Consider the following 57,671-nt stretch of genomic DNA (forward strand, 5'->3'; position numbering starts at 1 on the left):
GCATCTCACCGGACATGGCCGAATCGGTCGACCGGGTCGCGCTGTGGAACCTCGTCGCGACCGTCGACGCGTTCCTCGGCTCGGGCTTCGAGCCGTCGGAGCTGATGCGCTGGGTCCACCCCGGCCTCGTCGCCAACACCCAGGGCACCGGCATGGGTGGCATGGAGTCGATGCGTTCGCTGTACATCGACACCCTGCTCGGCGAGTCGAAGGCCAACGACATCCTGCAGGAGGCGCTGCCCAACGTCGTCGCCGCACACGTGGTGCAGTCCTACATCGGCAGCTACGGCGCGATGATCCACCCGGTCGCGGCCTGCGCGACCGCGGCGGTCTCGGTCGAGGAGGGCGTCGACAAGATCCGTCTCGGCAAGGCCCTGTTCGCGGTCGCCGGCGGATTCGACGACCTCGGCATCGAGGGCATCGTCGGATTCGGTGACATGTCGGCCACCGCCGACTCCGCGAAGATGGCCGCCCGCGGGATCGACCCGCGACGGTTCTCGCGCGCCAACGATCGCCGGCGTGGAGGATTCGTCGAATCGCAGGGCGGCGGAACGGTTCTGCTCGCCCGGGGCGACGTCGCCGCGGAGATGGGTCTCCCGGTCCTCGGTGTGGTCGCGTGGGCGCAGAGCTTCGGCGACGGCGTGCACACGTCGATCCCGGCCCCCGGCATCGGAGCCCTGGGCGCTGCACGTGGGCGCAGCGGTTCACCGATGGCGAAGGCGCTCACCGCACTCGGCGTCAGCGCCGACGACGTCGCCTTGGTGTCCAAGCACGACACCTCCACCAAGGCCAACGACCCTAACGAGGCCGATCTGCACGAGCGTCTCGCTGGAGCACTGGGCCGCAACGACGGCGCCCCACTGTTCGTGGTGTCGCAGAAGTCGCTGACCGGACACGCCAAGGGCGGCGCGGCGGCATTCCAGCTGATCGGGCTCTGCCAGATGCTGCGCGACGGGGTCATCCCGCCGAACCGGAGTCTGGACTGCGTGGACGAGACCATGCGCCGCCACGATCACCTCGTGTGGGTCACCGAACCCCTGCGACTGGGGGAGCGGTTCCCGCTCAAGGCGGGTCTGCTGACGAGCCTCGGCTTCGGTCACGTCTCCGGCCTCATCGCCGTTGTGCACCCGGAAGCGTTCGTGGCGAGCCTCGATCCCGCTGCGCGCGAGGACTATCGACGTCGCGCGGCCGAGCGTGGCCGCGCCGGTGCGCAGCGGATGCTGGAGGCGATGTGCGGTGGTGACGCTCTCTACCGTCGTCCGCCGAACCGCCGGCTCGGCGACGCGGGTGTCGACGCCGAGCGGGAGGCGTCCCTCCTGCTCGACGAGTCCACGCGGCTCGACGCCGACGGCAACTACCCCTCGGTGTCCGGCGCGTCGGTGGTCGGCGCCTCGTGACGGTGGTCGGGATCGGGATCGACGTGGTGTCGATCCCGGAGTTCGCCGAACAACTGGCGCAGCCGGGGACGACGTTCGCCGATCGGTTCACCGTCGGCGAGCGTCGCGACTCGGCGGCGGGGACCGCGGAGGACGCCCGGCACCTCGCGGGTCGGTGGGCGGCCAAGGAGGCGGTGATCAAGGCGTGGTCGGTGAGCCGGTTCGCCCGGTCGCCGGTCATGCCCGAGATCCGGCACAGCGACATCGAGGTCGTGACCGACACCTGGGGTCGCCCGGCGATCCGACTCGGCGGGGAGATCGGACGGCATCTCGAGGGGTCGACGGTCCACATCTCGCTGACCCATGACGGCTCGATCGCGGCCGCCGTGGCCGTCCTGGAGGACGAACCGGCCGGCTGAGAGGGCCGGGGGTCAGCCCGCGGGACCGTCTTCGAGGAGCAGGTATCCGCCGAGCATGCGTTTGAGTTCGGCGACGGTGCGCGCGTGGTCGTGGCCGTCCTGCACCGAGAAGCTCAACAGCGAATACGCCGTGTGCACCAGCACCTCCGACATCATCACCCGCCGTGTGCGTTGGCTGGGGGTCAGCGGGGCGATGATCCGCGCCACCTGGTCGGCGATCGCCCGCTCGTGGATCGTCGCCGTCGCCCGGGTGGCCGGTGTCGACTGCACGGCGAGCCACACGGCCCGTCGCGACGGGTCGTCGCGCCACAGCGCGGCGAGGTGGTCGATGAACTTGTCCAGCAGGCGGATCCAGTCCAACGAGGGGATCTCGGCGGCGAACGCGGCGAGTTCGTGCTGGACGCCGACGGCGTCCTGACGATCGAGTTCACAGACGATCACGTACTTGTTCGCGAAGTACTGGTAGAGCGTGCCGATCGGGACATCCGCGCGGGATGCGATCTCCTCGCAGGTGAGGGATTCGAACCCGACCTCGATCAGCAGCGAACGCGCCTCGACGAGCATGGACTCGAACCGACGGCGACTGCGCTCCTGCGTGGGGCGTTTGCGCGGCACCAGCGGCTCGGGCGGTGAGGTACTGCGCTGCGTGGTGCCTCTCGCCTCGGGCATCTGAAGGGTCGGCCGTGCGCTCAGACCGACAGGTCGCGGCGGAGCTTGGCGACGTGTCCGGTGGCGCGCACGTTGTACTGCGCGACCGCGATGGTGCCGTCGGGATCGACGAGGAACGTCGAGCGGATGACGCCGGTGACCGTCTTGCCGTACATCGTCTTCTCGCCGAAGGCACCCCACTCGGTCAGCACCGTCTTGTCGGGGTCCGACAGCAGCGGGAACGTGAGCGACTCCGTGTCGCGGAACTTCGCGAGCTTCTCCGGCTTGTCGGGGGAGATGCCCAGCACCGTGATGCCGGCGCCCTCGAGTTCGGCGAGGTTGTCGCGGAAATCGCAGGCCTGCTTGGTGCAGCCGGGTGTCGACGCGGCGGGGTAGAAGTAGACGATGACCTGCCGGCCGAGGTGGTCGGACAGGGAGACGGGGTTCCCGTCGGCATCGGGCAGGGTGAACGCGGGGGCCGGGTCGCCGGCCTGCAGGCGCTTGCTGGTGGTCACGTCGAGTCACGGTAGTCGACCGTTTGGGAGACGACCCCGGCTCGGTCGCCGTGCCGTGAACTACCGTGAGGGGGCAAACGACTCGAACCCTGAGTACATCGACCCAGATGGAGGACCTGTGGCACGGGATACCGACAGCATCGAACGTGACATCGCCCGTGCGCGCGAGGAGCTCGCGTCGACCCTCGACACCCTTGCGGTGCGAGCGAACCCGCAGCGACTCGCCGAGGACGCGAAGAACGGCGTGCTGGCCACGCTCAACGCGCCGGCCATCAAGTTCCCGCTCATCGGCGTGGGCGTGATCGTGGTGGCGCTGACCCTGAAGAAGCTCGTCAGCTGATCATCGGTATCACCACCGACACAACGACACACGGCACCGCATCCGTTTCGGATGCGGTGCCGTGTGTGTTGTGCGCCATCAGGGACTCGAACCCCGAACCCGCTGATTAAGAGTCAGCTGCTCTGCCAATTGAGCTAATGGCGCGTGCTTCGTGCGAGAAGGAACATTAACAGGTAGACCGCGTCGGACGAAAATCGTCCCCCGTCGGTCACGGACAGGCATCGATGACGTGGCCGGAGCTCGCCTGGCTCGCCCCCCGGCGGACGTCTCGTACACTGAGGTCACCGAGCCGACATCCCGTCCGTGAGGCCTGCGTTACCCCGTGAGGGACCGTGGTGTCGCACGTGTCGTCCACGAGGTGTGGATCCCACGGGGTCGATGGCATCGGCGAGTCGTGACATCGAGGTCAGGCCGCGTCGGTTCGGCGAGGGACCGTGACGACCACATGCGCGTCTGTGCGACACAGTGCAAGCGCGCGAGATGATTTCGGGAGTAGACATGCAGTTCGGTTGGGGCGACCGCGGGCGTTCACGATGGGTGGCCGCATCGCTGGGAGTGTGCGCGGTGGGCGTGTTGGGCGCCTGCTCGGCCGGAACCGCCGCCCCGACTTACAGCAACGCCGTCGGTGCGTCGGCCGGGATCGACGACATGCTGCGTCCGCAGATCTCCGTCACCGGGATCTCGGGTCAGCCGCTCCTCGACCGCGCGGTCGGCGTCCAGCCCGGTGCTCCGGTGCGCGTGACGTCCCGTTCGGGCCAGCTCACCGACGTCCGGATCCCCAAGGCCGACGGCGGCATGGTCGCCGGCGCCTACAACGCCGACCGCACGGTGTGGACCAGCACCGAGCCGTTCGGCTACGACAAGACCTACACACTGTCGGCCGATGTCGCCGGCATCGCCGGGACGAACTCCACCAAGCTCTCGTTCACGACCCGCGCTCCGAACAACCTGACCCAGGCCTACGTGCTGCCGGACAACAACTCGACGGTCGGGATCGGTCAGCCGGTCGCCGTCCGCTTCGACGAGCCGATCACCGACCGCAAGGCCGCGCAGAACGCGATCACCGTCACCACCAACCCGCCGGTGGAGGGCGCCTTCTACTGGCTCAGCGACTCCGAGGTGCGGTGGCGTCCGCAGAACTACTGGCAACCCGGCACCAAGGTCAACGTCAAGGTGAACACCTATGGGATCGACCTGGGCAACGGACTGTTCGGCCAGGAGAACCAGAATCTGAACTTCACGATCGGGCGGTCGCTCGTGGCGACGGCCGATGATCGCACCAAGCAGGTGTCGGTGGCCATCAACGGCAAGGTGGTCCGCACCATCCCCACCTCGATGGGCAAGGACAGCACACCCACCAACCGTGGCGTCTACATCGTCGGTGACCGGCTGCCGTCGATCATCATGGACTCGTCCACCTACGGCGTGCCGGTCAACTCTCCCGCGGGTTACCGCGAGACGGTCTACTTCGACACGCAGATGTCCTACAGCGGCATCTACCTGCACGCGGCGCCGTGGTCGATCTACGCGCAGGGCAACTCCAACGTCAGCAACGGGTGTCTCAACGTCTCGCCGGAGAACGCGGAGTGGTTCATGAACACCGCACTGCGCGGCGACATCGTCGAGGTCAAGAACACTGTCGGTGACGTCCTGCCCGGTACCGACGGGCTCGGCGACTGGAACATCCCGTGGGACGTGTGGAAGCGCGGCAACGCCGGAGAACAGTCCTAGCGACCCTTCCCATCACTGCCATTCCTCAGTGTTACGCTCTGCGTTGACACTGTTGCGGCCGACCGGCCGCGGGAAGGGCACCTGATGACCGAGCGTTCCCCCTGGGCCACCGACGATCTCGGCGACCTGCGTTCCATGACGAGGTCGTTCATGGAGCGCAACGTCGCGCCCAACGTCGACAAGTACATCGAGCAGCACCACGTCGATCGCGACCTGTGGAACCAGGCCGGCGAGCTGGGCCTGCTGTGCATGTCGATCCCGGAGGAGTTCGGCGGTGGCGGTGGAACGTTCGCCCACGAGTCGGTCCTGATCGAGGAACAGGCGCGGATCGGCGACTCGTCGTGGGGCGTCAGCCTCCACAACGGCATCATCGCGCACTACCTGCTGGCGTACGGCTCGCAGGAGCAGAAGGAGCACTGGCTCCCGAAGATGGCCTCGGGTGAGGTCGTGGGCGCGATCGCGATGACCGAGCCGGGCACCGGGTCGGATCTGCAGGCCATCACCACCAAGGCGATCCGCGACGGCGACGAGTACGTCATCGACGGGTCGAAGACGTTCATCACCAACGGCTCTCAGGCCGACCTGATCATCGTCGTCGTCAAGACCGACACCAGTGAGGGCGCGAAGGGGATCTCCCTGGTGCTCGTCGAGGGCGACCGCGAGGGTTTCCGCCGCGGCCGCGTGCTCGACAAGATCGGACAGCGCGGACAGGACACCTCCGAGCTGTTCTTCGACGGCGTGCGTGTCCCGACCTCGAACCTCCTCGGCACCGAGGAGGGGCAGGGATTCATCCAGCTCATGCAGCAGCTGCCCCAGGAGCGGCTCATCATCGCCGTCGCCTCGGTGGCCGGCATGGAATCGGCGGTCGCCCAGACCATCGCCTACACCAAGGACCGCAAGGCCTTCGGGCGCCCGGTGTTCGGATTCCAGAACACGAAGTTCACGCTCGCCGAGGCCGCCACCGAGACACACATCGCGCGGGTGTTCGTCGACGACTGCATCGTCAAACACCTCGCGGGCAAGCTCGACATCCCGACTGTCGCGATGGCGAAGTGGTGGACCACCGACAAGGCCATGGACGTTCTCGACGAGTGCCTGCAGCTGTTCGGCGGCTACGGCTACATGAGCGAGTACCCGATCGGTCGCATGTGGGCCGACGCGCGCGTGCAGAAGATCTACGCGGGCACCAACGAGATCATGAAGGAGATCATCTCGCGGTCGCTGTGACCGACGGCCGGTGATACACAGGGGCGGCTCGACCCACGCGGTCGGCCGCCCCGTGTCGTGTGACCCCTTCCGTTGGATGACAGGTGCCTGTTATCGTCGGAGGCGTGTCCCGGCCCGCGCCGAAGTGGAGCAACGAAGACATCGCTGCCCTGCCCGCGTGGACGCTGGTGCAGGCGTACCACCCGGTTGCGCGCCGGTTCTCGGAGATCTTTGCCGCAGAACAGCTCTCGCCGGTGCAGTTCGGTGTCCTGCTCCAGCTCGAGGCGACGCCCGGCATCAGTCAGGCCGAGCTCGCGAGACGAATACTGGTCCGCCAACAGAGCATGGCCGAACTCCTCTCCGGTCTCGTCGAGCGTGACCTGCTGCGACGAGACGCGGGCAATCGACGTGGCCGTGCGATCCCTCTGCATCTCACCGTCACGGGCCGACGCCTCGTCGAACGGGCCGGTGACGCGGTCGCGGAGTTCAACCGCCCCCAGCGGCTCGGACTCACCGCGGGGGAGGCGGAGCAACTGAACTCATTGCTGCACAAGTTGATCGACGCGTCCCGCGAATGGTGACGTCGCTGAAGGTCCTGTCGTTACCTCGGACGGAGTTCTGATGGACACTCTCGCGCGTATCGTCGTCGAGCGTCGACGCTGGGTCATCGCGGCCTGGGTCCTGCTCGCCGCGCTCGGCGGGTTCGGTGCCTCGCAAGCGGTCTCGGCCCTGAGCTACGAGTTCAGCCTGCCCGGTCAGTCGGGGTACGAGACCAATGTCGACATCGTGAAACAGTTCGGGTCCGGCGGCTCGGTCGCGCCGGTGCTGTTGGTGGTCGGGGACCGGGATCGGCCGGCGACCGACGACGAGGGACAGCGCGTGGCCGACGCCGCGAGCGCGGCGGTGCCGGGAGCGCGGATCGCCGGCTTCGCCGACGAACCCGCACTGCGGTCGGCTCGCGGATCGGCCGGGGTGGTGATGGTCTACCCCCGCCAGACCGGTGGGGCGGAGCCCTACGGTGCCGCGCTGCCGGCGCTGGAGAAGGTCGCGGCCGAGACCTCGGGGCGCCTCGGGGTTCCGGTCGCGGTGACCGGCGTCGACGCGTTGGTGGCCGGCGGTGCGGGCGGGGGAGTCGACATCCTCGCCGAGACCATCTTCGGTGGTGTCGGCGCGCTGGTGGTGTTGGCCCTGGTCTTCGGGTCGTTCCTTGCCCTGATGCCGATCGCCGTGGCGGCCGCGTCGATCCTCACGACATTCCTCATCCTGTGGGGTCTCACCGCGATCACCGATGTCTCGTTCATCGTGCAGTACCTCCTCGCGCTCATCGGTCTCGGCGTCGCGATCGATTACGCGCTGTTGATCGTCACCCGATGGCGGGAGGCCCGGGGTGACGGTCTCGACGACGTCGCCGCCGTTCGACACGCGATCATCACGGCCGGTCGATCCGTGCTGTTCTCCGGGCTCACCGTCGCGGTCAGCCTGGCCGCCCTGATCGCCCTCCCGGTACCGTTCCTGCGCTCCATCGGGTTCACCGGTCTGCTGATCCCGTTGATCAGTGTCGCGGCATCGCTCACCCTGCTCCCGGCGTTGCTGGTGGTCGCCGGACGACGGCTGGAATGGCCGCACCGGCGCACCACCGACCCGGACAGTCGGCTGTGGCATCGCGTGGGCACCACGGTGGTCAAGCGGCGGTGGCTCTCGGCGGTGCTGGCCGCAGCCGTCCTGGTGGTGTTGGCGCTCCCGCTGACGGGGTTGAACCTGTCGGATCCGACCAACGACTCCCTGGCGTCTCGGGGTGGACCGGCCGCAGCGGCGATCACCGCGGTGCGCGACAGCGGTCTCGGTGCGGGCATCACCAAGCCCGTCGAGGTGCTCACCACCTCTCCGGATCGGGTGGTGGACGAGGTCCGGTCGGTACCCGGGGTCGCCGCCGTGATCAGTCCACCGCAGTGGGCGCGCGGCGATCTCCGGATCGTCGACGTGTGGACCCGCGACGACGTCTCGACCACCGAGGGTGCCGGTGCGGCAGCGCGCATCCGGACCGTCGCGGAACGGGCGGGCGCATCGGTGGGTGGAGCGGCGGCGCAGAACGCCGACTTCATCTCCGCCGTGTACGGAAACGCCTGGTGGATCATCGGTCTCATCGTCCTGGTCACGTTTGCCCTCCTCGCGCGGGCTCTGCGGTCGGTGATCCTCCCGCTCAAGGCGTTGGTGCTCAACGTCGTGTCCCTGGCTGCCGCCTACGGGATCACGGTGTTCATCTGGCAGGACGGGTTCGGGACCGAGCTGTTGTTCGACCAGCAGTCCTCGGGTGCCATCACGGTGTGGATCCCGATCGCGGTGTTCGCGTTCCTGTTCGGGCTGTCGATGGACTACGAGGTGTTCCTGCTCAGCCGTATTCGCGAGGAGCACGACGCGGGGGCCGACACCGATTCGGCGACCATCACCGGTGTCACCCGGACCGGACGACTGGTCACCTCGGCGGCGCTGATCCTCTTCCTGGCCTTCATCTCTCTGTCCCGGGTGCCGGCCACCGACGTGAAGATCCTCGCCACCGCGTTGGCCCTCGGCATCATCATCGACGCCACGATCGTGCGCGGCGTGCTCGCCCCCGCGCTCGTCGCCGGACTGGGTCGGGCCAACTGGTGGGCGCCGTGGGTGCGGTCGCCGCAACGGTCACCCGCGGGTGATCCACCATCGCCCGACGTGTCGCCGTCGAAGGACTCAATACAGTCCCCAGCGGCGGCGCCGACACCGGCGCTCGCCACCGGACGCCACCGGCACGCGGACGCATCGGATTCGTTCGAGGACTGGCGACGCCGGATAGCCGATCGGGAGCACGGGGAGTCATGACGCAGAAATGGGAGGGCCGGTTCGGCCCTCCCATTTCGGTGCGGGGTGGATGACGGGACTCGAACCCGCGACAGCCAGGATCACAACCTGGTGCTCTACCAACTGAACTACATCCACCGTAGGTTCCGGTGTCACCCGGAACCAGGAGCCCACTCTATCCGGTCGTGTGTGGGCAAGACCAATCGGTTTGCGTGTGCGTGTCTCAGGCGTCGCCGAGATCGGTCACGATCTGGGTGATCACGCTGGTGTCGGGGCCGGGTGCGGGAACAAAGGCGGTCTGGCGGTAGTACTTCAGCTCGCGGATCGATTCGCGGATGTCGGCCAGGGCGCGGTGCGCGAGGCCCTTCTCGGGCTGGCCGAAGTAGATCCGGGGGTACCAGCGCCGGGCGAGTTCCTTGATGGAGCTCACGTCGATCATCCGGTAGTGCAGGTAGGTGTCCAGGGCGGTCATGTCGCGGGCGATGAAGCCGCGGTCGGTGGCGATCGAGTTGCCGGCCAGCGGCGCCGCGCCCGAGGAGGTGACGTGCTTGCGGACGTAGTCGAGCACCATCTTCTCGGCTTCGGGGACCGTCACCGTCGACGCCCGGACCTCGTCGGTGAGGCCGGAGGCGGCGTGCATCTTCTTCACGACGTCGGGCATGGCGTCGAGGTCGGCGTCGTCGGCGTGGATCACGACGTCGACACCGTCACCGAGGATGTTCAGGTCGCTGTCGGTCACCAGCGCCGCGATCTCGATCAGCTTGTCGCTCTCGAGCCGCAGACCGGTCATCTCACAGTCGATCCATACGAGTTTGTCCTGCACCCGACAACCTTAGCCAACCCCGGTGGCGACGCTATGGTGTTGGGCGGACGCATGCCGCCGCCCGGGGGTGCGCCGGGCGGGAGGAACCCACAGTGACCGAAGCGACCGACGCACCATCACCCGCCGCCGAGATCGCCGCGGGCTACCGATTCGAGGGCGCGGCGCTCGAACTCGGTGCGGTCAGCGTCGACGGTGTCATCGATCCGACCGCGCAGGTGCGCATCCCGCTCGCGATGATGAACCGGCACGGGCTCATCGCCGGCGCCACCGGCACCGGGAAGACGAAGAGTCTCCAGGTGATCGCCGAGCAGCTCTCGGCCGCAGGGGTTCCGGTCGTGATGGCGGACGTGAAGGGCGACCTGTCGGGTCTGTCGGCACCCGGGCAACCCGGCGACCGGATCACCAACCGGGCAGGCGAGATCGGCGACACGTGGGCCCCTGCGGCGCATCCCTGCGAATTCGTCTCGCTCGGCACCGAGGGCATCGGCGTCCCGATCCGCGCGACCATCACCTCGTTCGGGCCCATCCTGCTCAGCAAGGTGTTGGGCCTCAACGCAACCCAGGAATCGACCCTGGGACTGATCTTCCACTGGGCCGACGGCAAGGGCCTCGCGCTCCTCGATCTCAAGGACCTGCGGGAGGTCATCGCCCACCTCACCAGCGACGAGGGAAAAGCCGACCTCAAGGGCATCGGTGGGGTCTCGTCGGCGACGGCCGGGGTGATCCTGCGCGCGCTGACCAACCTCGAGGCCGACGGCGGCGACACCTTCTTCGGCGAACCCGAGATCGAGCCCGGCGACCTGCTGCGTCTCGATCCCGAGGGCAGGGGCATCATCACCCTGTTCGAGCTGGGAAAGCAGGCCGCACGCCCGGCGCTGTTCTCCACGTTCCTGATGTGGATCCTGGCCGACCTGTTCGAGTTCCTGCCCGAGGCGGGCGACATCGACAAGCCCAAGCTGGTCTTCATCTTCGACGAGGCGCACCTGCTGTTCAGCGACTCGTCGAAGGCCTTCGTGGAGCAGGTCGTGCAGACGGTGAAGCTCATCCGCTCGAAGGGCGTGGGTGTGTTCTTCTGCTCGCAGCTGCCGACCGACATCCCCAACGAGGTGCTCTCGCAGCTCGGCGCCCGCATCCAGCATGCGTTGCGCGCCTTCACCCCTGACGATCAGAAGGCCCTGTCGAAGACGGTGCGGACCTATCCGACGTCTACCGCCTACGACCTCGAGAAGGCGTTGACGTCGCTCGGGATCGGCGAGGCGATCGTCACGGTGCTCTCCGAGCGAGGTGCGCCCACACCGGTGGCCTGGACGGTCATCCGGCCCCCGCGCTCATTGATGGACACCATCGGTGAGCCCGCGATCACCGCCGCGGCCACCGCGAGCCCACTGCATCAGAAATACGGGCAGACCATCGACCGTGAGTCGGCGTACGAACTGCTGACCGCGAAAGTGGTTGCCCCCGAGCCCACGCCGCAAGACACGCCCGCCGCGCCGGCCCCGTCGGCCCCGGCGCCTGCCCCGAAGCCGGCGAAGGACGAACCGGGGGTGGTCGCCGAGGTGCTCAGCAATCCCGCGGTGAAGAGCTTCATGCGGTCGGCGGGCAGTGCTCTGGGGCGCGAGATCACGCGATCGTTGTTCGGCGCCGGCAAACGCCGCCGCTGAGGACGGTCCTGGGTCAGTCGCCGAGCTTCTTGTAGAAGCCGCCGACGATCGGGGCCACGATCTTGCGCGGGGTGTACCCGCCGGCCACCGACATCGCCTTCGACAGGACGCCGGGGACGACACGCATCTTGTTGCGTGCCAACGCGTCCAGGCTCAGGCGAGCGACGCCGGCGCTGTCGTCCCACAGGAAACCGGGCACCATCTTGTCGACGATGCTCGCCTCGTCGGGGGAGGGTTCCTCGGTGCGCACCGGACCGGGCGCCAGCAAGGTCACGTGCACACCCTTCGCGGCGACCTCGCCGCGCAACGACTCGCTGAAGGTGTTCACGAACGCCTTCGACGCGGCGTAGGTCGCGTTGTTCGGGATGGGCATGTTGCCCGCCGCCGAACCGACCATCAGGATGCCGCCGGCGCCGCGCGCGACCATCTGCGGCAGCACGGCCAGCGTCAGCTCGTGGACCGCGGTGGCGTTGAGCCGCAGCTGCGCACGCTCGTAATCGTGGTCGAGGTCGATGATCGCCCCGAACGTCGCGATCCCCGCGTTGTTGCAGAGGATCGAGATCTCCCGGTCGGCGAGCTCGGCGCACAGGATCTCCAGCGAACGGATGTCGGACAGGTCGACCGCCCGCACCTCGACGGTGATCCCGTGCTTGCTCCGCATCGCCTCGGCGGTCTCCTCGAGGATCTCGCCGCGCCGGGCCACCAGGATCAGCGAGTGGCCTCGACGGGCGAGTTCCCAGGCAAGGGCCTCGCCGATGCCGGACGAGGCTCCGGTGACGACGGCGCGGGCGGAGGCGGACGGTGTGGGAAGGGCCATGGGAGCAGATGGTATCGGTGCAGCCCTAGAGCGAGGCGGCCAGCTCGGTGCCCTGACGGATGGCCCGTTTGGCGTCGAGCTCGGCGGCCACGTCGGCACCGCCGATCACATGCGTGGCCACACCGGCCTCGGTGAGGGGGTCGAGAAGATCGCGGACCGACTCCTGACCCGCGCAGACCACCACGGTGTCGACCGCGAGGACCCGGGGGGCGGTGTCGGCGTCGGGGAAGCTGATGTGCAGCCCGTCGTCGTCGATGCGGTCGTAGCGTGCACCGGAGATCTGCTCGACGCCCTTCATCTTCACCGACGCGCGGTGCACCCAGCCGGTGGTGAGGCCGAGTCCCTTGCCCTGTCCGCCGCTCTTGCGCTGCACCATGTAGACCGTCCGCACCGGCGGGATCGGACGCGGCCTGGTGACGAACCCCGGGGTGGTGAGATCGTCGGTCACGCCCCATTCCTGCTCCCACTCCTTGAGGTCGAGGGTGGGGGAGTCGTCGACGGTGAGGAACTCGGTGACGTCGAAGCCGATGCCGCCGGCACCGATCACCGCCACGGTCGTGCCGATCTCGCGGTGGCCCAGCACGGCGTCGGCGTAGGTGACCACCGACGGGTGATCGATGCCGGGGATGTCCGGGATCCGCGGCACCACGCCGGTCGCGACGACCACCTCGTCGAAGCGCTCGGCGATCAGCTCGTCGGCGGTCGCCTTCGTGGACAGGTGCACCGTGACCCCGAGGACCTCGAGGCGGCGCGTGTAGTACCGGATGGTCTCGGCGAACTCCTCCTTGCCGGGGATGCGCGCGGCGATCGCGAACTGACCGCCGATCGCGCCACCGGCCTCGTAGAGGTCGACCCGGTGGCCGCGCTCGGCCGCCGACACCGCCGCGGCCAGACCGGCCGGTCCGGCGCCGATGACCGCGACCCGCTTCGTGTGACGGGTCGGCGACAACGTCAGCAACGTCTCGCGACCGGCGCGAGGGTTGAGCAGGCACGACACCTTCTTCCCGACGAAGGCGTGATCGAGGCAGGCCTGGTTGCAGCCGATGCAGGTGTTGATCTCGTCGGCGCGGCCGTCGCGGGCCTTGTTGGCGAACTCGGGGTCGGCGAGCATCGGACGCGCCATGGAGATGGCGTCGACCCTCCCGCGCCGCAGGATCTCCTCGGCGACCTCGGGGGTGTTGATGCGGTTCGAGGCGATCAGCGGGATCGACACCTCGTCACGCAGCCGCTCGGTGAACCGCACGAACGCCGCCCGCGGCACGGAGGTGGCGATGGTGGGGACCTTCGCCTCGTGCCAACCGATGTCGGTGTTGATCGCGCTCACGCCGTGAGCCTCGAGCGCCCGGGCCAGACCGGCGATCTCGTCCCAGGTCTGTCCACCCTCGACGAGGTCGGCGATGGACTGTCGCATGATGATCGGGAAGTCCGGACCGACCCGCGACCGGATCTCGTCGATGATCGCGAGCACGATGCGCTGGCGGTTCTCGGTGGAGCCGCCCCACTTGTCGGTGCGGGAGTTGGTGCGCGGGCACAGGAACGTGTTGAGCAGGTAGCCTTCACCGCCCATGATCTCCACCGCGTCGTACCCGCCCTCGCGCGCGAGCACCGCACACCGCCCGTAGGAGCGGATGACGTGCCGGATCATGAAGTCGGTCATCTTGATCGGCTTGAACGGGTGGACCGGTGACTTCTCCCATCCGACACTGAGTTTGAACGGGGTGTAGCCGTAGCGCCCGGCGTGCAGGATCTGCATGGCGATCCGCCCGCCCTCGGCGTGCACGGCGCCGGTGATGCGGCGGTGACGACGTGCCTCGAGACGGTTGGTCAGCTTCCCGCCGAAGGGGAGGAGCAGGCCGGTACGGGTGGGCGCGAACCCGCCGGTGATGATGAGCGAGACACCACCGCGCGCCCGTTCGGCGTAGTAGGCGGCGAGTCGCCTGGTGTCCCAGGCGCGTTCCTCGAGGCCGGTGTGCATGGAGCCCATGACGATGCGGTTGCGCAACGTCATCGGACCGATCGTCAACGGCTCGAACAGGTTCGGGAAGTACTCGTTCATCGTGCGACCTCTACTTCGTCGGGGCGGACTTCTCGGTGGGTGGCTGAGGCGATGTTCTGGTGATGCGCGCGTTCGGCGGTGAGTGCGTCGAGGACCTCGTCGAGCCATTCGACGAAACCGCGTTCGGTGCGGATCCCACCGCGCAGCACGAGGTGCTGGTGGAGTCGCCGGCCGTGCCGTTCGCCGCCGGACGCGGCGTCGCGTTCGGCGAACGACTCGTAGAGCCGGAGGTTCTCGGCGTGCGTGTCGCGGTGTCGGGCGATCTCGGCCATGAGGTCGTCGAGGTCGCCGTGCTCGGCCGCGCGCAACTTCACGCTGAGTTCGTCGCGCAGGCGGGGGATGGGTGCGGGGTGTGACACCCAGTCGCGCAGCGCATCTCGACCGGCCTGCGAGAGCGTGTACACCTTCTTGTCCGGGCGGGAATCCTGGGCGACCGCCTCGAACTCCACCAGCCCGTCGTCGTGCAACTTCTTGAGCGTCCGATAGATCTGCTGGTGAGTGGCCGACCAGAAGTAGCCGATGGACCGCTCGAACTGACGGCCGATCTCGTAGCCCGTACCGGGTCGCTCGGCGAGCGACACGAGGATCGCGTGCTCCAGTGCCATGACCGCACAGTAATACGCACTGACGCACTGTGCAACAAAGTGCATACGGGTCGTTCGCACACCGGCCCTAAGCTGCCCTCATGACCGACGCAGATGGGTCCGACCGGGTCGAACCGGAGTTCGCCGCCGACGAGGTGTCGACGCTGCGGGGGTTCCTCGCCTATCAGCGGGCCACGTTCGCGTGGAAATGCGAGGGCCTCGACGCCCGTGCGCTGGCGACGACGGTCGCGGCCTCGTCAATGACCCTCGGCGGGATGCTCAAACATCTCGCCTTCGTCGAGACCCAATGGGTGACACATCGACTCGCCGGCCGAGCGATGCCGCAGCCGTGGGCGTCGGTGGACTGGGCGGCCGATCCCGACTGGGACTGGACCTCGGCCGCGCGCGACACCCCTGATCGGTTGTGGTCGCTGTGGCGGGGTTCCGTCGGCGACTCCGATGCCGCGATCGACGCGGCCCTGGTCGCTGTTGGCATGGACGGCCTCACGTCGATCGCGCGCGGTGACGGTGCCCGCTTCTCGCTGCGCTGGGTGGTGGTCCACCTGATCGAGGAGTACGCACGCCACAACGGCCACGCCGACCTCATCCGCGAGGCGATCGACGGCCGCGTCGGGGAATGACGACCTTTCGGCGGACGCCGGAGATGTCGGTTTCCATTAGCCTGGCGCCCATGGTCGGACAGCCCGACGACGCGATACGCGTCGGCAACCCCGAGCGCGAGCGCGCCATCACGCACCTCAACGACGCCTTCGCCACCGGCTACATCGACATCGCCGAGTTCGAGGAGAGGTCGGGCCGCGTCTACGAGTCGAAGACGCGCGGCGACCTCCGGTCGGTCCTCGAGAACCTCCCGGTGGCGGCGTCGCTGTTCCCCGACACCCCCGCCGCCGCGGAGACCGGCGTGCCGGTGGCGCCGCCACGACCGGTGGTGTTCGACGCCAACTGGGAGACGGTGCGCCGCAAAGGGACCTGGGACGCGCCGTCGAACATCCTGGTCACCGGGACGATGGGGACGGTCGACCTCGATTTCACCAACGCGGTGATCCCGACGGCCACGGTGACGCTGCAGTTGCAGGTCTCGGCCATGACGGTGAAGCTGCGCGTGGGTTCCGATCAGGAGATCCGCTCTACAGGTCTCACGACGAGCGGGATGTCGGGCGTGAAGGACAAGGCCGGTGCACCGACGCGACCGGGTGGTGCGGTGATCGACGTGATCGGGTCCATCTCGGCGATGACGGGGCTCACGATCAAACGTTCCTGATGTGCCCCCGGCAGGACTCGAACCTGCGACCTAGAGATTAGAAGGCTCTTGCTCTATCCACCTGAGCTACGGAGGCGCGCGGCAAGTGTACCGGGGCCACGCGGCCGGAGCCGGGATCGACCGGGCAGACGGCGATCGGCGCGCGGATAGACTCGGCGCCATGAGCGTGACCACCCCTGACTCCCTCGATCTGCGCCGCAGCGGCGCCGGTGCCCTGGCGTGGGTGGTCGCATGGGTGGCCGTGATCGTCGCGGTCATCGTGACCGCCGTGTCGGCCGCCGAGGCGGTCGCCCTCGCCGGCATCCCCGATCCGGGATGGCTCACCACGTACGGCATGCCCGTGGTGCAGGGAACCGGTGAGATCGCCATCGCGATCGCCATCGGCTCGGCGCTGTTCGCGGCGTTCTTCGTGCCGCCGCAGTCCGACGGCGTCCTCGACGTCGGCGGCTATCGCGCGATCCGGTGGGCCGCGGCGGGTGCGATGACGTGGGCGGTGACGTCGCTGCTGATGATCCCGCTGTCGCTGTCCAACGTCTCGGGCCAACCCCTGGCCACGTCGCTGGAGCCCCAGAACCTGATGAACGCCCTCGACCAGGTCGCCGACGCGCGGTCGTGGTTGTGGACGGCGATCTTCGCCCTCGTCACCGCGGTCGCGGCCCGGGTCGCCCTGCGATGGTGGTGGACCCTCGTCGCGCTCGGGATGGGTGTGCTGAGCCTGATGCCGCTCGCCATCAGTGGTCACTCCTCGGCCGGCGGCGACCACGACTACGCCACGAACAGCCTGATCCTGCACATCGTCGGGGCCACGGTCTGGCTCGGCGGTCTCTTCGCGGTACTGGTGTACGCCCGCGGTCTCGGCGCGCACACCGCGCTCGCCGTCCGCCGGTTCTCGCGGGTGGCGTTGTGGTGCATCATCGTCGTCGGCGCGAGCGGCGTGATCAACGCCCTCATCCGGGTCCACCTCGACGAGCTGTTCACCACCACCTACGGCCGCGTCGTCCTGCTCAAGGCCGTGGCGCTGATCGTCCTCGGCGCGTTCGGCGCACTCCATCGCAGACGGTCGATCGCCGCACTCGACGCCGATCCCGGCGACCGCGGTGCCTTCATCCGGTTCGGCATCGCCGAGGTCGTCGTGTTCGCGGTGACCTTCGGACTCGCCGTCGGGCTGGCCCGTACCCCGCCGCCGGCGCGCAACACCTCGGAGCTGTCGATCCAACAGGTCGAACTGGGCTACAACCTGCCCGGCGCCCCGACGCTGTCGTCGCTGCTCACGACGTGGCGGGTCGATCTGCTCCTGGGTACGGCGGCCGTCGCGCTGTGCGTGGTCTACCTGCGAGGGGTGATCAGGCTCCGGCGTCGCGGCGACGACTGGCCGATCGGACGCACCATCAGCTGGGTCATCGGGACCGTGTTGCTGCTGTTCACGACGTCGTCGGGTCTGGGCGCCTACTCGATGGGCATGTTCAGCATCCACATGATCGCGCACATGCTGATGTCGATGCTGATCCCCGTGCTGCTGGTGCTCGGCGGACCGATCACCCTCGCGCTGCGGGCCCTGAGCCCGGCGGGCCGGGGAGCGCCGCCCGGGCCCCGGGAATGGCTGCTCGCCGGCCTCCACAGTCCGGTGTCGCGTTTCCTCACCCACCCGGTGGTCGCGTTCGTACTGTTCGTCGGCAGCTTCTACGTCCTCTACCTGGGCGGTCTGTTCGACATGGTCGCGACCTATCACGCGGCGCACATCGTCATGAACATCCACTTCCTGGTGAGCGGCTACCTCTTCTACTGGGTGGTGATCGGCATCGACCCGTCCCCGCGGCAGGTCCAGCCGTTGATCAAGGTCGCGATGGTGTTCGCGGCGTTACCGTTCCACGCGTTCTTCGGGGTGATCCTGATGTCGCAGGACTCGGTGATCGCGCGCAGCTACTACAGCGCACTGCGCCTGCCCTGGAACACCGATCTGCTCTCCGACCAGCGCGTCGGCGGCGGTATCGCCTGGGCGGCCGGAGAGGTTCCCCTGGTCATCGTGCTGCTGGCCCTGTTCATCCAGTGGACTCGACAGGACCAGCGCATGGCCAAGCGCTTCGACCGTCGCGAGGACCGCGACAACGACTCCGAACTCGCCCAGTACAACGCCATGTTGGCGGGGCTGTCGGGACAGAGGGCCTCCGATCGTCCGGCCGACGACGAGGCGACGGCGAGCCGGTCGACCACGTCGGCCGAGGGGAGCTAGACCGCACCGCCACGACCGCTAAGGTTGTGATCGACTCCGACGGGTACCCCGGCGCGGGCCGACGTGTGCGCAGTGCGGTGTGAGACCGACGCCCGGCCACGACGTGCCCCGAGCACAACGAAGCCGCACCTATTCGACGCGGCGTGGAAGGTGGCAGACATGGCCGAGTTCATCTACACGATGAAGAAGGTACGTAAAGCACACGGCGACAAGGTGATCCTCGACGACGTCACCATGTCGTTCTACCCCGGCGCGAAGATCGGCGTCGTGGGCCCCAACGGCGCGGGCAAGTCGTCGATCCTCAAGATCATGGCCGGCATCGATCAGCCCTCCAACGGTGAGGCGTTCCTCGACCCGAACGCCTCGGTCGGCATCCTCATGCAGGAACCCGTCCTCAACGAGTCCAAGACCGTCCGCCAGAACGTCGAGGAGGGCATGGGCAAGGTCAAGGAGGATCTCGACCGTTACAACGAGATCGCCGAGCTCATGGCCACCGACTACTCCGACGAGCTCATGGAGGAGATGGGCCAGCTGCAGGAGGCACTCGACCACGCCGACGCCTGGGACCTCGACTCCCAGCTCGAGCAGGCGATGGACGCGCTGCGCTGCCCGCCCGCCGACGAGCCCGTCACCCACCTGTCCGGCGGTGAGAAGCGGCGCGTCGCGCTGTGCAAGTTGCTGCTGTCCAAGCCCGACCTGCTGCTGCTCGACGAGCCCACCAACCACCTCGACGCCGAGAGCGTGCTCTGGCTCGAGCAGTTCCTCGCGAGCTACGCCGGTGCCGTCCTCGCCGTCACCCACGACCGGTACTTCCTCGACCACGTCGCGGGATGGATCTGCGAGGTCGACCGCGGCAAGCTGCACCCCTACGAGGGCAACTACTCGACCTACCTGGAGAAGAAGGCCGAGCGCCTCGAGGTGCAGGGCAAGAAGGATCAGAAGCTGCAGCGTCGCCTCAAGGAGGAACTCGCCTGGGTCCGTTCGGGTTCGAAGGCCCGCCAGACCAAGAACAAGGCGCGCCTGGGCCGGTACGAGGAGATGGCGGCCGAGGCCGACAAGATGCGCAAGCTCGATTTCGAGGAGATCCAGATCCCCACGCCGCCGCGCCTGGGCGACGTGGTGGTGGAGGTCAAGAACCTCGACAAGGGCTTCGACGGCCGCGTCCTGATCAAGGATCTCTCGTTCACGTTGCCGCGCAACGGCATCGTCGGTGTCATCGGTCCCAACGGCGTCGGCAAGACGACGCTGTTCAAGACCATCGTCGGCCTCGAGAGCCCCGACTCGGGCAACGTCAAGGTCGGCGAGACGGTCAAGCTGAGCTACGTCGACCAGAACCGCGCGAACATCGACCCGAAGAAGAACGTCTGGGAGGTCGTCTCCGAGGGGCTCGACTTCATCGAGGTCGGTCAGAACGAGATGCCCTCGCGTGCCTACGTCAGCGCGTTCGGGTTCAAGGGGCCGGACCAGCAGAAGAAGGCCGAGGTGCTCTCCGGTGGTGAGCGCAACCGCCTGAACCTCGCGCTGACGCTCAAAGAGGGCGGGAACCTGATCCTGCTCGACGAGCCCACCAACGACCTCGACGTCGAGACGCTCGGATCGCTGGAGAACGCCCTCGACTCGTTCCCCGGCTGCGCCGTGGTCATCTCGCACGACCGGTGGTTCCTCGACCGGACCTGCACGCACATCCTCGCGTGGGAGGGCAACGTGTCCGAGGGCCAGTGGTTCTGGTTCGAGGGCAACTTCGAGGCCTACGAGGCCAACAAGATCGAGCGCCTCGGCGCCGACGCCGCCCGCCCGCACTCGGTCACCCACCGCAAGCTCACCCGGGACTGAGCGTGCCCCGATGAGCACGGCATCGTCGACGATCACCCCGGCCGCGGTCGCACGCGGCTACCACTCACGACCCGGTGAGCCGCTCGCCGACGACGCCGTGACCGACGGGATGGACCTCGCCCATGTCGCCGATCACCTCGCGCTCGCGCGGGTCCGGCGACCGGGGCAGACCCTCGTCGACGTCGTCGAGTCCGAGGGATCGATCGCCTCGGTGTACGCCGTCGTCGACGACCAGCCGTTGCTCGTCGAGGCCGCGGTTGTCGCCGTCGAACGCGCGGGCCTCGCGGTGCGTCGGGTCGACCACCCGATCCTCGCGGTGGCGCGCGACGCCGACGGCACCCTGATCGCCGTCGATCCCGTCGGTGCGTCCGATGCCGGGAGCGCGGTCGTGCACGAGTCGTGGATCGGGCTGCAGGTGTCGGCGACCCACGCGGGTGTCGACCCGGCCGCGGTCCGCGAGCGGCTCACCGAGGTCCTCGACCGCATCGTCGCCGTCCACGCCGATGCGCGTGCGATCGGCGACACCCTCGCGGCACTGGGTGGCGCGGTCCGCGACGCCGGGACGGTTGCACAGGCCGATCTCCTCACGTGGCTGTCCGACGACCACTTCCTGATCCTGGGATCGCTGCAGGCGAAGGTCGGTGACACCGAGTGGTCCGACCCGCGTGGGGTGTTCACCCAGTCGTCGGTGCCGCGCCCCCCGGACCCCGGCCGTCTACCGACCACCGAGGTCTCGATCGGCCGGATCCACCTGCCGACAGGTGTCATCCGCACCGAGTACCCGACCGCCATCCGCGTCGTGGAACCCGGCGACGATCGACGGGTCCACCTCGTCATCGGCATCTTCACCTCCGCGGCCCTGCACACCGATGTGCTCGCGGTCCCGGTCCTGCGTGATGTGGCGGGAGTGGTCCTCGAGCAGGCGGGCGTCGGCGGCGACTCCTACGCCGGAGCGACGCTGCTCGAGCTGCTGCAGAACCAGTCGCGCGCGGAACTGTTCGGCTCCGACCCGGGCGAGCTGGGCCGCACCCTCATCGACGTCCTCGACGCCATCGCCAGCCGAGAGGTCCGCGTCTACCTGCGCGTCGACGCCGACGCCGAGATCGTCACCGCACGGATCTATCTGCCCCGCGACCGCTACACCACACGCCTGCGAGAGCAGATGCAGACACTGCTCGTGGAGCGTCTCGGGGGCCGATCGCTCGAGTACACCGCGCGGATCAGTGATTCGCCGTTGGCGTTCGTCCACGTCATCATGCGGGTGGATCCGTCGACGTGCGCGATGCTTGCCGGGGCCGACGCCGCAGACCCGCGCCGCGCAGAGATCCAGGCCGAGATCACCGCGGCCGCACGCAGCTGGGACGACGACCTGCGGGCCATCGCCGGCGGGGCCATCGACGCCGACCTCGTGGGTGCCTACGCCGCGGCGATTCCCCAGGCCTACAAGAACGAGCGCGATCCGCAGGCGGCGCTGTCGGACGTGACGGTGTTGGCCGGTCTCGCCGACGGCGACCACCACGTGCGTTTGCGCGCCCACACCGGCGGCTCCGATGACCGATGGACCTTCGGGCTGTACCTCTGTGGCCGCTCCGCCTCGTTGACCGCCATCCTCCCGATGCTGCAGAGCCTCGGCGTCGAGGTCCTCGACGAGCATCCGTTCGCCGTCACCCGGCCGGACGGGATCGGTTGCTGGATCTACGAGTTCACCATCGTGCCCGCGGTCGGCGTCGACGTGGCGCCGGATTCCATCGACGACCTCACCGAACGGTTCACGTCGGCGTTCAGTCAGTTGTGGACCGGTGTCGCCGATGTCGACCCGTTCAACGAGCTGGTCATCCGATGCGGGTTGGGGTGGCGCGAGGTCGTCATGCTGCGCGCATACTCGCGATACCTCCGGCAGTGTGGATTCTCCTCCGGCGCACGGCATGTGACGGCGGTGCTCGGTGATCACCCGGCCATCACCGCCGCCCTCGTCGAACTCTTCGAGTCGTCGTTCGATCCCGAGCGTGTCGATCCGGAGATCACCGACAGCGACGCGCGGGTGCACGCGATCACACGGCTCGACGAGCTGGCCGCCGACGTCCTCAGCCTCGACGCCGACCGGATCATCTCCGCGTTCTCGTCGGTGGTGAAGGCGACCTCGCGGACCAACTTCTACTCGCCGGACGCCGGTGCGGCGTTGGCGTTCAAGCTGCGTCCGCAGGAGATACCGCAGACCCCGCAGCCGCGTCCGCTGCACGAGATCTTCGTCTACTCACCGCGGGTCGAGGGCGTCCACCTGCGGTTCGGATCGGTCGCACGCGGCGGTCTGCGATGGTCGGACCGCCGAGAGGACTTCCGCACCGAGATCCTCGGTCTCGTGAAGGCCCAGGCCGTCAAGAACGCCGTCATCGTGCCCGTCGGGGCCAAAGGTGGTTTCGTGGTGCGGCAGCCGCCGACACCCACCGGCGACCCGGCCGCCGACCGCGACGCGACCCGTGCCGCCGGCGTCGCGTGCTACCGCGAGTTCATCGCCGCGCTGCTCGATCTCACCGACAACCTCGACGTCGGTGACGGATCCACCACCGCCACGGTGGTTCCCGCGCAGGGCGTCGTGCGGCGCGACGGCGACGACACCTACCTCGTGGTCGCCGCCGACAAGGGGACGGCGACGTTCTCCGACATCGCGAATTCGGTTGCCGCCGACTACGGCTTCTGGCTCGGCGACGCCTTCGCCTCCGGTGGCTCGGTGGGCTACGACCACAAGGCGATGGGTATCACCGCACGCGGTGCGTGGGAGTCGGTGAAGCGTCACTTCCGCGAGATCGGCACCGACGTCGCGGTCGACGACTTCACGGCCGTCGGTGTCGGCGACATGAGCGGCGACGTGTTCGGTAACGGCATGCTGCTGTCGGAACACATCCGCCTCGTCGCCGCATTCGATCACCGGCACATCTTCATCGACCCCGATCCCGACACGGCGACCTCGTTCGTCGAGCGTCGTCGACTCTTCGACCTCCCGCGGTCGTCCTGGGCCGACTACGACACCTCGCTCATCTCCGCCGGGGGTGGCGTCTGGTCGAGGGAGTCCAAGACCATCCCCATCGACCCCTCGACGCGTGCCGCACTCGGCCTCAAGGCCGGTGTCGAACACCTCTCGCCGCCGGAACTCATGCGCGCGATCCTGCTGGCGCCGGTCGACCTGTTGTGGAACGGCGGCATCGGCACCTACGTGAAGTCCTCGGCCGAGAGCAACGCCGACGTGGGCGACAAGGCCAACGACGCGATCCGCGTCGACGGGAAGTCGGTGCGGGCGAAGGTGATCGGCGAGGGCGGCAACCTCGGTGTCACCGAGCACGGCCGCATCGAGTTCGACATGGCCGGCGGTCGGATCAACACCGACGCGATGGACAACTCGGCCGGGGTCGACTGCTCCGATCACGAGGTCAACATCAAGATCCTGCTCGACTCACAGGTCGCCGCCGGCGCACTCGCGCCCGACGACCGCAACCGGCTGCTCGAATCGATGACGGACGAGGTCGGCCGGCTCGTGCTGTGGGACAACATCTCCCAGAACTCCGAACTGGGCACCGCGCGTGCGTGGGCGGATCAGACACGCGACGTGCACGCCCGTCTGCTGGGACATCTCGCCGCCGACCACGGTGTCGATCTCGCCCTCGAAGCGCTGCCGCATCCCGAGGACCTCGTCGCCCGTGAGGGACGCCGTACGGGGCTGACCTCACCCGAGCTGGCCACGCTCATGGCGCACGTGAAACTCGCTCTCAAAGACGATCTGCTCGCCGGGGACCTCCCCGACAACGACGTGTTCGACGACCGGCTCGTCGACTACTTCCCGGAGCCGCTGCGCGGCCCGTACGGCGCCGGCATCGCCGCGCACCCGCTGCGGCGGCAGATCGTGACCACGACCCTGGTCAACGATCTCGTCGACACCGCAGGCGTGGAGCACGTGTTCGCGCTGGGGGAGAGCGCCGGCGCCTCGCCGACCGATGTCGCCCGCGCGTTCGTCGTGGTGTCGGAGACTTTCGGGCTGTCACGGTTGCGGGGACGCATCGTCGCCTCCGAGGGCGAGATCGTCGCCGTCGACGAGATGCTCGTCTACCTGCGCCGCCTGCTGTTCCGGGCGTCGCGGTGGTTGGTCGCCACCCGGCCACAACCGCTGGCCATCGCCGCGGAGATCGCCCGGTACTCCGGACGCGTCGCCGACCTCGACGCACGGCTGCCCGACTGGCTCGGCGAGACCACACGCGCCGAGATCGCCGACCGGGCCCGGGGTTGGACGCAGGCTGGTGTCCCGGCCGACATCGCGCAGGACGTGGCGGCGAGCCTGCACCGCTTCTGCCTGCTCGACATCGTCGACGCCGCCGAGATCGCCGACCGCGACGTCGACGAGGTGGGCGAGCTCTACGGGACGCTGCTGGAGTACCTGCACGTGGAGCAACTGCTCAGTGCGGTCTCCGCGCTCGACAGCGGCGACCGGTGGCAGTCACTCGCGCGGCTGGCGCTGCGCGACGACCTGTTCGCGGTGGTGCGTGCGGTCACCCTCGAGGTGCTCTCCGTCGGGGAACCCGAGGAGACCCCGCAGGAGAAGATCGCGGAATGGGAGCTGCACAACGCCTCGCGGCTGGCACGTGCGCGGGCGACCCTCGAGGAGATCGAGGCGTCCGGACACTGGGATCTCGCCACCCTCTCGGTCGCGGCCCGGCAACTGCGTAGCGTGATCCGCTGACATGGACATCGAGATGCATCGCGACGAGTCGCTCGGGGGCGACGACGGCCGACGGGTCGACGCCGGCTTCCTGGTGACCGTGCCCGTCCGCTGGTCGGACATGGACGTCTTCGCCCACATCAACCATGCACGGATGGTGACGCTCCTGGAGGAGGCGCGGATCCCGTGGTTGTTCTACGACGAGCGACCCACCGCCGGCCTGCGCACCGGTTGCCTCGTGGCGGACCTGAACGTCCGCTACCAGGGCCAGTTGCGACACGAACAATCGCCGATCGAGGTCACCATGTTCACCACGAGGGTGCGGGCCGTCGACTTCACGGTCGGCTACGAGGTGCGTCCGGCACACGCCGACCCGCAGTCCAAGCCCGCGGTCGTCGCCTCGACCCAGCTGGTGTCGTTCGACGTCGACACGCAGATGCCGCGGCGGATGACCACCGAGGAGAAGGACTACCTGCGCAGTTTCCTGCGCGCCGACGGCCGCCGTGCGGCGCGTCCCGCGCGATGATGGCGACCCGATCGCGAGGTCCGGCGTGATCGTCGTGGACGAGCTGATGGACCGGTATGACCTGTACGCGTTCGTCTCTCGGGCGCACCGCCTCGATCCGGCCTCGGCGATCCGTCTGCGCCGTCGCGGCGACGGTGGTGTCGGGGTGTGGGTCCACACCCCCTTCGACGTGTTGGCGACCCGCGTGGTGCGGGTCGCGATCGACGCACCCGACGTCGTCCACGACAGCGCCGTGCTCCACGGCGCCCTGCGTGTCCCGTCGGACGACTCGACCGCTCGGGAGATCGATGCCGGGTTCTCCGTCGACAGCGCCTGGCAATCGGGAGCCCTGCCACCCGAACACGGGTTCGTACACGTCGACGACGTGCCCGCACGGACCATCGTCGGACTATCGCGGGAGGGTGCCGAGGTCGCCCGCACCCAGGGCGGTCCGCAGGGACCGCCTGCCTCGCTGCTCGACCAGAGCGTTCTGGAGGTGACCCCGGACGCGTCGTCGGAGTGGACCGGCACGGCGGTGGCGGTGACGATGCGGGCGGTGTTCGCCATCACCGCAATGGGTTTCGTCACCGACGCCGACGGACGAATGGTCACCGAGACGTCACCGATCTCCGCGATCGACGCCGACGAACCGGTGCGTGTACGCACGACCGGTGCCTGGGCACGCATCGACGCGCGGTTCGGTTCGGTCTACTTCCGGCGTACGGTCCCGATTGCGCTGACCGCGACCTGAGCGGTCAGACCAGCCAGGCCGCGGCGTTCGGGGCCAGGCGACCCTCGTCGAGCGGGGCACTCGTGAGCAGTACCTCACCCGCGGGGAGTCCGACCGGGGTGTCGCCGGCGTTGAGCACGCACACGAGGCGGCCGACGGCGCGACGGAACGCGAGGCACTGCGGTGGTGCGCCGTACCACTCGATCTCCTCGCCCGCGAACTCCGGACGCGTCTTGCGCAGCTCGATGGCCAGTCGGTACAGCGACAGCGTGGAGTCGACGTCCTCGAGTTGGTGCTCGGCGGTCAGGACGTCCCAGTCCTTCGGCATGGGCAGCCAGGTGTCCTCGGTGGTGCTGAACCCGTACGGCGGGGTGTCGCCGAGCCACGGCACCGGGATGCGGCAGCCGTCGCGGCCGCGGTTGGTGTGGCCCGAGCGCTCCCACACCGGGTCCTGCAACGCCTCCTCGGGAAGGTCGATGTTCGGCAGACCGAGTTCGGATCCGTTGTACAGGAACACCGTTCCCGGCAACGCGAGCTCGACCATGACCATCGCCCGCGCCCGGTCGAGACCGACGGCCTCGGTGGTGTCGGCGGCGTAGCGCGTGACCTCTCGCTCGACGTCGTGATTCGACAGCGTCCACGTGGGATTGCCGCGCACCGAGTCGACCGCGGCGAGCGAGTTCTCGATGGCCTCACGGATCGACTCGGCGTCGAAGTCGGCCTCGGCCAACCGGAAGTTGAAGCCGAGGTGCAGTTCGTCGGGCCGGATGTACTCGGCGAAGCGCGCGTTGTCGCGCACCCAGATCTCCCCGACGGTGACCGCGTCGGGGTACTCGTCCATCACCTCGCGGATCCGACGGTGGATGGCGTGCACCCCGGGGTTGTTGAACCGCGGATCGTCGTCGTCGTTGATGAGCAGGCCGGTCTGCAGTTCCTCGGGCATGTCGGGGAGTCCCGGCGGCTTGGCCATGCCATGGGCGACGTCGATGCGGAATCCGTCGACGCCCCGGTCGAGCCAGAACCGCAGGGTGGTGGCGAGATCCTCGAAGACCTCGTCGTTCTCCCAGTTCAGATCGGGTTGCTCGGGGGCGAAGATGTGGAGGTACCACTGTCCGGGCGTGCCGTCGGGCTCGGTGACGCGCGTCCAGGCCGGGCCGCCGAAGATGCTGGGCCAGTTGTTCGGCGGCTCGCCGCCGTCCTCGCCGAGACCGTCGCGGAAGATGTATCGCTCGCGGGCTGCGCTGCCGGGTTCGGCGGCGAGCGCCTCGACGAACCACCGGTGCTGATCGCTCGTGTGGTTCGGGACCAGGTCCATGGTGACCTTGATGTCGCGCGCGTGAGCCTCGGTGACCAACGCGTCGAGTGCGCCGATGCCGCCGAAGAGCGGGTCGATGTCACGGGGGTCGGACACGTCGTAGCCGTGATCGGCCATGGGGGAGCGCATCACCGGGCTGATCCACAGCGCGTCGACGCCGAGCAGCTCGAGGTAGCCGAGCTTGTCGATGACCCCCGGGAGGTCCCCGACGCCGTCGCCGTCGCTGTCGGAGAACGATCGCGGATAGATCTGATAGAACACCGCCGACGTCCACCACGCCGGGGTGTCGAATTCGTCGGTGGATACCGCGGCAGGTTGCGCCGAAGCGGAAAGGTCCTGACCCGCAGCGAGATCGGTGGCGCCGGAGTCCTCGGCGGCGTCGGTCGTCGCCGCGACGCCGTCGGCACACTCGGGTGCGGAGTCGTCGATGGCGGCTTGCGGCGATTCGTCATTCACGGATGTCATCTTGCCTCACCGGCGGTCGCGCCCCCGGTCCCGCCGCGCCCGGGCGTGGCCGCGCTCACACCGGCGTGGCGCAGATCGGCGCGCTCACGCGTACGGAGGTCTACAGCGGGGAGTTGACCATCGACTCCGCGGCCATCTCCATGTAGTCCACCAATGCGCGGCGATGGTCGTCGTCGAGGCGGTCGGCGCCGATGGAGTCGATCGCGGTGTGCATGCAGCGCAGCCAGGCGTCGCGTTCGATGGGGCCGATCCGGAACGGGTGGTGGCGCATCCGGAGACGCGGATGGCCGCGCTCGTCGGAATAGGTGCGTGGGCCGCCCCAGTACTGCTCGAGGAACATCCGCAGGCGCCGCTCGGCCGGGACGAGGTCCTCCTCGGGGTAGAGCGGCCGCAGGATCTCGTCGCGCGCCACCTCTTCGTAGAAACGTCGGGTGAGGTCGTCGAAGGTCTGCGCGCCCCCGACCGCGTCGTAGAACGTCGTTGCGCCATCGGTCACGACCCCAGTGTCCCTCATCGACCGATGTGCTCCGACGCCCCGGCGCTGCCCACCCCTGCCCGACACCTGATGTTCACCCGTCGATGGCCCCTCTGAGCTGCGGAAATGCACGCCCGCGAGGCTTCTCGGCCGGGCCGGGCGCGTAATGCAGTGCGTTCGGTGCGATTCCGTGGTGAACTGGATCGTCCCCACTGTCGGAGGTCGGATGACACGCATGAGGAAGCAGCAGTCAGAGCGGGTGACCGCGCTTGTCTCCACCGTGTCCGGCCACCATTCCGGATCCGCAGCCGGTCGGCTCCACGGCAGTGCTGGGTCCGCGGGCGAGACGACCGCGCCGATCGACGAGAACGGCGTCGCCACCACCGCGGTCTGGGGCAAACACCGGGTGCTGTTGCTCAACGCGACCTACGAACCCCTCACCGCGATCTCCATCCGGCGCGCCGTGGTCCTGGTCCTGCGTGAACGCGCCGACGTGGTGCACACCGACGAGATGGGTCCGGCCATCCACTCCGCCGACCTCTCCATGCCGATCCCGTCGGTCATCCGCCTGCGCACCTACGTGCGGGTGCCGTACCGGGCGAAGATCCCGATGACGCGCGCGGCGCTGATGCACCGCGATCGTTTCCGATGCGGCTACTGCGGGGCCAAGGCGAACACGATCGACCACGTGGTGCCGCGCAGTCGCGGGGGAGCGCACAACTGGGAGAACTGCGTGGCCTGCTGCGCGAACTGCAACCACAGGAAGGCCGACCGGCTCCTGTCGGAGCTCGGTTGGACGCTGCGCGCCTCGCTGACCCCGCCGAAGGGCCGGCACTGGCGGCTGCTCGCGACGGTCAAGGAGATCGATCCCGCCTGGTCGCGCTACATCGACGTCGGCGCCGCCTGACCTCGGTGGCACCGATGCCCACGCGGTCGACTACAGCTCGTCGTACCCGAATGGTCCCCGGCGGTGGAGTTCGGCTAGATTTTCCCGGAGTACGGCTTCTCTGGGCGCAGCTCCACTGCTGAAGGGTGTTGGGATGGATGACCTCATAGTCGCGATCGGCGTTCCCGTCACGATCATCTGCATCGTGTTCGTGATCGGTTGCGTCGTGTCGATGGCGTGGGCCTTCGGCGCGAAGTACGAGAAGACACAGCCGTACACGCTCGATCAGGAGTGGACGCGCGACCCGATGCTGCTCAGTGCGACCGACGCGGCGCCGCTGTCGGTCGTCCACCACGATCTCGGCGCCGACGAACTGATCGGAGGGTCCGCAAGTGGCAAGTGGTGAGATCAAGCCCGTCGTGACCGATCCCGACGCGCTCCCGCTCGGCGCCGTCGTCACCACCAGCGGTCGCATCTCGGCTGCCCGCATGCCGGGCTCGGCCGCGGCGACACCGCCGTTCGCTCGTGACGAGCTCGTGGCCCTCGACGAGGCCCTGTCGCACGCCACCGAGCTCGCGCGGGTCCGCTTCTCGATCTTCATCGGCGACCTGGGTTCCGACCCGTACGCCGGTGCCACCGCCGTGCTCCCGCAGATCCCGGAGCCCGCGCACGCCGCGCTGATCGCGGTGTCGCCCAACAGCCACGACATCGTGGTCGTCAGCGGCAGCGCCGTCGCCGACCGCGTCAACGACCGCGTCGCGCAGCTCGGCGTCACCGCTGCCATCGCCTCGTTCCGCAACAACGACATGGTCGACGGGCTCATCGCCGCGCTGCGCGTGATGGCCACCGCCGTCGCCCGTTCCTGAGCCGGCACCGCACGACGCCGACTCGGCACACGCCGCAACCACGAACGCCGCGTCCCTTCCGGGGACGCGGCGTTCGTCGTTCGGTGTGGCGATCTCAGCTCCGGGGGTCCTCCCCGCGATCGAAGCGGCGGATCCGCAGCGAGCGGGCGACGGTGTCGCGACCCTCGAGGATGAGCCGACGCAGCGCGGCCGGGTGTTCCCCTGCGAGCAGGGCATCGGCGAGCTCGAGCGAGTGCTCGTCGATCGACCACTGCGGGTAGAGCCCCACGACGACGCTCTGAGCGACCTCGCTCGACCGCCGCTTCCACACCTTCGGCACGGCGTCGAAGTACTTCTCGACGTACGGCGCCAGCAGCTCCTCCTGCCCGGGCCGAGCGAAGCCGCCGATCACCGCGCGGGCCAGCGTGTTCGACAGCGAGTCGTCCTCGACCGCCTGCTCCCACGCGTGCGCCTTGGCCTCGGCCAGCGGGCGCGCCGAGCGGGCCGCGGCGGCCTTGCGGGCACCGGCGGCGGTGTTGTCGGCCTGCGCCTCGGCGTCGATGACCGGCGTCGATGCGGGATCGGTGTCGATCGCACCGGCCGCGGCGAGCGCGGTGACGATCGACCACCGCAGATCGGTGTCGACGGTGAGGCCGGCGAGACCGTGATCGGCCGGGTCGTCGCCGTCGAGCAGCGAACGCAGCACCTCGACGACGTCGTCGTCGGCCGGTGACGCGAGCAGCGACCCGACGAACGCCAGCTGGTGATCCGATCCCGCCTCGGCGGCACGGGCCAGTTCCAGCAGTCGCGTGGTGAAGCGCGGCCAGCCCGTGCTCGCCGCCCACTCCGGATCGCTGTAGCGGTCGACGGCGGTCTGGGCCTGCATGAGCACACGCTGCACCACGCCGATCTCGGTCTCGGCGCCGATACCGCGCTCGACCAGTGCGACGAAGTCGCGGGCCCGCATGGTGGCGCCACGGGTCATCTCCCACGCGGCCGACCACACCATCGTGCGCGGCAACGACTCGGTGATGTCGGCGATGCGCTCGGTCGCGGTGGCCAACGAGTCCTCGTCGAGCTGCACGGTGCAGTAGGTCAGGTCGTCGTCGTTGACCAGGATCAGGGCACCGCGGTCCACCCCCACGAGGTCGGGAACCTCGGTGCGCTCTCCCTCGACGTCGAGTTCCGCGCGGTGGACACGCACGAGCTTGCCGTTGTCGTCGTCGGCGTAGATCCCGACCGCGATGCGGTGCGTGCGGAACTCACCGGCGCCGGGCGCGGCGCCCTCCTGCACGAGTTCGAAGCGGGTGAACGCGCCGGAGTCGTCGACGTCGAAATCGGCACGCAGCACGTTGATGCCGGTGGTCTTGAGCCACTGGTCGCCCCAGTCCGACAGGTCGCGGCCGGACGACTTCTCGAGTGCCCCCAGCAGATCGGAGAACGTGGCGTTGCCGAACTTGTGGGCGTCGAAGTAGTCGCGCAGACCCGCGAGGAAGTCCTCGAGGCCCACGTACGCCACCAACTGCTTCAGCACCGACGCGCCCTTGGCGTAGGTGATGCCGTCGAAGTTGACCTCCACCGCGGCGATGTCGGGGATGTCGGCGGCAACCGGGTGGGTCGAGGGCAGCTGGTCCTGGCGGTAGGCCCACGACTTGTCGACCGTCGCGAACGTGGTCCAGGCGCTCGTGTACTCGGTGGCCTCCGACTGGCACAGGACCGACGCGAACGTCGCGAAGGACTCGTTGAGCCACAGGTCATCCCACCACTTCATGGTGACCAGGTCGCCGAACCACATGTGCGCCATCTCGTGCAGCACGGTCTCGGCGCGACGCTCGTAGAGCGCCTTGGTGACCTTCGACCGGAAGACGTAGTCCTCGAGATAGGTGACGGCGCCGGCGTTCTCCATCGCGCCGGCGTTGAACTCGGGCACGAACAGCTGGTCGTACTTGCCGAACGCGTAGGGGACGCCGAAATTGCGGTGATAGAACTCGAAACCCTGCTTGGTCTCGGTGAACAGCCGCTCGGGGTCCATGAACTCGGCCAGCGATGCGCGGCAGTAGATCCCGAGGGGGATGGTGCCGTGGTCGTCGGAGTACTCGTCGGTCCAACTGGCGTAGGGGCCCGCGATGAGGGCGACGAGGTAGGTGCTCAGCACCTCGGTGGTCGCGAAGGTGTGGCGACCGTCGCGTCCCTCCGACACCGCGCCCTCGGAATCGGTCGGTGCGGCGTTCGAGATCACCACCCAGTCGGTGGGTGCGGTGACGGCGATGTCGTAGGTCGCCTTGAGGTCGGGCTGGTCGAAGCACGCGAACATCCGCTTGGCGTCGGCGGTCTCGAACTGCGAGTACAGGTAGACCGAGTCGTCGGTGGGGTCGACGAACCGGTGCAGCCCCTCACCGGTGTTCGAGTACAGGCAGTCGGCGACCACGGTGAGCTCGTTGTGTGCGGCGAGGCCGGACAGGGTGATCCCGTCCTCCTCGGTGTAGCCGGAGACGTCGATGTCGGTGCCGTTGAGCGTCGCCGACACCACGGACTTCGCGACGACGTCGATGAACGTCGAGGAATCGGCGTCGGCGGTGAAGGTCACGGTGGAGGTCGAGCGGAAGGTCTCGGTCCCGGGCTTGCCGGCGCCGTCGGTCAGGTCGAGGTCGATGACGTAGTTCTCGACGGCGATCGTCGACGATCGCCGGGCCGCGTCGTCGCGGGTCAGATTCGGTGCACTCACAGAGGATTGTCCTGTCGGTGGTGTGTGGGTCGGGCGGTGGTGGAGAAGACGTCGGGGGAGCCCAGTCGTGTCGTCAACACACTTACCCCATCATTCCTCCCACCCCGGTGTGCAGGGGCGACGGCAGGGTCGGGAATGCCGACCGGCGCTCGCCGTTGACTCTCACGAGACGTTTGGCAGAGTCCACTGGCATGCGCACGCCCCGACGTGAGGAGTTTTCATGAGCACCACCGCTGAGCAGACGACCGACACCACCGGCTCCACCGCACGCGACCGCGTCGATTTCTGGCTCGATCCGTTGTGCCCCTGGTGCTGGATCACCTCGCGCTGGATCCTCGAGGTCGAGAAGGTCCGCGACATCGATGTCGAGTTCCACATCATGAGCCTCGCCGTCCTCAACGAGGGCAAGGACATCCCGGCCGACTACGCCGAGAAGCTGAAGGAGGCGTGGAAGCCGGTCCGCGTGCTGCAGGCGGCCGTCGACGCGCACGGCCACGAGGTCCTCGACCCGCTCTACACCGCCATGGGCACACAGATCCACAACAACGGCGTCGACGACTTCGAGAAGGCGATCGCCGCATCGCTGGCCGACGCCGGTCTGCCCGCCGAACTCGCGAAGGCCGCCGACTCCGGCGAGTTCGACGACGCGATCCGGACGAGCCACCACGAGGGCATGGACGCCGTCGGCGACGACGTGGGCACACCCACCATCCACATCAACAACGTCGCGTTCTTCGGCCCGGTGCTCTCGCGCATCCCGCGCGGCGACGACGCCGGACGGGTGTGGGACGGCGCCGTGGCGCTGGCGAGCTACCCGCACTTCTTCGAACTCAAGCGCAGCCGCGACGAGGGACCGCAGTTCGACTGAGGAGTCCCCGGCCACCGTGTGATCGGCCCCCGATGACCTGGCATGCTGTAGCGCATGCGCGTCTACCTGGGGGCCGATCACGCCGGCTTCGAACTCAAGAACCAGATCCTCGATCACCTCACCGCCGCGGGCCACGAGGTGACCGACTGCGGTGCCCACACCTACGACGCCCAGGACGACTACCCGGCGTTCTGTGTGGCGGCAGCGCTCGCGACCGTCGCCGACGAGGGCAGCCTGGGCATCGTGCTCGGCGGTAGCGGGAACGGCGAGCAGATCGCGGCCAACAAGGTGCCCGGCGCCCGATGCGCGCTCGCCTGGAGCGTGGAGACCGCGCAGTTGGCCCGTCAGCACAACAACGCCCAGCTGATCGGTATCGGCGGGCGCATGCATTCCACCGACGAGGCGCTCGCCATCGTCGACGCGTTCCTCGCCACGCCGTGGTCGGAGGAACCGCGCCACCAGCGTCGCATCGACATCCTCGCCGACTACGAGCGAACGGGACAGGCTCCCGCCCTGCCCGCGAACTGAGCGTCGTATGCCCGAGGGCCACACTATCCACCGGCTCGCTCGCCTGCACCATCGTCGCTATCGCGGCCAACAGCTCGCGGTGTCGAGTCCACAGGGGCGTTTCGTCGCCGAGCGCCTCGACGGCCAGTACTTCACCCGGGCCGAGGCGTGGGGCAAACACCTTCTGCACCACTACGACTCGGGTGACATGGTGCACATCCACCTCGGGCTGTACGGCAAGTTCTCCGACGTGAAGGCGCCCATGCCGCCACCGGTCGGTCAGGTCCGTCTGCGTATCGAGGGCGACGACCACGGCGGCGACCTGCGCGGCCCCACCGCGTGCGAGATGTTCACCCCCGAGGACCTCGACGCCCTGGTCGCCCGGTTGGGTCCCGATCCGTTGCGCAAGGACGCCGACCCCGACAAGGCGTTCGCACGGATCCACAAATCGCGTCGTCCGCTCGGCGCGATGCTCATGGACCAGAAGGTCATCGCCGGGATCGGCAACGTGTACCGCGCCGAGGTGCTGTTCCGTGCGAACGTCCACCCGATGCGACCGGGTACCGCGGTCGATCACCGTGTCTGGCAGAAGATGTGGGACGACACCGTCGAACTGATGGATGTCGGGGTCCGGCGCGGCAAGATCATCACCATCCGGTCCGAGGACGACCACGGCACGCCGGGCATGCGCGGTCGTCCGCGCAGCTATGTGTACCGCCGTGGCGGCGAACCCTGTCGGATCTGCGGTAACACGATCCTCGGTGAGGTGATGGAGGGTCGCAACCTGTTCTGGTGCCCCTCCTGCCAGCCGGACTGATCGTCGGCGCGCGCACTGCCAGCCAATCCTCAGAGTCCTCGGACTCGATTTCTCAGGTCCGGGGTCGAGTATCGGTCCCATGACCACAGTGACCGTCCTCGCCGTCGGCGGGACCGGGGAGTCCTGGCCCGGTGACCGTCGGACCGACCTCACCGGTCTGCTCGCCGAGGTCGGTGCACACCTCGACCACCGTTTCCGGTGCCGATGGGTGGGCTACCCGTCGAGCTACGGACCCGTGCCCCATCGCGACGGGATGAGCTTCGCCGAATCGGTCGCCGTCGGATCGGCGAGGCTGCAGGCCGCGATGGCGGTGGTCGACGGACCGGTCATGCTCATCGGCTATTCGCAGGGATGTGTGGTCATCCGCGACGCGCTGTCGAGTGCCCGGCGTGACGGACGCGACCTCTCGTCGGTGCTCGGCGTGGGGCTCGTCGCCGACCCGCATCAGCCACCGGGCGCGGTCGCCGGGTGCGAGGGATTCGGGATCGCCGGCCCCGGTCCCGCACTGCCGCCGGACATCGCGACGATGTGGATCGCCGATCCGAACGACATGATCTGCAACGCCAGCGACGACTCACTGATCCGCGACATCGCCGATCTCACCAGCGCACTGTCGTTGCGGGATGTCGCGTCCTGGATGCGGCGCATCGGCCAGACGCTGCGCGCCAACGCCTTTCAGAACGCGGCGCGCACCGCGATCCGCCCACGGCAGTGGCGTCGTGACATCACCCGTATCCGGACGGCGCTGGTCGAGATCGCCGCGTATCTGCCCGCAGTGATCATGTGGCACGGCATCACCATCACCAATCGCCGTGGCGGCCGCCACGTCGCCTACGGGTCGGAGCCGTTGGGCGGTCGCGGTGACCTCTGTGGCTGTGAGGTGTTGGCGCAGTGGATGCAGGTGCAGGCCACCTTCTCCGCCGACCGGCAGCTGCCGCGCAGCGCCTGACGCGGGACGTCAGAATTCACGTCCACGACATGTGGCGGCGTCCGAACTGGGTGACACTGGGCCGGTCTGTGCGTGTCGCCTGTCACCGAAGCGGAGTGCAACTGTGGATCACTACGACCTCGTCGTCATCGGATCGGGCCCGGCGGGCCAGAAGGCGGCGATCGCCGCAGCCAAGCTCGGTAAACGCGCCGCGGTGGTCGAACGCCGCGACATGGTGGGCGGGGTCTGCATCAACACCGGCACCGTGCCCTCGAAGACCATGCGCGAGGCGGTCCTCTACCTGACGGGCCTGAGTCAGCGTGAGCTCTACGGCCAGTCCTACCGTCTGAAGTCCGACATCACCGTCACCGATCTCTCGGCGCGCACCCAGCACGTGGTGGCCAAGGAGATCGACGTCATCCAGAGTCAGCTCACGCGCAATCGCGTGGCGTTGCTCATCGGCAACGCGCGCTTCACGGGTCCGAACGAGATCGCCGTCGACGGTCCCGACGGAGAGCGCAAGGTGGTGACGGCCGATCACGTCGTCATCGCCGTCGGCACCCGGCCCGCGCGTCCGTCGACGGTGGAGTTCGACGGCGCGACCATCGTGGACTCCGATCAGATCCTGGGCATGGATCACGTTCCCCAGTCGATGGTCGTCGTCGGCGCCGGGGTGATCGGCATCGAATACGCCTCCATGTTCGCCGCGCTCGGCACCAAGGTCACCGTCGTCGAGAAGCGGCCCCACATGCTCGACTTCTGCGATCGCGAGATCATCGAGGCATTGCAGTACCAACTGCGCGAACGGGGGGTGACCTTCCGATTCTCGGAATCGGTGAAGACGGTGGAGAAGCATCCGCAGGGCACCCTCACGATCCTCGAGTCGGGCAAGAAGATCCCCGCGGGCTGCGTGCTGTACTCCGCCGGTCGCCAGGGGGTGACCGACGAACTCGGTGTCGAGGAGGCGGGGCTCACCGGCAACGACCGCGGCCGGCTCGAGGTCAACGAGTTCTTCCAGACCGAGGTCGACCACATCTACGCCGTCGGTGACGTCATCGGCTTCCCCGCGCTCGCGGCGACGTCGATGGAGCAGGGGCGGCGGGCCGCGTACCACGCATTCGGCGAGCCGATCGGCAACGGCACGGGGATCCAGCCCATCGGCATCTACTCGATCCCGGAGGTGAGCTATGTCGGGAAGACCGAGGAGGAGTTGACCGAGGACACCGTCCCGTTCGAGGTGGGTGTCGCGCGGTACCGCGAACTCGCCCGCGGTGCGATCATGGGCGACTCCTACGGGATGCTGAAGCTGCTCGTCCACGCCCACGACCGCACCCTGCTCGGCGTGCACGTGTTCGGCAGCAACGCAGCCGAACTCGTCCACATCGGCCAGACGGTGATGGGGTGCGGCGGAACGGTCGACTACCTCGTCGACGCGGTGTTCAACTACCCGACGTTGGCCGAGGGATACAAGGTCGCCGCACTCGACGCGGTCAACAAGATGCGCGCGATCTCCCGCGTGACCGGAGAAAGCAACGGCCACGAACTCGGGGCGCACTGACCTCGTCCCCGGCCGAACGCCCTCCTTGGACGCCCACCGACGCGACGAGGCCCGACCGTGGAGCACGGTCGGGCCTCGTTCGGTGGAGAAGGTGGGTCAGCTGCCCTGCACGTACTGACCACCCACGGTGCCGCGGACGACGATCGGCGTACCGGTGGGGAAGTTGTCGTAGATGTACTTGGCATTCTCGGTGTTGAGGTTGATGCAGCCGTGGCTGACGTTGGTCTTGCCCTGCTGCTCCACCGACCACGGGGCGGCGTGGGTGAAGATGCCGTCCCAGCTCATCCGGACCGCGTACTCGACGTAGGTGCGGTAGCCGCCCGGGGCGGTCACGGGCACGCCGTAGGTCGACGAGTCCATGTACATGTCGCGGTACTTCTCCTTGGTGAAGTACGTGCCGTTCGGGGTGGGGTGCTCGTTCGACCCCATCGAGATCGGCATGGTGCGGGTGACCTTGCCGTCATGCCAGATCGTCAGGGTGTGCGTGGCGTCATCGGCCAGTGCGATCCATCCGGTCTTGGTGGGCGCCGGCGGCGCGGGCTCGGCGGGCTCGGCCGGGACCGGGGCGGGCTGGGGGGTGCTCGGGGCCGGCGGGGCCGGGAGCAGCGGCTTGAGGAAGTCCGGCACGGGCACACCCGGCAGGCCCGGGATGGTCGGTGTCGGTGCGGCGGGCGCGGCCATCGCCGCGGTCGGGACCGCCACGAGGGCGATCACGACGCCCATGAGCACGGTGAGCACGCGGCGCACGGTGTGGGCACGGCGGGTGGACTTGGGAGTCAGCACGAGTTCGAGACCTGTCCTTCGATCGGATGCGGGTGTACGGCGCGAGACCCCACGCGCCCACTCATGGTGACACGGACCGAGGACAGCGCCCAACCCAGACCGTGTCTGATTCGTTACAGGAGTGTTGTCATGCGACTCGTGAGGCACACGTGACAGCTCGTGCGGGAGGAACTCCTGGGAGACGCGTGTCACACGAGATGGTCGGCAATCGCCTCGTCGGGGATTTCGGATCGGCCACGCCCACGCGGTACAGTCGCTTCCGCACGCGACGCCGGTGGCGATCCCACCCGGCGTGGTGTGCTCGCGGGTGTAGCTCAATGGTAGAGCCCTAGTCTTCCAAACTAGCTACGCGGGTTCGATTCCCGTCACCCGCTCACCGGACGTCACAGGCGCCGATCGCACTGCGGTCGGCGCCTGTGTCATGTCGGTCGCCCCACCGCCTCGCGAGGCGATTCCCGAGGTCGCACCGCGGCAACGTAGTATTTGCGCTCGGTGTCTGCGAGGACTGCGAGCCTTCTTCTCCGCTGTGGCACCGGCGAGTCCGGGATGTGGCGCAGCTTGGTAGCGCATCCGCTTTGGGAGCGGAGGGTCGCAGGTTCGAATCCTGTCATCCCGACGACAGATGGATCCCCGGGCGAGAACCCCCGACGCGTCTGCGTCCGGACCAGACCCCTGGCCCGGAGACCCCAGACCCGTACCACCGTCATCACACAAGGAGTCAAGTTCGTGAAGAGCACTGTCGAGCAGCTGAGCCCGACGCGCGTGAAACTCAATGTCGAGGTCCCGTTCGAGGAGCTCGAGAAGGATTTCGCCCGCGCCTACAAGTCGTTGGCCCAGCAGATCCGCATCCCCGGCTTCCGGCCGGGCAAGGCCCCCGCCAAGCTCATCGAGGCACGGGTCGGCCGCGATTCGGTGCTCGCGCAGGTCGTCAACGACGCGCTCCCGGGCAAGTACTCCGAGGCCATCGCCGAGACCGAGACCAACCCGATCGGTCAGCCCGACATCGACCTCTCCGAGCTCGAGTACGGCAAGTCGATCACCTTCACCGCCGAGGTCGACGTCCGTCCCGACATCGCCCTGCCCGACTTCGCGTCGCTGTCGGTCGAGGTCGAGCCCGTCGAGGTCGACGACGCCGCGGTCACCGAGCAGTTCGACGCGCTGCGCGCCCGCTTCGGCACCCTCACCGGTGTCGAGCGGCCCGCGAAGGACGGCGACTTCGTCTCGATCGATCTCGCCGCCACCGTCGACGGTGCCGAGGTCGAGGAGGCCTCCACCACCGGCCTGTCCCACGAGGTCGGTTCGGGTCAGCTCATCGACGGTCTCGACGAGGCGCTGGTCGGCATGAGCACCGGTGAGGACAAGGTCTTCACCACCACGCTCGTCGCCGGCGAGCACAGCGGCTCCGAGGCCGAGGTGACCGTCACCGTCAACTCGGTCAAGGAGCGCGAGCTGCCCGAGGCCGACGACGACTTCGCCCAGATGGCCAGCGAGTTCGACACCATCGACGAGCTGCGCGCGGACCTCACCGAGCGCGTCGGCCAGTCGAAGAAGATGGAGCAGGCGAGCGCGATCCGCGACGCGGTGCTCGAGAAGCTGCTCGACTCCGTCGAGGTGCCCCTGCCGCAGGGTGTCGTCGACGCCGAGGCCGAGAGCCAGATGCACCAGGTCGTCCACGCCTTCGATCACGACGACGACAAGGTCGCCGAGTTCCTCGCCCAGCAGGGGACCACCCGCGAGGAGTGGGAGACCGAGGCGCGCGAGGGTGCCGAGAAGTCGGTTCGGTCGCAGCTGCTGCTCGACGCGATCGCCGACGCCCGCGAGACCGTCGTCGGGCAGGACGAGCTGACCCAGCAGATCATGTTCCAGGCGCAGCGCTACGGCATGGCTCCCCAGGACTTCATCGCCCAGCTGCAGCAGGCCGGACAGGTGGGCGCGATCTACGCCGACGTCCGTCGCAGCAAGGCGCTCGCGGGCGTCATCGGTCTGGTGTCGGTCACCGACACCACTGGCGCCACCGTCGACACCGCCGAGTTCTTCGGTGGAGGCGAGGACGCCGACCCCGAGGGCGACACCCCCGGGATCGAGGGCGCCGGGACCGAGCAGGCCGAGGCCTCGGCGAAAGAGCCCGAGACCAGCTAGGACCACCGACGACAGCGGCCACCGATGTGTTCCGCTGTCAGCGAATAGGGGCGGCTCCGACGACTCGGGGCCGCCCCTGTTCGTTAGTGTCGACGAAGAGCACTCCCGCACAACGATCTCGTGCACGGCGCCTCGTGCGCCGACCGCCGAGATCTCTCCCGACCTCTTTCGAAAGTAGGAATCGTGACCGAGTCGAAGATCCACACGCCTGCGATGAGCTCGGGTGTCACCGCGAGCTCGGGCATGTCCGGCCTGAACCTGAGCGACTCGGTCTTCGAGCGCCTGCTGCGCGAGCGGATCATCTTCCTGGGCACCCAGGTCGACGACGACATCGCCAACCGGCTGTGCGCTCAGATCCTCCTGCTCGCCGCCGAGGACAGCACCAAGGACATCAACCTCTACATCAACTCGCCCGGCGGGTCGGTCACCGCGGGCATGGCGATCTTCGACACCATGCAGCTCGCTCAGTGCGATGTCGCGACCTACGCGATGGGCATGGCGGCGTCGATGGGCCAGTTCCTCCTCGCCGCCGGTGCGAAGGGCAAGCGTCACGCCCTGCCGCACGCGCGGATCATGATGCACCAGCCGTCGGCGGGTATCGGTGGTACCGCGGCCGACATCGCCATCCAGGCCGAGCAGTTCGCGCTGACCAAGAAAGAGATGAACCGCCTCAACGCCGAGTTCACCGGACAGCCGCTCGAGAAGATCGAGGCCGACGCCGACCGTGACAAGTGGTTCACCGCAGAGGCGGCCAAGGAGTACGGATTCGTCGACCACGTGATCTCGCGGGCCTGACCGACCCCGACCCGACTCCACCCACGCCCCGCGCGCATCGCCGCCCAGAGAACCTCGGAGAAACCATGAGCAACGTGTTCGGATCCACCCCCAGTCCCGCAGGCGTGGCCGCCGCCGGACTCCAGAGTCGCTACATCCTGCCCTCGTTCATCGAGCACACCCCCAACGGGATGCGGGAGTACAACCCGTACGCCAAGTTGTTCGAGGAGCGCATCGTCTTCCTCGGCACCCCGATCGACGAGACCGTGTCGAACGACATCATGGCGCAGCTGCTGGTGCTCGAGTCCCAGGATCCCGACCGGGACATCACCATGTACATCAACTCGCCCGGCGGCAGCGTGCCCGCGATGCTGGCGATCTACGACACCATGCAGTACGTCCACTGCGACATCGTGACGGTCTGCCTCGGCGAGGCCGCCTCGGCCGCGGCGGTCCTGCTCGCCGCGGGTACCCCCGGCAAGCGCGCCGCACTGCCCAACGCCACGGTGCTCATCCACCAACCGCGCACCGGCGGTTCCTACCAGGGCCAGGTGTCCGACCTCGAGATTCAGGCCGCCGAGATCGAGCGCATCCGCCGCCTCCTCGACGAGATCCTGTCCGGTCACACAAGCCAGGACCCCGACAAGATCCGCCGCGACACCGACCGCGACAACATCCTCACCGCGGCGCAGGCCAAGGAGTACGGGATCATCGACGAGGTCTTCGAGTACCGCAAGAAGTCCGCACGCCGTAGCTGACGTGCACAGCTCTCGGGCGACACGCCGGGTGCGCAGCGGTTGCGCCCGGCGTGGTCACCGAGGGGTGATCCTGTACGCCTGGGACCACTGAGAACTCGTGTTCCCCACCCGTGTCGGCCCCTGCCGACGCGGTCATGACAAAAGTGTTTATCGGTCGAAGTTCGGTCGGCCCGCGGGTACGGTCGTTCATACTGACGCCAGGTCGGTTCGCCCGACGCGATGCCCATCGCGCCGGTGCACAAGGAAGAGGTACAGCACACGATGGCGCGAATCGGAGACGGTGGCGATCTGCTGAAGTGCTCGTTCTGCGGAAAGAGCCAGAAGCAGGTCAAGAAGCTCATCGCGGGCCCCGGCGTGTACATCTGCGACGAGTGCATCGACCTGTGCAACGAGATCATCGAGGAGGAGCTCGCCGAGTCGAGCGACGTCAAGCTCGACGAGCTGCCCAAGCCCTCGGAGATCCGCGACTTCCTCGAGAACTACGTCATCGGCCAGGACACCGCGAAGCGGACCCTGGCGGTGGCCGTCTACAACCACTACAAGCGCATCCAGGCCGGCGATCGCAAGGACTCGCGCGGCGGCGAGGCCGTCGAGCTGGCGAAGTCGAACATCCTCATGCTCGGCCCCACCGGCTGCGGCAAGACCTATCTCGCGCAGACCCTGGCGAAGATGCTCAACGTGCCGTTCGCCATCGCCGACGCGACCGCGCTCACCGAGGCCGGCTACGTCGGTGAGGACGTCGAGAACATCCTGCTGAAGCTGATCCAGGCCGCCGACTACGACGTGAAGCGGGCCGAGACCGGCATCATCTACATCGACGAGGTCGACAAGATCGCCCGCAAGAGCGAGAACCCGTCCATCACCCGCGACGTCAGCGGCGAGGGCGTGCAGCAGGCCCTGCTGAAGATCCTCGAGGGCACCCAGGCCTCGGTTCCCCCGCAGGGCGGCCGCAAGCATCCGCACCAGGAATTCATCCAGATCGACACCACGAACGTGCTCTTCATCGTGGCCGGCGCGTTCGCGGGCCTCGAGCGCATCGTGTCCGATCGAATCGGCAAGCGCGGCATCGGTTTCGGCACCGAGGTCGCGAAGAAGAACGACGACGAGATGACCGACGCGTTCGCCGAGGTCATGCCCGAAGACCTCATCAAGTTCGGTCTCATCCCCGAGTTCATCGGCCGCCTGCCGGTGGTGGCATCGGTGACCAACCTCGACAAGGAGTCGTTGGTCTCCATCCTCTCGACCCCCAAGAACGCGCTGGTGAAGCAGTACGTCCGCCTGTTCGACATGGACGGCGTCGAGCTCGAGTTCACCCCTGACGCCCTCGAGGCCGTGGCCGACCAGGCCATCCATCGGGGCACCGGCGCTCGCGGTCTGCGCGCCATCATGGAAGAGGTCCTGCTCCCGGTGATGTACGACATCCCCAGCCGCGACGACGTCGCCAAGGTGGTCGTCACCGGAGAGACGGTGCGCGACAACGTGTTGCCGACCATCGTCCCGCGCAAGCCGCGTCGCGACGAACGGCGTGACAAGACCGCGTAGTCTCGCGGCGTGACGCACGCCGAGAAATCAGACTTCGCCGATCTCGATCACTACATCGCCCTGCCGCGCGTGAGCGGCCTGGCGATGTCGCCCGACGGCCATCGGCTCGTCACCACCGTCGCCACCCTCGACGACGCCTCCACGAAGTACGTCTCCGCCCTGTGGGAGATCGACCCCGCCGGTGACGGAGCTGCCCACCGCCTCACCCAGGGCGCCGACAGCGCCACCGCACCCACCTTTGATGGCTCCGGCTCCCTGTGGTTCATCCGGAAGTCCGCGCAGGATCCTGATGCAGACCCGCAGGCCGCCCTCTGGCGCCTGCCGGCGGTCGGCGAGGCCGAGCGGGTCGCACTGCGCCCGGGCGGCGTCGCCTCGATCGTGACCGCGACCGCGAGCGACCGGGTGCTCGTCCTGGCCGACGTGCTCTCGCGCACACCGGACACCGACGCCGACGTCCGCGAGCGCCGGCAGACGACGACCACCTCGGCGATACTGCACGATCGCTACCCGGTACGTCACTGGGACGCCGACCTCGGGCCCGGGCGACCGCACCTGTTCGACGTCGCGCACGACGGCCGGCTCGATCCCGTCGTCACGCGACCGGGCGCGGCGCTACGTGATGCACATGTGGCGATCGCACCCGACGGCGACGTCGCCGTCACCACCTGGCGGACCGGCGCACCCCAGGCGGCGACGCGAACCGCCCTGGTGCGCATCGATCTTCGTGCCGACACACCGACCGAGCCGGTGACGCTGCGTGCCGATCCCGACGCCGACTTCTTCGCTCCGACGATCTCGCCGGACGGTACGCGGGTCGCGTTCGTGTCGGAGTCGGTGACCACCCCCACCACCGCGCCGATGGTGACGGTCGGCATCATCGACCTCGCCACGGGCGCGGTCACCGAGCCGGCCGCGAACTGGGATCGATGGCCCACCTCGGTGTCGTGGTCGGCGGACGGAACGGCCCTGATCGTCACCGCCGACGACGACGGCCGGGGGCAGGTGTTCGTGATCGACGCGACCGGGCGCGAGGACCGCGAACCCGTGCGCGCGGTGACATCCACCGACCACTGCTACAGCGATGTGTGCGTACACCCCGACGGCACGACGCTGTTCGCGCTGCGCAGCTCGCCCGCCGAGCCGTCGCACGTGGTGCGCATCGACATCGCCGACGGTGCGGTCACCCCGCTGCCCGGGCCCGCCGAACTCCCGGCACTGCCCGGCACCTTGGAGGAGCTGCGCACCCAGACCATCGACGGCACACCCCTGCGGGCGTGGCTCGCGCTGCCGCACGGTGCGAGCGAGCAGGCGCGGGTTCCGCTGCTGCTGTGGGTGCACGGGGGACCGCTGGCGTCGTGGAACGCGTGGTCCTGGCGGTGGAACCCGTGGATCGCCGTCGCGGCGGGCTACGCGGTGGTGCTGCCCGACCCTGCCCTCTCGACGGGATACGGGCAGAACTTCATCCAGCGCGGGTGGGGGAGTTGGGGCTTCGAGCCCTACACCGACCTCATGGCGGTGACCGACGCCGCCGAGGCCGACCCCCGCATCGCGTCCGAGCGAACGGCGCTCATGGGCGGATCGTTCGGCGGGTACATGGCGAACTGGATCGCCGGGCACACCGACCGGTTCCGGGCCGTGGTCACCCACGCGAGCCTCTGGGCGCTCGACCAGTTCGGGCCGACCACCGACGGCGCCGACTACTGGTCGCGCGAGATGTCGCCGGAGATGGCGGTCGAGAACTCGCCCCACCTCTACGTCGCCGACATCGTGACCCCGATGCTCGTCATCCACGGCGACAAGGACTATCGCGTCCCGGTCGGCGAATCGCTGCGGCTCTGGTACGAGCTGCTCTCCGAATCGGGACTCCCCGCTGCCGACGACGGGACGACAGTCCACCGGTTCCTGTACTTCCCCGACGAGAATCACTGGATCCTCAAGCCGCAGAACGCGATCATCTGGTATCGGGTGGTGCTGGCCTTCCTCGCCCAGCACGTGCGGGGCGAGACCGTCGACCTGCCCGACGTCCTCGGTGACGTCGAGATCGCGCCCCACGACCCGATGTGATCGGGTCGTGGACGGTCGCTCAGGCCCCGATGATGCGCTGTGGGGCGGAGTAGACGTTCATCGACGCGCCCCGCAGGAAGCCGACGACGGTGAGATCGAGCTCGGCGCCGAGGTGGGCGGCGAGCGACGACGGCGCCGACACCGCCGCGATGATCGGGATCCCCGCCATCACCGACTTCTGCACGAGCTCGAACGACACCCGGCTCGACATCATCGCCACGGTGTGGCGCAACGGGATCCGTCCTTCCCGCAGAGCCCACCCGACGGCCTTGTCGAGAGCGTTGTGGCGCCCGACGTCCTCGCGGACCACCAGCAGCGTCCCGTCGGTGTCGAAGAGTGCGGCGGCGTGCGTACCGCCGGTCGCGGTGAAGGTGGCCTGCGCCGACCGCAGCCGGTCGGGTAACGCACCGAGCGCCTCGACGCCGATCGACGAGTCGTCGGTGGAGAGGTCGAACCGTGAGGTGGCGCGGATGTCGTCGATGGCCGACGATCCGCACACCCCGCACGCCGAGTTCGACACGAACGCCCGCGGTCGCGGCGCGATCGACACGCCGTCGGCCGGGGTCACGTCGATCACGTTGTAGGTGTTCGCACCGGCGTCGTCCACGCCGTCGCAGTAGCGAATGGTGGCGATGTCATCGACCGATCCGATCAGCCCCTCCGACAACAGGAATCCGTGCACGAGGTCGATGTCGGCGCCGGGTGTGCGCATCGTGACCGTCAACGCCCGACCGCCGACGCGGATCTCGAGGGGCTCCTCGACGGCCAGCGTGTCCGGTCGGGTGGCGTCGAGTTCCCCGCGGATCCGACGGACCGGTACCCGGGTGGTGACGCGACCCATCAGGCGGCGATCAGACGCACCGTGATCCCCTTCGACACCGGCGTGTTCGACTTCACGGCCACGTGATCGAGGGGGACGAGGGGGTTCGTCTCGGGGTAGTAGGCGGCGGCGTTGCCACGCGGGGTCGAGTACGCGACCACGGTGAACCCGTCGATGCGGCGTTCCTCGACACCGCTGTCGGTCGCGAACTCCGAGACGATCGACACCGACTGCCCGTCGCGCAGACCGAGTTCGGTCAGATCGTCGCCGTTGACGAGCACCACGCGACGGTTGCCCTTGATCCCCCGGTAGCGGTCGTCGTGACCGTAGATCGTGGTGTTGTACTGGTCGTGGCTGCGCATCGTCTGCAGGATCAGTCGTCCGGCAGGGGTGGGGAGCCACTGCAGCGGGTTCACCGTCAGCACGGCTTTGCCGCTGTCGGTGGGGAACTCGCGGTCGTCACGCGGCGGGTGGGGCAGCAGGAACCCGTCGGGTTGGCGGACCCGGGTGTTGAAGTCGGTGAACCCCGGCACCACGTTCGCGACGTGGTCACGGATCACGTCGTAGTCGTCGGCCATCGCCGACCAGTCGACGGGATGGCCGCTACCGAGCACCTTCTCGGCGAGCTGGCAGATGATGGCCACCTCGCTGCGGAGCTCCTCGCTCGCCGGTCGCAGCGATCCGCGCGACAGATGCACCGATCCCATCGAGTCCTCGACGGTGACCTTCTGCTTGTGGCCGGCCCGCATGTCGCGGTCGGTGCGGCCCAGCGTCGGCAGGATGAGCGCGGTCGATCCGGTGGCGAGATGCGACGCGTTGAGCTTGGTGCTCACCTGCACGGTCAGTCGACACCGCCCCAGGGCCGCGCGGGTGACCTCGGTGTCGGGTGTGGCCGAGACGAAGTTGCCACCCATCGACATGAACATCGACACCTTGCCGTCACGCATGGCGCGGATCGAATCGACGACGTCCCAGCCGTGTTCGCGCGGGCTGGTGATTCCGAACTCGGCATCGACCGCGGCGAGGAAGGCCTCGTCCATCTGCTCCCAGATCCCCATGGTCCGGTCGCCCTGCACGTTCGAGTGTCCGCGCACCGGGCAGACACCGGCGCCGGGCTTGCCGATCATGCCGCGCAGCAGGAGCGTGTTCGTGACCTCCTCGATGGTGGCGACGGCGTGCGCGTGTTGGGTCAACCCCATCGCCCAGCAGACGATGATCCGGTCCGACGACGCCCACCGGTCGGCGAACTCCTCGATCTGCCGCAGCGACAGCCCGGTCGCCGCGACGATCTCGTCCATGTCGGTGTCGGCGAGCGTGGCGACGTAGTCGTCGACGCCCTCGCAATAGGTGTCGAGGAACTCGGTGTCGAACACCGTTCCCGGAGCGGCCTTCTCGGCACGGTGGAGCAGTGTCGCGAGACCGCGGAACAGCGCCATGTCGCCGCCGAGCCGGATCTGGAGGAACTCGTCGGCCATGGTGGTGCCGGAACCGACGACACCGTTGACGCGCTGAGGGTCCTTGAACCGCATCAACCCGGCCTCGGGCAGTGGGTTGACCGCGACGATCGTCGCGCCCTTGCGCTTGGCCGCATCGAGGATCGAGAGCATCCGGGGATGGTTGGTGCCCGGGTTCTGTCCGGCGATGACGATGAGGTCGGCGTTCTCGACGTCGAGCACCGACACCGATCCCTTGCCGATGCCGATGGTGGTCGACAGGGCATGGCCCGACGACTCGTGGCACATGTTGGAGCAGTCGGGCAGGTTGTTGGTGCCGAGGCTGCGGGCGAGCAGCTGGTAGGTGAACGCGGCCTCGTTGCTGGTGCGACCCGACGTGTAGAACACCGACTCGTCGGGGGAGGACTGGGCGGCGAGTTCGTCGGCGATGAGGGCGTAGGCGTCGTCCCAGTCGATCGGGCGGTAGTGGGTGTCGCCTTCGCGCAACACCATCGGATGGGTCAACCGGCCCTGCTGCGAGAGCCAGTACTCGGTCCGGTCGCGCAGCGCCTCGACGCTGTGCGCAGCGAAGAACTCCGGGGTCACGGTACGACGGGTCGCCTCCTCGGCCACCGCCTTCGCGCCGTTCTCGCAGAACTCGGCGTGCTTGCGTCCGCCCGGCTTCTCCGGCCACGCGCATCCCGGGCAGTCGAACCCGTCGCGTTGGTTGAGCTCGAGCAGTGTGCGCGCGGTGCGCAGCGGACCCATCTGGGTGAGGCCCCGCTGCATCGACACCGCCACCGCGGGCACCCCCGCGGCGTAGGACTTGCGGTGTCCGACCCGTGTGGTCGTCGGCTCGTCGACGTCGGTCTCGGTCGCCTGTACTGCGCCGGTGGGATCGGATTCGATGGAAGTCATTCCTCCATAGTGGCCCCGAGTACGGGGTGCGTCACGCGATACTGGGCCGATGATCGATGTGGCGGGTGTGGTGTTGGCCGGTGGAGCGTCGCGACGGATGGGCTCGGACAAGGCCGGTCTCGACTGGGAGGGCCAGCCGATGCTCGCCCGGATCGTCGCCGAGGTGGGCACCCGGTGCTCGCCGGTGTCGGTCGTCGCCGCGGCGTCGTCGCCCGCGTACAAGACGCTCAAGGGCTCCGGCGGTCCCGAGGCGCACTGGGTCACCGACGAGCAGGCCGGCGCCGGACCTCTCGGTGCCCTGGCCGCCGGACTGGCCGACGCCGCCGCCGCGGGATGTGAGATCGCCTTCGTGTGCGCCACGGACATGCCTCTCATCGAGGTGGCGATCGTCGACGAGCTGCTCCTGGGCCTGCGCGAGGGCGACGACGCGGCGATCGCCGTCGACTCCCAGCGGGTCCATCCCTTCGCCGGATTGTATCGGACGGCATGCGCCGGACGTATCCGCGACCTGGCCGCGACCGGTGAACGACGCATGCTCGCCGCGCTCGACGCCATCGTCGCCAACCGCGTCGCGGTCAGCGATGTCGCCTGGCTCACCAACGTCAACGCGCCCGAGGACCTGCACCGGCTGCGCCACGCGGGGAGCGGGATCACCGCCGACACGGCAGGCGTGAGCATCCCGTAGGTGGGGCGTCACTAGAATCGAGGGGTGACCGAACTCCCAGACGCGCCCACCCCTGCCGAGAGGCTGCCCAAGTCCTGGGAACCCGCCGCCCACGAGTCGTCGATCTATCAGCGATGGATCGACGACGGCCTCTTCACGGCCGACCCGGCGAGCGGCAAGCCGACCTTCTCGATCGTCATCCCCCCGCCGAACGTCAACGGGTCCCTGCACATGGGCCACGCCTTCGAACACGTCCTGATGGACGCTCTCACCCGACGCCGTCGGATGCAGGGTTTCGAGGTGCTGTGGCTGCCCGGCATGGACCACGCCGCGATCGCCATGCAGGCCATGGTCGAGAAGCGGTTGGCCGCCGAGGGCACCACCCGTTCCGACCTCGGGCGTGAGGCGTTCATCGACCGCGTGTGGCAGGCCAAGGCCGAGATCAGCGGGGACATCGGCGCGCAGATGCGCCGTCTCGGAGATGGCGTCGACTGGTCGCGTGAGCGTTTCACGATGGACGAGGGCCTCTCGCGCGCCGTGCACACCGTGTTCAAGCGGATGTTCGACGACGGACTCATCTATCGCGCCGAGCGACTGGTCAACTGGTCGCCGGTGCTGCAGACCGCCATCAGCGACATCGAGGTGTCCTACGACGACGTCGAGGGCGAGCTGGTGAGCTTCCGCTACGGGTCGATGGACGACACGCAGCCCCACCTGGTGGTGGCCACGACGCGACTGGAGACCATGCTCGGCGACACCGCGATCGCGGTGCACCCCGACGACGAGCGCTACGCACACCTCGTCGGCACCGAGCTGCCGCACCCGTTCCTCGATCGCTCGATCCCGGTGGTCGCCGACGACTACGTCGACCCCGAGTTCGGCACCGGCGCGGTGAAGATCACCCCCGCCCACGACCCCAACGACTTCGCGCTCGGGCAACGCCACGGGTTGCCCATGCCGACGATCATGGACACCTCCGGTCACATCGCCGACACCGGAACACGATTCGACGGTCTCGACCGGTTCGACGCGCGCGTCGCCGTGCGTGAGGCGCTGGCCGCCGAGGGCAGGATCGTCAAGGAGGTCCGCCCCTACCTGCACAGCGTCGGGCACTCCGAGCGCAGCGGCGAACCGATCGAGCCGCGGCTGAGCATGCAGTGGTGGGTGCGGGTGGAGACCCTGGCGAAGGCCGCCGGCGACGCCGTGCGCAGCGGCGCCACACAGATCCATCCGGCGTCGATGGAGCCGCGCTGGTTCGGGTGGGTCGACGACATGCACGACTGGTGCATCTCGCGGCAACTGTGGTGGGGCCACCGCATCCCGATCTTCTACGGGCCCGACGGTGAGGTCGTGTGCACCGCGCCCGGCGAGGAGCCGCCGGCGGGATACGTCCAGGACCCCGACGTGCTCGACACGTGGTTCTCCTCGGGTCTGTGGCCGTTCTCGACGCTGGGTTGGCCGGACGACACTGCCGACCTGCGCGCGTTCTACCCGACCAGCGTGCTGGTCACCGGCTACGACATCCTGTTCTTCTGGGTCGCCCGGATGATGATGTTCGGCACCTACGTCGGCGCGACCCTCGATCAGGACGCGCCGGTCCCGTTCCGACATCTGTTCCTGCACGGGCTCGTTCGCGACGAACACGGCAAGAAGATGTCGAAGTCGAAGGGCAACGGCATCGACCCGCTCGACTGGGTCGACCGTTTCGGGGCCGACGCGATGCGATTCACCCTGGCCCGCGGAGCCACGCCCGGCGGTGACCTGTCGGTGGGCGAGCGGCACGCCGAGGCGTCGCGCAACTTCACCACGAAGCTGTTCAACGCGACCCGTTTCGCCCTGATGAACGGCGCCACCCTGGGCACCCTGCCCGACCGCGCGACGCTCACCGACGCCGACCGCTGGATCCTCGACCGCCTCGACGAGGTGCTCGCCGACGCGGACTCGGGCTTCGAGTCCTACGAGTTCGCCCGCGCGTGTGAATCGCTGTATCACTTTGCGCGCGACGAGTTCTGCGACTGGTACGTCGAGCTGTCGAAGGTGCAGGTGTACGCCGACGCCGACGGTCACGTCGACGACGATCGTGTGCGGACGACCGGCCTCGTTCTCGGCACCGTGCTCGACTCGATCCTGAAGATGCTGCACCCGGTGATGCCGTTCGTCACCGAGACCCTGTGGACGACCCTCACCGGTGAACCGACGGTGGTCACCGCGCCGTGGCCCACCGCCGGCGGGGCCACCCGGGACGCCGACGCGGCGACCCGCGTCGCCGACCTGCAGCACCTGATCACCGAGATCCGTCGCTTCCGCGGCGATCAGGGCATCCCCGACAACAAGCGGGTCCCGACCCGTCTCGACGGCATCGACGCGGCGGGTATCGGGCACCTGCGGCCCTACGCCGACTCCCTGGCCAGGCTCACCGTGCCGGGCCCGGAGTTCACCGCCACCGCGACCCTCGAGGTGCGGTTGTCGACCATGACCGTCACCGTCGATCTCGACACCTCCGAGGCGATCGACGTCGAGGCCGAGAAGCGCCGACTGGCAAAAGATCTCGCGGCCGCCGAGAAAGAGCTGACGCAGACCGCGGCGAAGCTGTCGAACGAGCAGTTCCTCGCCAAGGCGCCCGATCCGGTGGTGGAGAAGATCCGGCTGCGTCAGCGGATCGCCACCGAAGAGGTCGAGCGGATCGGCGCCAAGCTCGCGTCGCTCGGTGGCGCGTGAGCACGACCGACGCCGGCGGGTCGAGCCCGACGGGGTCCGCCGACGAGACCCCGACACCCGAGGACCTCGCCGAGTTCGCCGACGTCGAGACCGAACTCGACGGGCGGTGGCCGGAGACGAAGATCGAGCCGTCGCTCACCCGGATGACCGCACTGATGGACCTCTTGGGGTCACCGCAGCGCGGATACGCCTCGATCCACATCGCCGGGACCAACGGCAAGACGTCGGTGACCCGCATGATCGACGCCCTGCTGACCGCCCTGCACCGTCGCACCGGTCGTATCACCAGTCCGCACCTGCAGCTCGCGACCGAGCGCATCTCGGTGGACGGACAACCGATCTCGCCGCGCCGGTACATCGACGCGTATCGCGAACTCGAACCGTTCATCACCATGGTCGACGACTCGTCGGAGGCCCAGGGCGGCCCGCGGATGAGCAAGTTCGAGGTGCTCACGGCGATGGCGTACGCCGTGTTCGCCGAGGCGCCCGTCGACGTCGCGGTCGTCGAGACCGGCATGGGCGGGACCTGGGACGCCACCAACGTCATCGAGCCGTCGGTCGCGGTCATCACGCCCATCGCCATGGATCACGCCGACTACCTCGGTGACACGATCGCGGCGATCGCGGGGGAGAAGGCGGGGATCATCAAGGCCGCCGCCGACGACCTCGTGCCCGTCGACCCGGTCACCGTGATCGCCGTGCAGGATCCCGAGGCCGAGAAGGTGCTGCTGGCCCGGACGGTGGAGACCGAGACCCTCGTCGCGCGTGAGGGATCGGAGTTCCGTGTGCTCGAACGCCGCACCGCCGTCGGTGGGCAACTGCTCGAACTGCAGGGCCTCGGCGGGGTGTACTCGGAGATCTTCCTGCCCGTCCACGGTGGGCACCAGGCCTCGAACGCGGCGATCGCGCTGGCGGCCGTCGAGGCGTTCTTCGGCGCCGGGGCCGACCGTCAACTCGACATCGACGCCGTGCGAGCCGGTTTCGCCGCGGTGACGACGCCGGGGCGGCTCGAGCGGGTGCGCTCGGCGCCGTCGGTGTTCCTCGACGCCGCCCACAACCCGCATGGCGCTGCGGCCCTGGCCCGCAGCCTCGCCGAGGAGTTCGACTTCCGACGGCTCGTCGCCGTGGTCGGCGTGATGGCCGACAAGGACGCCGTCGGCCTCCTCACCGCCCTCGAACCGGTGGTCGACTCGATCATCACCACCCACAGCGGGTCGCCGCGATCGATGGAGGCCGAGGTGCTCGCCGATCTCGCGCTGCCGATCTTCGGCGAGGATCGCGTGGCGGTCCACCCGTTCCTGCCCGATGCGGTGGAGGCGGCGATCGCCGCGGCCGAGGACGTCGGCGAGGACCTCGACCACCTGTCCGGCGCGGGCGTGGTGATCACCGGTTCGGTGGTGACCGCGGGTGCGGCCCGCACCCTCTTCGGAAAGGATCCCGCGTGAGCGAGACCCGCTTCACCCCGCCGGTCAACGATCCGTGGCGCGGACTGCGCGGAGTGATGGCGGGGACCCTCGTGCTGGAGGGGATCGTGGTCGTCCTCGCGCTGCCGATCGTGGCGAAGGTCGGCGGGGGACTGACCGTCGCCTCGACCACCTACCTCGTGGTGCTGACCGTCGCCATGTTCCTCGGCGCCGGCCTGCAGGGACGGTCGTGGGCGCTCACCTTCGATCTCGCGCTGCAGGTGCTGCTGATCGCCGGCGTGGTGTTCCACTGGTCGATCTGCGCCGTCGGCATCGTCTTCGGGTTGGTGTGGGTCTACATCGCCTACATCAAGCGCGACGTCGAGAAACGCGTGGCGAGGGGACAATTGCCCGGTCAGGAGCCCATCGTCGACGACGGTCCCGGCGGCGTGTCCGATTCGTGACCTGTTGATCGGCGTCGTCGCCGAGACGTGGCTCGGGACGACTGACACCATGCCCGTGTGAGGTGGCGCCGAAGGAGGCCGACACCGACAGATCCCCCTTTCACCGATCTCACCGACAGTCCCCGACGAAAGGCCCGCCACGTCATGCCCCGTCCCCGCATCCTGTTCCCGGCCGTCATCGCCGGTGTGTTCGCCGGCCTGTGTCTGACGGTGGTCGCACCCGCCGGCGCCGACGTGCCCCCGGCCGGTACGTCCCAGGCGCCGGGCGCGTCGACGCAGGTGGTCGTGCCGCCCGGCCCGCCGGTCCCGGTCTCCCCGTCGGAGTTCGGATACGTCGCCACCCATGCCCTGACCGTCCGTGCCGCCTCGATCGACCTCGCCGGCTTCGTGGCCTCGATCCCCGTGCCCGAGCAGTACCGTGCGGCGAACCTCGCGCTCGCCGACCGCTTCGAGGCGACCGTCGCCGAGGCCCTCACCTCCCGGGGCGGCTGTGTGCAGGTCGTCGTGAACCCCCGGGCGACCGACGGCAATCTCTTCAACTACGGCTTCTTCCCGGTGGCGGGCGAGTTCTGCGACTGAGCACCTCGCTACGCTGTCGAGCGTGACTGAACGGACACTGGTCCTGATCAAGCCCGACGGCGTAGCCCGGGCAGTGGTCGGCGAGATCATCAGCAGAATCGAACGCAAGGGCCTGTCGCTGGTCGCCTTGCAGCTCACCACCGTCAGCGACGAGGTGGCGCGGGGCCACTACGCAGAACATGCGGAGAAGCCCTTCTTCCCGTCGCTGCTCGAGTTCATCACCTCGGGGCCCCTCGTGGCTGCGGTGGTGGAGGGTCCTCGTGCCATCGCGGCCTTCCGGCAGCTCGCCGGTGGCACCGATCCGGTGGAGAAGGCCGTTCCCGGCACGATCCGTGGCGACTTCGCCCTCGAGACCCAGAACAACCTGGTGCACGGATCGGATTCGCCCGAGTCCGCCGAACGCGAGATCGCCCTCTGGTTCCCCGGCCTGTCCTGATCTGACCGACCGTCCCCTCGGCCCGCCGCCCTGCGAGCACCGCCTCGCAGACCCGGCGGGCCGACTCATGTCCCCGGTCGGTGCGGCGCCTCTCGAACGGTGTGTCCGCTGGTCGCGATGGCTCGGTTGCGCGATCCGCTGAGGGGCCGCGGCGTGCCGGTGTGGGATACTCGTGGAGTTGTCCTCGACACAGTTCGGTGACGACACGATGACCAGCCGATTCCTCGGTCCCCGCTACAGGCGTTGATCACAACAACGCGACGGCGTCGATCACAACGACGCATCGCGGTGTGGACCGTACGGACACCGGGATGGCCATCACCGCCAAGGCGTGGCAGCGACACGGCACAACCGACGTCCTGCGACGCGAGACCATAGAGAATTCGGATCGTCCGCGGTCCGATACACAGAGCACACCCTCGCGAGGCCGCGTCACGACGATGCGCCCGGGGGTTAGGAGAGCACGTGGCCGACAATGGCGCGCCCGAGGATCAGAGCAGTGAATCGAACTCGGCGCAGGAGTTCCCGCACAAGATGAGAGTGCACGCACTGGCCAGGATCCTCGGGATCACCAGCCGTGAGGTGCTCGCCTTCCTCGCCGAACTCGGCGTCGCGGCCCGCAGCCCGCAGTCCAGCATCGACCGCAGCGCGGCGGTGCAGGTGCGCGACCGGGCGGCAGCGCCCGACGCCGAATCCGTCGCCGAGTCGACGGACGGCGACACGCCGACCGTCGACGCCCCCGCTACCGAGAAGGCCGCGCCCTCGGCCTTCGAGCAGACCCCCTCGCTGTTCTCCGCGGCCGCGACCGCGGAGCCGGCAGCGTCGTCCGCCGACGCCCCGGCGACCGAGCCCGCGTCCGAGGCGGCGCAGACCCCGCTGTTCCTGCAGCCGCAGGCCCCGGAGCGTCCCGCTCGGGCGCGTCGCGCCGAGCGTCCGGCCGCCCAGGCCACCGACGATCCGTCCGAGAAGGTCGGCGCCGACACCTCGCCGCGCGAGACCCCTGCAACCGAGGCCGTGACCTCCTCGACCGATGCCGAGGCCGATACCACCGCCGGCGACCCGACCGGATCCGACGACCGCTCCGACAACGACGGCGAGGGCGGTGCCAACCGTCGTCGGCGTCGTGGACGCCGCGGTCGCGGTCGCGGTCGCGGTCGCGGTGACCAGAGTGGCGACGAAAAGAACAGTGACGATCAGTCCGGGGACGACGAGTCCAAGGATGATCAGAACATGGACGATCAGAACAGGGCCGACCAGAACAGGGACGCCGAGAACGGCGACGCGACGAGCGGGTCCGACGACTCGACGTCCGGACGTACGGACGAGGGCGATGCGGTCGGCGACGACTCCGGCGATGCCGCCGACGCCGACGACGACGCCACAGAGACCACCGGACCCCGCGGATCGGGACGGTCGCGCAACGCCCGTCGATCGGGCGGCAAGAGTGCGGGTGGCGACACCACGAACGCTCCCGAGAACGAGAGCTCGGACAGCTCGCCGTCGAACTCCGACGACGACTCCGACAGCGACGGGGACGACTCCGACGACGACTCGGGGTCGGGCACCCGTCGTCGGCGCCGCCGTCGTCGTCGTAAGGGCGGAGCCGGCGACGGGGACAGCCCCGACGCGCCGACCAACGACGATCCGCCGAACACCGTCGTCCACGAGCGGGAGCCGCGCAACAAGTCACGCAGCCGCGACCGCGACGAGGTACAGGGCATCTCCGGGTCGACCCGACTCGAGGCGAAGCGTCAGCGTCGCCGCGACGGCCGCGACGCCGGTCGTCGACGACCGCCGATCCTCACCGAGAGCGAATTCCTCGCCCGGCGCGAGGCGGTCGACCGCGTGATGGTGGTGCGCGAGCGTTCGGCCAACACCCGGCTCAACGACGACACCGGTGAGACCACCGCCACCGAGGACTACACGCAGGTCGCGGTCCTCGAGGACGGCGTACTCGTCGAACACTTCGTGACCACATCGACCTCGTCGTCGATGGTCGGCAACATCTTCCTGGGCCGCGTCCAGAACGTGCTCCCCGGCATGGAGGCCGCGTTCGTCGACATCGGCCGCGGCCGCAACGGCGTGCTCTACGCGGGCGAGGTCAACTGGGACGCCGCCGGTCTCGACGGCGGCAGCCGCAAGATCGAGCAGGCGCTCAAGCCCGGCGACCCGGTCGTCGTGCAGGTCAGCAAGGACCCCGTGGGCCACAAGGGAGCGCGTCTGACCACGCAGATCTCCCTCGCCGGCCGCTACCTCGTGTACGTGCCCGGTGGTTCGTCGACCGGGATCAGCCGCAAGCTGCCCGACACCGAACGCAAGCGTCTGAAGTCGATCCTGTCGAAGCTCATCCCCTCGGATGCGGGTGTCATCATCCGCACCGCGTCGGAGGGTGTCAGCGCCGAGGAACTCGCCGCAGACATCGATCGCCTCAAGAACCAGTGGGCGCAGATCGAGAAGGTCACCGCCGAGGCCGGCGGTGGCAACGGGGGCAAGG

General features: G+C 68.7%; 47 protein-coding genes and 5 tRNA genes (2 of these 52 cut by a window edge). 37 read left to right on the forward strand and 15 right to left on the reverse strand.

What is annotated here, in order from left to right; genetic code table 11:
- Both OG579_RS00225 and acpS read left to right on the forward strand, forming a co-directional pair.
- Positions 1-1,397, forward strand: the end of a protein-coding gene (locus tag OG579_RS00225; protein WP_328857677.1) for a polyketide synthase. The gene continues 7,879 nt to the left of window position 1, outside the view; 1,397 of the gene's 9,276 nt are visible here — the last part of the coding sequence; its start codon lies off the left edge, out of view; its stop codon occupies positions 1,395-1,397.
- Positions 1,394-1,795, forward strand: coding sequence for a holo-ACP synthase AcpS (gene acpS / locus OG579_RS00230; RefSeq protein ID WP_045822335.1), 402 nt, complete (start codon positions 1,394-1,396; stop codon positions 1,793-1,795). The genes OG579_RS00225 and acpS overlap by 4 nt, the downstream gene beginning before the upstream one ends.
- A gap of 12 nt (positions 1,796-1,807) precedes the next feature.
- On the opposite strand, the gene OG579_RS00235 is transcribed toward acpS, so the two are convergent.
- Together OG579_RS00235 and bcp are read right to left on the reverse strand one after the other, a co-directional pair.
- Positions 1,808-2,464, reverse strand: a complete 657-nt coding sequence (locus tag OG579_RS00235; protein ID WP_328857678.1) for a TetR/AcrR family transcriptional regulator — start codon at positions 2,462-2,464, stop codon at positions 1,808-1,810.
- 20 nt (positions 2,465-2,484) lie between these two features.
- Positions 2,485-2,958 carry a thioredoxin-dependent thiol peroxidase gene (gene bcp, locus OG579_RS00240; RefSeq protein ID WP_045822337.1) on the reverse strand — a complete coding sequence of 158 codons (474 nt, stop codon included), beginning with the start codon at positions 2,956-2,958 and terminating at the stop codon, positions 2,485-2,487.
- Positions 2,959-3,076: 118 nt separating this feature from the next.
- On the opposite strand from bcp, the gene OG579_RS00245 reads away from it, so the two are divergent.
- Entirely contained in the window at positions 3,077-3,298 is a 222-nt protein-coding gene (locus tag OG579_RS00245) for a DUF3618 domain-containing protein (RefSeq protein WP_045822338.1), read from the forward strand.
- 71 nt (positions 3,299-3,369) lie between these two features.
- Here OG579_RS00245 and OG579_RS00250 read toward each other — a convergent pair.
- Positions 3,370-3,442 (reverse strand) — tRNA-Lys (locus OG579_RS00250).
- Positions 3,443-3,796: 354 nt separating this feature from the next.
- Here OG579_RS00250 and OG579_RS00255 point away from each other — a divergent pair.
- The 4 genes from OG579_RS00255 (at position 3,797) to OG579_RS00270 (ending at position 9,088) form a co-directional block, all read left to right on the forward strand.
- Positions 3,797-5,029, forward strand: a complete 1,233-nt coding sequence (locus OG579_RS00255; RefSeq protein WP_328857679.1) for a L,D-transpeptidase — start codon at positions 3,797-3,799, stop codon at positions 5,027-5,029.
- A gap of 84 nt (positions 5,030-5,113) precedes the next feature.
- Positions 5,114-6,256, forward strand: coding sequence for an acyl-CoA dehydrogenase family protein (locus OG579_RS00260; RefSeq protein ID WP_328857680.1), 1,143 nt, complete (start codon positions 5,114-5,116; stop codon positions 6,254-6,256).
- A gap of 104 nt (positions 6,257-6,360) precedes the next feature.
- Complete coding sequence (locus OG579_RS00265; RefSeq protein ID WP_328857681.1) at positions 6,361-6,816, forward strand: MarR family winged helix-turn-helix transcriptional regulator; 456 nt, start codon at positions 6,361-6,363, stop codon at positions 6,814-6,816.
- A 40-nt stretch (positions 6,817-6,856) separates the two neighbouring features.
- Entirely contained in the window at positions 6,857-9,088 is a 2,232-nt protein-coding gene (locus tag OG579_RS00270) for an MMPL family transporter (protein ID WP_328857682.1), read from the forward strand.
- A 44-nt stretch (positions 9,089-9,132) separates the two neighbouring features.
- On the opposite strand, the gene OG579_RS00275 is transcribed toward OG579_RS00270, so the two are convergent.
- Positions 9,133-9,205: transfer RNA gene (locus OG579_RS00275), tRNA-His, on the reverse strand.
- 85 nt (positions 9,206-9,290) lie between these two features.
- Entirely contained in the window at positions 9,291-9,890 is a 600-nt protein-coding gene (gene orn / locus OG579_RS00280; protein ID WP_045822341.1) for an oligoribonuclease, read from the reverse strand.
- Between the two features lie 92 nt (positions 9,891-9,982).
- Here orn and OG579_RS00285 point away from each other — a divergent pair, with 92 nt between their 5' ends.
- Positions 9,983-11,551 carry a helicase HerA-like domain-containing protein gene (locus OG579_RS00285; protein ID WP_328857683.1) on the forward strand — a complete coding sequence of 523 codons (1,569 nt, stop codon included), beginning with the start codon at positions 9,983-9,985 and terminating at the stop codon, positions 11,549-11,551.
- Positions 11,552-11,564: 13 nt separating this feature from the next.
- Here the strand turns inward: OG579_RS00285 and cmrA are convergent, their stop codons facing one another.
- The 3 genes from cmrA to OG579_RS00300 are packed head-to-tail and all read right to left on the reverse strand — an operon-like array spanning position 11,565 to position 15,029.
- Complete coding sequence (gene cmrA, locus OG579_RS00290) at positions 11,565-12,368, reverse strand: mycolate reductase (RefSeq protein ID WP_328857684.1); 804 nt, start codon at positions 12,366-12,368, stop codon at positions 11,565-11,567.
- A gap of 25 nt (positions 12,369-12,393) precedes the next feature.
- On the reverse strand, positions 12,394-14,424 hold the full coding sequence (locus tag OG579_RS00295; RefSeq protein ID WP_328857685.1) for an NADPH-dependent 2,4-dienoyl-CoA reductase: 2,031 nt from the start codon (positions 14,422-14,424) through the stop codon (positions 12,394-12,396).
- Complete coding sequence (locus tag OG579_RS00300; protein ID WP_328857686.1) at positions 14,421-15,029, reverse strand: PadR family transcriptional regulator; 609 nt, start codon at positions 15,027-15,029, stop codon at positions 14,421-14,423. The genes OG579_RS00295 and OG579_RS00300 overlap by 4 nt, the downstream gene beginning before the upstream one ends.
- Before the next feature lie 80 nt (positions 15,030-15,109).
- On the opposite strand from OG579_RS00300, the gene OG579_RS00305 reads away from it, so the two are divergent.
- Positions 15,110-15,649, forward strand: coding sequence for a DinB family protein (locus OG579_RS00305; protein WP_328857687.1), 540 nt, complete (start codon positions 15,110-15,112; stop codon positions 15,647-15,649).
- A gap of 50 nt (positions 15,650-15,699) precedes the next feature.
- Entirely contained in the window at positions 15,700-16,290 is a 591-nt protein-coding gene (locus OG579_RS00310; protein ID WP_328857688.1) for a DUF1707 SHOCT-like domain-containing protein, read from the forward strand.
- A 2-nt stretch (positions 16,291-16,292) separates the two neighbouring features.
- On the opposite strand, the gene OG579_RS00315 is transcribed toward OG579_RS00310, so the two are convergent.
- Positions 16,293-16,366, reverse strand: a tRNA-Arg gene (locus OG579_RS00315).
- A gap of 84 nt (positions 16,367-16,450) precedes the next feature.
- Here OG579_RS00315 and OG579_RS00320 point away from each other — a divergent pair.
- From OG579_RS00320 to OG579_RS00340, 5 genes are all read left to right on the forward strand, one after another.
- Positions 16,451-18,520 (forward strand): cytochrome c oxidase assembly protein, encoded by a 2,070-nt coding sequence (locus tag OG579_RS00320; RefSeq protein ID WP_328857689.1) that lies wholly within the window; start codon positions 16,451-16,453, stop codon positions 18,518-18,520.
- A gap of 159 nt (positions 18,521-18,679) precedes the next feature.
- Positions 18,680-20,353: an energy-dependent translational throttle protein EttA gene (gene ettA / locus OG579_RS00325; RefSeq protein ID WP_045822349.1), complete on the forward strand. Its 1,674-nt coding sequence runs from the start codon at positions 18,680-18,682 to the stop codon at positions 20,351-20,353.
- A 10-nt stretch (positions 20,354-20,363) separates the two neighbouring features.
- Positions 20,364-25,079, forward strand: a complete 4,716-nt coding sequence (locus OG579_RS00330; protein ID WP_328857690.1) for an NAD-glutamate dehydrogenase — start codon at positions 20,364-20,366, stop codon at positions 25,077-25,079.
- 13 nt (positions 25,080-25,092) lie between these two features.
- A complete protein-coding gene (locus tag OG579_RS00335; RefSeq protein ID WP_045822376.1) occupies positions 25,093-25,584 on the forward strand; it encodes an acyl-CoA thioesterase in 492 nt (163 codons plus the stop codon).
- A gap of 46 nt (positions 25,585-25,630) precedes the next feature.
- Positions 25,631-26,314, forward strand: a complete 684-nt coding sequence (locus OG579_RS00340; protein ID WP_328859100.1) for a hypothetical protein — start codon at positions 25,631-25,633, stop codon at positions 26,312-26,314.
- 4 nt (positions 26,315-26,318) lie between these two features.
- Here OG579_RS00340 and OG579_RS00345 read toward each other — a convergent pair whose 3' ends face one another.
- Together OG579_RS00345 and OG579_RS00350 are read right to left on the reverse strand one after the other, a co-directional pair.
- Positions 26,319-28,073, reverse strand: coding sequence for a glycoside hydrolase family 13 protein (locus OG579_RS00345; RefSeq protein ID WP_328857691.1), 1,755 nt, complete (start codon positions 28,071-28,073; stop codon positions 26,319-26,321).
- Positions 28,074-28,173: 100 nt separating this feature from the next.
- Positions 28,174-28,587 (reverse strand): globin, encoded by a 414-nt coding sequence (locus OG579_RS00350; protein ID WP_408068716.1) that lies wholly within the window; start codon positions 28,585-28,587, stop codon positions 28,174-28,176.
- A 187-nt stretch (positions 28,588-28,774) separates the two neighbouring features.
- Here OG579_RS00350 and OG579_RS00355 point away from each other — a divergent pair, with 187 nt between their 5' ends.
- The 3 genes from OG579_RS00355 to OG579_RS00365 all read left to right on the forward strand — a co-directional run bounded on the left by OG579_RS00355 (position 28,775) and on the right by OG579_RS00365 (position 30,300).
- Positions 28,775-29,455: an HNH endonuclease gene (locus OG579_RS00355; protein WP_082080018.1), complete on the forward strand. Its 681-nt coding sequence runs from the start codon at positions 28,775-28,777 to the stop codon at positions 29,453-29,455.
- Between the two features lie 133 nt (positions 29,456-29,588).
- Positions 29,589-29,840: an aa3-type cytochrome oxidase subunit CtaJ gene (gene ctaJ / locus OG579_RS00360; protein WP_045822352.1), complete on the forward strand. Its 252-nt coding sequence runs from the start codon at positions 29,589-29,591 to the stop codon at positions 29,838-29,840.
- Positions 29,827-30,300 carry a DUF5130 family protein gene (locus OG579_RS00365; protein ID WP_045822353.1) on the forward strand — a complete coding sequence of 158 codons (474 nt, stop codon included), beginning with the start codon at positions 29,827-29,829 and terminating at the stop codon, positions 30,298-30,300. Before ctaJ ends, OG579_RS00365 begins: the two co-directional genes overlap by 14 nt.
- A gap of 94 nt (positions 30,301-30,394) precedes the next feature.
- On the opposite strand, the gene pepN is transcribed toward OG579_RS00365, so the two are convergent.
- Positions 30,395-33,004, reverse strand: a complete 2,610-nt coding sequence (gene pepN / locus OG579_RS00370; RefSeq protein WP_328857693.1) for an aminopeptidase N — start codon at positions 33,002-33,004, stop codon at positions 30,395-30,397.
- Between the two features lie 220 nt (positions 33,005-33,224).
- On the opposite strand from pepN, the gene OG579_RS00375 reads away from it, so the two are divergent.
- From OG579_RS00375 to sthA, 5 genes are all read left to right on the forward strand, one after another.
- On the forward strand, positions 33,225-33,872 hold the full coding sequence (locus OG579_RS00375) for a mycothiol-dependent nitroreductase Rv2466c family protein (RefSeq protein WP_328857694.1): 648 nt from the start codon (positions 33,225-33,227) through the stop codon (positions 33,870-33,872).
- A 54-nt stretch (positions 33,873-33,926) separates the two neighbouring features.
- Positions 33,927-34,400 (forward strand): ribose-5-phosphate isomerase, encoded by a 474-nt coding sequence (locus tag OG579_RS00380; RefSeq protein ID WP_045822356.1) that lies wholly within the window; start codon positions 33,927-33,929, stop codon positions 34,398-34,400.
- Between the two features lie 7 nt (positions 34,401-34,407).
- Positions 34,408-35,196, forward strand: a complete 789-nt coding sequence (locus OG579_RS00385; RefSeq protein WP_328857695.1) for an Fpg/Nei family DNA glycosylase — start codon at positions 34,408-34,410, stop codon at positions 35,194-35,196.
- 79 nt (positions 35,197-35,275) lie between these two features.
- A complete protein-coding gene (locus OG579_RS00390; protein ID WP_328857696.1) occupies positions 35,276-36,145 on the forward strand; it encodes a PE-PPE domain-containing protein in 870 nt (289 codons plus the stop codon).
- Between the two features lie 103 nt (positions 36,146-36,248).
- Positions 36,249-37,682 carry a Si-specific NAD(P)(+) transhydrogenase gene (gene sthA / locus OG579_RS00395; protein ID WP_328857697.1) on the forward strand — a complete coding sequence of 478 codons (1,434 nt, stop codon included), beginning with the start codon at positions 36,249-36,251 and terminating at the stop codon, positions 37,680-37,682.
- 96 nt (positions 37,683-37,778) lie between these two features.
- Here sthA and OG579_RS00400 read toward each other — a convergent pair whose 3' ends face one another.
- The gene (locus OG579_RS00400) at positions 37,779-38,465 is read right to left on the reverse strand and encodes a L,D-transpeptidase (RefSeq protein WP_408068717.1); all 687 of its coding nucleotides are present in this window, start codon (positions 38,463-38,465) and stop codon (positions 37,779-37,781) included.
- Positions 38,466-38,768: 303 nt separating this feature from the next.
- Between OG579_RS00400 and OG579_RS00405 the strand changes: the two genes are divergently transcribed.
- The 7 genes from OG579_RS00405 to OG579_RS00435 all read left to right on the forward strand — a co-directional run bounded on the left by OG579_RS00405 (position 38,769) and on the right by OG579_RS00435 (position 45,742).
- Positions 38,769-38,839 (forward strand) — tRNA-Gly (locus OG579_RS00405).
- Between the two features lie 168 nt (positions 38,840-39,007).
- A tRNA-Pro gene (locus tag OG579_RS00410) sits at positions 39,008-39,081 on the forward strand.
- Positions 39,082-39,191: 110 nt separating this feature from the next.
- Positions 39,192-40,604 (forward strand): trigger factor, encoded by a 1,413-nt coding sequence (gene tig / locus OG579_RS00415; protein ID WP_328857698.1) that lies wholly within the window; start codon positions 39,192-39,194, stop codon positions 40,602-40,604.
- A 183-nt stretch (positions 40,605-40,787) separates the two neighbouring features.
- Positions 40,788-41,399 (forward strand): ATP-dependent Clp protease proteolytic subunit, encoded by a 612-nt coding sequence (locus tag OG579_RS00420; RefSeq protein ID WP_045822382.1) that lies wholly within the window; start codon positions 40,788-40,790, stop codon positions 41,397-41,399.
- 65 nt (positions 41,400-41,464) lie between these two features.
- On the forward strand, positions 41,465-42,136 hold the full coding sequence (locus OG579_RS00425) for an ATP-dependent Clp protease proteolytic subunit (RefSeq protein WP_045822383.1): 672 nt from the start codon (positions 41,465-41,467) through the stop codon (positions 42,134-42,136).
- Positions 42,137-42,397: 261 nt separating this feature from the next.
- On the forward strand, positions 42,398-43,678 hold the full coding sequence (gene clpX, locus OG579_RS00430) for an ATP-dependent Clp protease ATP-binding subunit ClpX (RefSeq protein ID WP_055789597.1): 1,281 nt from the start codon (positions 42,398-42,400) through the stop codon (positions 43,676-43,678).
- Between the two features lie 84 nt (positions 43,679-43,762).
- Positions 43,763-45,742, forward strand: a complete 1,980-nt coding sequence (locus OG579_RS00435) for a S9 family peptidase (protein WP_328859102.1) — start codon at positions 43,763-43,765, stop codon at positions 45,740-45,742.
- A 19-nt stretch (positions 45,743-45,761) separates the two neighbouring features.
- Here OG579_RS00435 and fdhD read toward each other — a convergent pair whose 3' ends face one another.
- Together fdhD and OG579_RS00445 are read right to left on the reverse strand one after the other, a co-directional pair.
- Positions 45,762-46,583, reverse strand: coding sequence for a formate dehydrogenase accessory sulfurtransferase FdhD (gene fdhD, locus OG579_RS00440; protein ID WP_328857699.1), 822 nt, complete (start codon positions 46,581-46,583; stop codon positions 45,762-45,764).
- Positions 46,583-48,913, reverse strand: a complete 2,331-nt coding sequence (locus OG579_RS00445) for an FdhF/YdeP family oxidoreductase (RefSeq protein ID WP_328857700.1) — start codon at positions 48,911-48,913, stop codon at positions 46,583-46,585. Before OG579_RS00445 ends, fdhD begins: the two co-directional genes overlap by 1 nt.
- A 49-nt stretch (positions 48,914-48,962) precedes the next feature.
- On the opposite strand from OG579_RS00445, the gene mobA reads away from it, so the two are divergent.
- The 7 genes from mobA to OG579_RS00480 form a co-directional block, all read left to right on the forward strand.
- Entirely contained in the window at positions 48,963-49,598 is a 636-nt protein-coding gene (gene mobA / locus OG579_RS00450; RefSeq protein WP_328857701.1) for a molybdenum cofactor guanylyltransferase, read from the forward strand.
- 24 nt (positions 49,599-49,622) lie between these two features.
- Positions 49,623-52,295, forward strand: coding sequence for a valine--tRNA ligase (locus OG579_RS00455; RefSeq protein ID WP_328857702.1), 2,673 nt, complete (start codon positions 49,623-49,625; stop codon positions 52,293-52,295).
- On the forward strand, positions 52,292-53,740 hold the full coding sequence (gene folC, locus OG579_RS00460) for a bifunctional tetrahydrofolate synthase/dihydrofolate synthase (RefSeq protein ID WP_328857703.1): 1,449 nt from the start codon (positions 52,292-52,294) through the stop codon (positions 53,738-53,740). Before OG579_RS00455 ends, folC begins: the two co-directional genes overlap by 4 nt.
- A gap of 56 nt (positions 53,741-53,796) precedes the next feature.
- Positions 53,797-54,162 (forward strand): DUF4233 domain-containing protein, encoded by a 366-nt coding sequence (locus OG579_RS00465; RefSeq protein ID WP_045822444.1) that lies wholly within the window; start codon positions 53,797-53,799, stop codon positions 54,160-54,162.
- Positions 54,163-54,306: 144 nt separating this feature from the next.
- Complete coding sequence (locus OG579_RS00470) at positions 54,307-54,741, forward strand: hypothetical protein (protein WP_328857704.1); 435 nt, start codon at positions 54,307-54,309, stop codon at positions 54,739-54,741.
- A gap of 22 nt (positions 54,742-54,763) precedes the next feature.
- Positions 54,764-55,177 carry a nucleoside-diphosphate kinase gene (gene ndk, locus OG579_RS00475; RefSeq protein WP_045822391.1) on the forward strand — a complete coding sequence of 138 codons (414 nt, stop codon included), beginning with the start codon at positions 54,764-54,766 and terminating at the stop codon, positions 55,175-55,177.
- A 465-nt stretch (positions 55,178-55,642) separates the two neighbouring features.
- On the forward strand, positions 55,643-57,671 hold the 5' portion of the coding sequence (locus OG579_RS00480; protein WP_328857705.1) for a translation initiation factor IF-2 N-terminal domain-containing protein. Its footprint extends 1,325 nt past the window's final position; only the first 2,029 of its 3,354 coding nucleotides appear in the window; it begins with the start codon at positions 55,643-55,645; its stop codon lies off the right edge, out of view.

Origin of the sequence: Williamsia herbipolensis (assembly GCF_036153515.1) — a bacterium.
Lineage (GTDB): Bacteria > Actinomycetota > Actinomycetes > Mycobacteriales > Mycobacteriaceae > Williamsia_A > Williamsia_A herbipolensis.

Bases quoted from the DNA above. Each gene is read 5' to 3' on its own strand.
- cmrA (WP_328857684.1), bottom strand. From the start codon at position 12,368: ATGGCCCTTCCCACACCGTCCGCCTCCGCCCGCGCCGTCGTCACCGGA.
- OG579_RS00375 (WP_328857694.1), top strand. From the start codon at position 33,225: ATGAGCACCACCGCTGAGCAGACGACCGACACCACCGGCTCCACCGCA.
- OG579_RS00340 (WP_328859100.1), top strand. From the start codon at position 25,631: ATGGACCGGTATGACCTGTACGCGTTCGTCTCTCGGGCGCACCGCCTC.
- OG579_RS00300 (WP_328857686.1), bottom strand. From the start codon at position 15,029: ATGGCACTGGAGCACGCGATCCTCGTGTCGCTCGCCGAGCGACCCGGT.
- OG579_RS00435 (WP_328859102.1), top strand. From the start codon at position 43,763: ATGTCGCCCGACGGCCATCGGCTCGTCACCACCGTCGCCACCCTCGAC.
- OG579_RS00320 (WP_328857689.1), top strand. From the start codon at position 16,451: ATGAGCGTGACCACCCCTGACTCCCTCGATCTGCGCCGCAGCGGCGCC.
- OG579_RS00390 (WP_328857696.1), top strand. From the start codon at position 35,276: ATGACCACAGTGACCGTCCTCGCCGTCGGCGGGACCGGGGAGTCCTGG.
- clpX (WP_055789597.1), top strand. From the start codon at position 42,398: ATGGCGCGAATCGGAGACGGTGGCGATCTGCTGAAGTGCTCGTTCTGC.
- mobA (WP_328857701.1), top strand. From the start codon at position 48,963: ATGATCGATGTGGCGGGTGTGGTGTTGGCCGGTGGAGCGTCGCGACGG.
- OG579_RS00465 (WP_045822444.1), top strand. From the start codon at position 53,797: ATGGCGGGGACCCTCGTGCTGGAGGGGATCGTGGTCGTCCTCGCGCTG.
- OG579_RS00350 (WP_408068716.1), bottom strand. From the start codon at position 28,587: ATGAGGGACACTGGGGTCGTGACCGATGGCGCAACGACGTTCTACGAC.
- OG579_RS00295 (WP_328857685.1), bottom strand. From the start codon at position 14,424: ATGAACGAGTACTTCCCGAACCTGTTCGAGCCGTTGACGATCGGTCCG.
- OG579_RS00345 (WP_328857691.1), bottom strand. From the start codon at position 28,073: ATGACATCCGTGAATGACGAATCGCCGCAAGCCGCCATCGACGACTCC.
- OG579_RS00385 (WP_328857695.1), top strand. From the start codon at position 34,408: ATGCCCGAGGGCCACACTATCCACCGGCTCGCTCGCCTGCACCATCGT.
- OG579_RS00330 (WP_328857690.1), top strand. From the start codon at position 20,364: ATGAGCACGGCATCGTCGACGATCACCCCGGCCGCGGTCGCACGCGGC.
- OG579_RS00255 (WP_328857679.1), top strand. From the start codon at position 3,797: ATGCAGTTCGGTTGGGGCGACCGCGGGCGTTCACGATGGGTGGCCGCA.
- fdhD (WP_328857699.1), bottom strand. From the start codon at position 46,583: ATGGGTCGCGTCACCACCCGGGTACCGGTCCGTCGGATCCGCGGGGAA.
- OG579_RS00235 (WP_328857678.1), bottom strand. From the start codon at position 2,464: ATGCCCGAGGCGAGAGGCACCACGCAGCGCAGTACCTCACCGCCCGAG.
- OG579_RS00310 (WP_328857688.1), top strand. From the start codon at position 15,700: ATGGTCGGACAGCCCGACGACGCGATACGCGTCGGCAACCCCGAGCGC.
- OG579_RS00380 (WP_045822356.1), top strand. From the start codon at position 33,927: ATGCGCGTCTACCTGGGGGCCGATCACGCCGGCTTCGAACTCAAGAAC.
- OG579_RS00355 (WP_082080018.1), top strand. From the start codon at position 28,775: ATGACACGCATGAGGAAGCAGCAGTCAGAGCGGGTGACCGCGCTTGTC.
- OG579_RS00305 (WP_328857687.1), top strand. From the start codon at position 15,110: ATGACCGACGCAGATGGGTCCGACCGGGTCGAACCGGAGTTCGCCGCC.
- OG579_RS00425 (WP_045822383.1), top strand. From the start codon at position 41,465: ATGAGCAACGTGTTCGGATCCACCCCCAGTCCCGCAGGCGTGGCCGCC.
- OG579_RS00335 (WP_045822376.1), top strand. From the start codon at position 25,093: ATGCATCGCGACGAGTCGCTCGGGGGCGACGACGGCCGACGGGTCGAC.
- ettA (WP_045822349.1), top strand. From the start codon at position 18,680: ATGGCCGAGTTCATCTACACGATGAAGAAGGTACGTAAAGCACACGGC.
- ctaJ (WP_045822352.1), top strand. From the start codon at position 29,589: ATGGATGACCTCATAGTCGCGATCGGCGTTCCCGTCACGATCATCTGC.
- OG579_RS00260 (WP_328857680.1), top strand. From the start codon at position 5,114: ATGACCGAGCGTTCCCCCTGGGCCACCGACGATCTCGGCGACCTGCGT.
- OG579_RS00445 (WP_328857700.1), bottom strand. From the start codon at position 48,913: ATGACTTCCATCGAATCCGATCCCACCGGCGCAGTACAGGCGACCGAG.
- OG579_RS00470 (WP_328857704.1), top strand. From the start codon at position 54,307: ATGCCCCGTCCCCGCATCCTGTTCCCGGCCGTCATCGCCGGTGTGTTC.
- OG579_RS00270 (WP_328857682.1), top strand. From the start codon at position 6,857: ATGGACACTCTCGCGCGTATCGTCGTCGAGCGTCGACGCTGGGTCATC.